Origin of the sequence: Duganella qianjiadongensis, from assembly GCF_009857915.1 — a bacterium.
Taxonomy (GTDB): domain Bacteria; phylum Pseudomonadota; class Gammaproteobacteria; order Burkholderiales; family Burkholderiaceae_D; genus Rugamonas; species Rugamonas qianjiadongensis.
In genome coordinates this window covers 1-57,671 of the sequence record NZ_WWCM01000014.1, presented here as the reverse complement: position 1 = coordinate 57,671, position 57,671 = coordinate 1, and the positions used below count along the sequence as shown (strand labels likewise).

Here is a 57,671-nt window from a genome sequence, read left to right as displayed (position 1 = left end):
ACTGGGCGCTGCCCAGTGCTGCCAGCTGGGTGATGCTGATGGCACGCAGCTGGTCGGTGCCGAGCGCAGCGATCTGGTCGCTGGCCAGCGTGGCGATCAGGACCGTGCGCAGGGCCGCGATGTCGGCGCTGGAGAAGGTTTGCAGCTGGGCCGTGCCCAGCGCACTGAACTGCAGCGTGCTCAGACCGGCCACCTGGCTGCTGGTCAGTGCGGCGGTCTGGGCGGTGCTCAGGCTGGCAATGTTCTCGCTGGCGATCATAGCCAGCTGGGCCGTTTTGAGGGCGGCCAGATCCTGGGTTTCCATGGCGTTGAGCTGGTCGCTGCCTAGCGCCGCTACCTGCTGGCTGGCCAGACTGCTGACCTGCAGCGTGCTGAGGGCGATGATCTGCTCGCTATTCAGGGCGGCAATCTGGGCCGTTCTGATGGCGACTAACTGGGCCGGCTTGAGTACGATCAGCATGCGCGTGCCCAGTGCCTGCAGCTGTTCGCTGCTGAGGGTGGCGACCTGTGCGCTGGTCAGGCTGCTGACCTGTGCGCTGGTCAGATAGGCCAGCTGGGCGGTGGCCAGATTCTGCACCTGGGTGGTATCGAGTGCGCTGCTCTGGGCCGTGGTCAGGGCCTGCAGCTGCTGGCTGCTCAGAGCGTTGAGCTGGTCGCTGGCGAGCTTGGCAATCTGGGCGGTTTTGAGCGCGGCCAGATCGCGCGTCGCCATCACGGCAATCTGCTGGGTACCCAGTGCCAGCAGCTGGCGCGTGCTCAGGCTGGCCGCTTGCGCCGTGCTGAGGGCGATGATCTGGGCGCTGCTCAGCAGGCTGATCTGTTCAGTGCCGAAGGCGATCAGTTGCTGGGTTTTCAGGGCAGCGAGGTCTTCCGTTTCCAGTGCCGCCAGCTGGTCACTCAGCAGCACAGCCAGCTGCTGGGTAGTCAGGTTGCTGGCCTGTGCCGTGCTCAGGGCGACGATCTGGGCGCTGCCCAGCGCCACGATCTGGCGCGTGCCCAGTGCCGCAAGCTGGGCTGTTTTGAGGATCTGCAGCTGGGCCGTGCCGAGGGCGGCCACGGCGTCCGAGCCCAGCACGACCAGTTGCTGGGTTTTCAGTGCCTGCAGATCATTGGTGCCCAGCGCCTGGACCTGATCGGTCGACAGCCAGCCCAGCTGGGCGGTGCCCAGGCCGCTGGCCTGTGCCGTCGTCAGGGCAGCGATCTGGGCCGTGGTGACGGCACCGATCTGGCTGGAACTGAGGATGTTGAGCTGGCTGGTTTTCAGCGCCGCCCAGTTGCCGGTGCCCAGCACGGCGACCTGTTCGGTGAGCAGGGCAGCCATCTGGTTGCTGGTCAGCACGGAAATCTGCTGGGTGTTGAAAGCGCCCAGCTGTGACGAGCTCAGCACCTGTATCTGGTTGGAATTGAGCTGGATGATCTGGTTGGTTTTCAGCGCGGCAATCTGGCCCAGCGTCAGTGTGGCCACGGCCTTGGTGCCCAGACCCAGCACCTGGCTGGTCTGTAATGCCACCAGATCCTGGGTTTCCATGGCATTGAGCTGGTCACTGGTGAGGGCGTTGAGCTGGCTGGAAGTGAGGGCGCTGGCCTGCGCCGTCGTCAGAGCAATGATCAGGTCGGTGGACAGGGCGGCCACCTGCTGCGTGTTCAGTGCGCTGATCTGGGCGGTTTTGAGGGCGGCGAAATCGCGCGTTTCCAGTGCGTTGATCTGGTCGGTAGACAGGATGGCCAGATCGCGCGTGCTGATCATGCCGGCCTGTGCCGTGGTCAGTGCAACGATCTGGTCGGTGGTGAATGCGGCGGCCTGGGCCGTGGTGAAATTACCCAGTTGTACGCTGTTGAGGGCGGCAAACTGGCTGGTCTGCAGGGCCACGATGGCGCTGGTGCTGAGCGCAGCGGCCTGCTGCGAGCGCAGGGCGGCCAGATTGGCGGTGCTAAGAGCAACGGTCTGGTCGGTGCTGAAGACGGCCATCTGTGCCGTGCTCAGGGATGCTGCCTGCGCCGTGCCGAGGGCGGCGATCTGGTCGGTACCGATTGCGCTCCATTGCTGGGTGCCCAGGGCCAGCAGCTGCACGGTTTTCAGCAGCGACAGGTCGAGCGTGGACAGGGCGGCTACCTGCGTGCTGCTCAGGCTGGCCACTTGCGTGGTGCTCAGCGCTACCGCCTGGGCGGTGCCGAGCAGGCTGATCTGGTCGCTAGACAGGGCGCGCAGCTGGCCGGTGGACAGTGCGGCGACCTGTGCCGTGCCCAGCGCGCGCAGCTGGTCGGAAGCGAGGTTGAGCAGATTGCCGGCGCTCAGGCCGATCAGCTGCTGGGTGCGCAGGGCGGCCAGCGCCTGGCTGCTCAGGGTGTTGATCTGGTCGCTGGACAGAGCCGACAGTTGCAGCGAGCTGAGCGCATACGCCTGGGCGGTTTTCAGGGCGGCGATCTGGTCGGTGCCCATGGCGGCTATGTGCTGGCTGCCCAGCGCAGCGATCTGCAGCGTGCGCAGGGCGGCGATGTTGTTGCTGCTCAGGGTGCTTAATTGCAGGGTGGACAGGTTGGCCACCTGCAGGGTGCCCATGCCGTTGACTTGCGTAGTGGACAGTACGCCCACCTGATCCGTGCCGAGTGCGACCAGCTGGGCCGTGCGCAGGGCTGCGAACTGCTGCGAATTGAGGGCGCTGATCTGGTCCGTGCCCAGTGCGGCCAGGCCCTGACTGGTGAGGGCGGCGACTTGCACGGTACGCAGGGCGGCCACATCCTGAGTGGTCAGGGCGGCGAGCAGGCTGGTGTTCAGTCCGGCCAGCTGGGCGGTGGCCAGTGCGGCGGCCTGCGCCGTGCTCAGGCTGCCGATCTGGCTGGTAGCTAAGGCGTTCAGCTGGGCGCTGCCGAAAGCGCTGATCTGGCTGGTTTTCAGGGCGTACAGGTCGCGCGTTTCCAGTGCTGCCATCTGCTCGGTGCCGAGCGAGGCCAGCTGGGCGCTCAGCAGCACGCTCATCTGCAAGGTGGTGAGCGCAATAATCTGGTCGGTGTTCAGCGCGCGCAACTGGGCGCTGCGCATGGCAACGATCTGGGCAGTGGTAAGCGCGGCTACCTGATCCGTGGAGAGGGTGGCCGTGGCAGCGCTGCCGAGCGCGTTCAGCTGCTGGCTCTTGAGCGCGGCGAAATCCTGGGTTTCCAGTGCGGCCAGCTGGCTGCTGGACATCAGGCTCAGCTGCAACGTGGTGAGAGCGGCGGCCTGGGCCGTGGTCAAAGCCACGATCTGGTCGGTGCTGAGATTGCTGAACTGGCGCGTGCTGAGGGCGGCGATCTGGGCGGTGCGCAGGGTGGCAAAGCCGCTGGTGCCGAAGGCGGCCAGCTGTTCTGTTGCGAGGGCGGCGATCTGGGCCGTGGTCAGGCTGCTGCTCTGCGCCGTGCCCAGCATGCCGAGTTGGGCGGTGGAGAGTGCCGTCAGCACGCTGGCGCTGATGGCGCCCAGCTGGGCGGTGCCCAGCGCGGCCACGTCTTCGGTGTCGAGTGCGGCCAGCTGGCTGCTGCTCAGTGCGGCAATCTGGCGGGTTTGCAGGGCTGCGCTCTGGTCGCTGCCGAGGGCGGCGATCTGGTTGCTGGACAGGGCGCGCAGCTGGCTGGTGCTGAAACCGGCCAGCTGACGTGTCTGCAGAGCGGCAAAGTCATCGGTGCCGAGCAGAACCAGCTGGGTATTGGCCAGCGCTGCCAGCTGGGCCGAACCGAGCGAGGAGAATTGCGCGGTGGTCAGGCCGTTGACCAGCTGGTTGGTGGTCAGGAACTGCAGCTGGGTGCTGCTCAGGGCGGCAATCTGGCGCGTGCTCAGGCCGTAGGCCAGCTGGTCCGTGCTCAGGGCCTGCAGATTTTTAGTCGATAAAGCCCGTACCTGGGCGGTGCCGAGATAGCCGAGCTGCTCCGTGCGCCATGCAGTCATCTGCAAGGTGTTGAACAGCGCCATATCGGCCACGGTGAGGGCGGCGATCTGGGCGGTGGGCAGGTTGGCGATTTGATCGGTGGTCAGACCGGGTACGAGTGATGGCATGTTTAGATTCTCCTTGCGCCAATATATAGTACCGCCGTGCCTGTTCATTACCCGAGTAAGATGGGAAAAACCGTTCAAATCTTGGTCTGAAAACAAGCACTTAGCGGCGTAATCTGGCGCAAAAGCAGGGGCGAAAAGTGGGCAGGAAGGAAAGACTGTAAGATCCTGTTTTTGCCTAATTTCCGAGGTCCCTCTGATGCTGCAGACGCCAGACACATTTCAGCCCCTGATCCGGCCAGAAAAGCATGCCGATCCGGCAACCTTGCTAGTTTGTCGAGGTCAGTTGCTATTGCGCAACAACGATCGTGCCTTGCCAGAGGCGGAAGTTGTTGAAAAACTGAAACTTCCGCCGCAACGCGTGCATGCGCTGGGTCTGTGGCAGGGCCGTTATTACCAGATGGGCTGGGTGGATGCGCCCGAAGCGGCGCCACCGGGCTATGCGTTTGTCGGCTTGCGTGGCTTGTTCGGCGTGATCGACGAGGGACTGGCGGCGCTGGCTGCCCGCGCTGTGCAACTGGCCGAATGGGCCCGCACCCACCAGTTCTGCGGCGTGTGTGCGACGCCCATGCAGCAGATGGAGGGCGAGCGCTGCTATGGCTGCCCGGCCTGCGATATGCGGGCCTACCCCCGTATATCGCCTGCCATGATGGTGCTGGTACGCAAGGGCGATGCCGTGCTGCTGGCCCAGCATGCGCGTCCCGGCGCGCCGCGCTACACGGCGCTGGCCGGTTTTCTCGAAGCGGGCGAGTCGATCGAAGAAGCCGTGCACCGCGAAGTGTTCGAGGAGGTGGGCTTGCGGGTACACAATCTGCGCTATTTCGGCAGCCAGTCCTGGCCTTTTCCCCATTCGCTGATGATCGCCTATACGGCCGAGTATCTGAGCGGCGAGATCCGCATCGACGCCACCGAAATTACCGATGCGCGCTGGTTCGGGCCGGACGACGCGTGGCCCGAACTGCCCACCACCAGCTCGATTGCCGCCGAACTGCTGCAGGCGTACCGGCCGCAGCCCTAGCCGGTGCAGCCGGCGTGAAACCGGTATACTGTCGGCCAATCGTTAAGTAAGGGTAGTACAAAGATGTCGCAAAACACATTCAACGAAGACGACTGGCGTCGTCTGATCGCCAGCTTCGGTGAGAATCCCGACCGTCCGGGCCTGCTGGAAACTCCGGCCCGGGTGAGCAAAGCGTGGCAGCACTGGACTTCCGGCTACGGCCAGGATCCGGTGGAACTGCTGAAAGCGTTCGAAGATGGCGCCGAACAGTACAACGAACTGATCGTGGTGCGTAACATCCCCGTGTACAGCCATTGCGAACACCATCTGGCGCCGTTCTTCGGCAAGGCTACGGTGGGCTACGTACCGAACGGCAAGATCGTCGGCCTGTCCAAGCTGACCCGTCTGGTGGACTGCTTCGCCAAACGACTGCAGGTGCAGGAACGCATGACCATGCAGATCGCCAATGCGCTGATGGAAGTGCTGGAACCGAAAGCCGTGGGTGTGGTGGTGCGCTGCCGTCACCTGTGCATGGAAAGCCGCGGCATCCGCACGCCGGGCGAAGAAACCGTGACCTCGGCCATGTTGGGCGAGTTGCAGCCGAATCTGGCCATGCGCACGGAATTCCTCGCATTGGCCCGCGAAGACTAGGCGACGTTCCCGACTCCGGATCAGACTCAAGGCAGCAAAGGCAGATCGATGACAGCAATCACATGGTGGCAAGGCACGCTGGCGGCAGCGCTGGCTCAGGCGGCAGCGCAGCAGCAGCCGCTGTTTCTGTACTGGGGCGCGCAATGGTGCCCGCCGTGCAACCGGGTGAAGTCGGAGATTTTTGCGCATAGCGCAGTGCAGACGCTAAGCCGCCAGATGCTGTGCTACCAGCTCGATGGCGATAGCCACGGTGCCCAGGCGCTGGCGGCACAACTGCGTTTGCGCAGCTATCCCACGCTGGTGCTGTTTGCGCCCGATGGCAGCGAAATTACCCGCCTGCCCTGCGAGCTCGATGGTGAGCGTTTTGCTGCCGCGCTGGCACAGGCACTGGCGGCCCATGCGGCCGGTTCCAGCGCCGCGCAGGCGATGCAGGCGGCGCTGTCAGCCGGCCGCGCACTGAGTGTGGCCGAATGGAATCTGCTGGCCGATTATTCGTGGGACACGGACGAAGGCGCGCTGCTGGGCGAGCGGGCGCTGGCGCCCACCCTGCTGGCGCTGCTCGGCAGCGGTGTGGCCGAGGTGGCCGCTGCGGCGGCTATGCGTCTGCGTCTGCATGCCTTGCTGGCGCAGGCCAGTTCGCCGGAACAGGGCGCGGACCTGCTGCTGGCCGTGTGCGCGGACGAGGCCGTGGCGCGCGCGAATATGGATATCCTGAATAACTACGGCATCGAACTGATCAAGCTGTGCGCCCGGCGCGAAACCGTGGCGGCAGCGCTGCGCGACCGTGCAGCCCTGTGGGCGCAGGACTTCTGGCTGGCGGCGCCGGATAAGCTGGCCGCTGCACGTCTGCAACTGCGCATGGCGCGTCTGCTGGCGCCGAGCGCCGGCCTGCAGGAGGTGGCGCGCGAGCAGGTGGCAGCGGCACTCGACGCAGCCAGCGACGGTTATCAGCTGCATACGCTGGTGAACACGGCGGTGAGTCTGCTCAATGAAGCGGGGCTGGGTGCCGATGCCGAGTATTTGCTGCAATCGCATCTGCCCAATTCGCACACGCCGTTCTACTTCATGCTGAGTCTCGCGGGCAGCGCCAGACGGCGCGGCGATACGGCTGCGGCGCTGGACTGGTACCAGCACGCCTATGAAACGGCAGTGGGCGCGGCCACGCGGATACAGTGGGGGGTGACGTATCTGAGTCAGCTGATGGAGCAGGCCAGTGCCGATGGCGCCCGCATTGCGCAGGCACGGCAGGCATTGCTGGCCGACCTGGCCACGGCGGGTGCCGATGCGCAGTATCAGCGCAATCATGCCCAGTTGCAGAAACTGGCACGCTGGCCGCAGCTGGGTTTCTAGTTAGGGTTAGGCCCGTGCCAGCGGGACGGGCGGCCTGGTGCAAATGTGCGCGGCCCAGTGTCGTCTAGTGCCGTTTAGCGCCTATGAGTAGCGGGCGTTTATTTGCCTGCCGGTGCCGCTGCAGTGTCTGGCACGGTTTCCAGCACGGCGGCTTCGAACACCAGTTTTTTCTCGTCGACGCGGAACACGCCTATCAGTTCGCCGCCGTCGCCTTTGACGTCAGGATACTGGCTGCAGGTCTGCGATTCTACCTGCCATGCTTCTTCGCCGGCGCGCAGGGTCCAGACATTGTCGCCGCCGGACAGCAGTTCCACTTCCACATCATCGGCCGGCATATCGGTGAGCGGTATGCGGCGCAGGCAGTCGGGCAGGCGCTGGATGATCAGCTCGACGTCGCTATCCTTGCTCCAGAAATGCTTCTGCACGCGATGCAGCGTCAGCACGTGGCTGCCGTTCTCGCCATCCACATGGTAGGAGGCACTATCGTCGACGCAGGCGGTGAGCAGCAGAGAGGTCAGAATAATCAGCAACTTGCGCATGGGGCGGGTTTCCGTTCAGGTTACGCTTAATGTAGCCACATTATAGCGATCTTGCAGCCGTGCTCTATAAAACAACAATGCCCGTGCAAGCACGGGCATCAGATCAGACTGGCAGTGTGCATCGCAGCAATCTGCCCCCGCATGAGGACAGATCATTGCCAGCAGACTTGCTTAGAAGCGGTAGCCTACGCCTACGCCAACCAGCAGTGGGTCTACTTTCACTGCACTAGCTTTGGCGCCGCCGATGAATACATCGCTACGGATCTGTACTTTTTTCACGTCTACGTTCAGCGACCATTTTTTGTCGATGGCGTAGTCCACACCAGCTTGCAGAGCGAAGCCGAAGCTGTCGTGTTCCAGACCGGCTTTACCAGCCAGCAGGTCCACTTTCGACATGGTGGTGTAGTTCACACCAGCGCCGATGTATGGCTTGATAGGAGCATCCAGCACGAAGTGGTACTGAGCCAGCAGGGTTGGTGGCAGGTGCTTGAAGGTACCGATTTTGCCGCCGTCCAGGAACACGTCGTGTTTCTGTGGGTAGGTCAGGATCAGTTCAGCAGCCAGGTTCGGCGTGAAGAAATACGATACGTCGAATTCTGGAATGGTTTTGCTGCTAACGGTCAGACGGTCCGATGCACCGGCGCCGCCAACTGGGTCCGACTTGTCAGCTGGGTCGATGTGCACTGCGCGAACGCGCACCAGCCATGGGGTTTCTTGTGCCATTGCGGCGGTCGATGCTGCCAGGCTCAGGGTTGCCAACACTGCTGCTGCTAAAGACTTGTTCATTTTACTTCCTCTTTTGTCGTCGTTAAGTAACGGATAGAAGTGTATTGATGCGAAGCACAAAAAACTTTGATCCAAGTCAAAAGACAAACTCTTTTTTCAGGCTGTGCAAATTTAGCCTCACCTGCCTGTTTTAAGGCTGTCAGTGGCGTTTTTAAGGGTGGGTGGCCGAGGGGGTAGCCATTTGGGCCTGGTGTGGCGCCATGTGCGTCAGGTGCGGCGTCAGCGCCCTGTGCCGATGTTAGCGGTAACGCGCCATGATCTGGTCCACCACGCCATCATGCAGCAGGCCATCGATGGCGTGGCTGGCCTCGGCGAAGGGTAGCGAGGCCTTGCGCGAGAACGCGCACTGGGCTTTGTAGGAGAAGAAAATCAGCTCGGCGCGCAGCTTGAGTTGCGGATGCATGCGCTGCATGTAGTTGAGGATGTTTTCGCTGGCCATGGTGTAGGGCGTCTTTGCTGCCAGCATGTTCTGCAGATTGCTGTTCATGCTGGGGGCATCGACGCGGGCAAAGCGGCGGCCCAGCACCTGCTCGATACGCGGATAGCGGAACCCTGCCACCGTGCCGGTAGGCTTGTCGCGCAGGTCTTTGAGTGAATTCAGATGGGGCGCATCGGCTTGCGCCACTACCATTTCGGCGTCGGGCAGCAGCGGTACGCTCCAGTCGTAGTCGCCATCGATCCAGCTGGGCGAGACATAGCACATGGCGTCGGCCTTGCCGCTGGTGAGTGCCGGCGTAACGCCATACACATCTACGCTGAGGTAGACGGCGCGCCGGCCCAGCCGCTGCGCCAGCGCATCGCCAAGATCCTTGACGATGCCGCCCACCAGTACACCGTTCTGGAAGCGCACCACCGGCATGGTCTGCTCAAGTGGCGCCAGCATCACCAGCTCGCCGGGCGCAGCCTGCACGGCCTGCAAGGGCAGGGCAGCGGACAGGGCCAGCAGCAGTGACGGAATGCGACGGTGCATGAGCGGAGTACGAGGTGGCAATCGGACCATTATAGACCGAGAGTAACGATCTGTTGAATGTACAGGATGTATCTATACACGACCACTGGTTGGCATGGTCGATATCAGCACCGCTCCGCAGCGCGTTTTGTGGCCCTCGAACGCCACCGGGACACCGTCGATCAATACCTCTGGGTCGCCCTCGGCAATCGCGCAGACACCGTGGCCGGGTAAGGGGCACGTGCAAAGATCGCCTTTGCGGGCGACGGCAACGCCCATAACGCTGCTCTTCGGTGCCGCCGAGCTTACCTTTCCACCGTGGCTGGTGGGATCATTTAAACGTATAACGCCGCGCATCGTCGTTCTCCTCTTGAAGTGATCCAGCGTCTATTTGGAATAGCCCTGGGAGTGTGGTTGCGCGTCGTGACGGATGCCCCACCACATCAGATAGGCGTTGTTCTCGCCGCGTGCGCGGAACCAGGGCTCATTGGGATCGATCGGACGAACCTTGGCCGGCGGCGCCACCAGCACGGCCGTGGGGCGGGCAGGATCGGTCGTCCCGGCGATCAGTACGTTGCGGCCGAAATGGTTAGCGTAGGCTATGCCCAGCGCGACGTTGGTCAGTGCGCTGCCAGCGCCCATCTCGCCCAGCAGGGCCGGTGTATTGAAGGTCTGCTGCATGAAGTCGAGTTCGGGCACTTCCAGCGCCAGGAGATGGGCCAGATTGGCGATGCGATCCGATGAATCGGCGTGCCCCTTGTTGGCGTCGTGGATCACGTAGCCGATGTCGAGGTTTTGCTTGCCAGCGTTGTGCGTGGCGGCTTTCAGCGTCGCTTGCCACGCCTGCATGATGGGTGCCGGCTGGCCTTCTTGATGCGCGAAGTCCGCACTGGCAACACTGGACGGATAGCCGATCCAGGCCAGCGCGTCGCGTTCGGTTTTGTAGTTGGGGCCGGCCAGTACGAGCAGCACCATGTTTTCGTTGATCTGCTCGTCCTTAGGCGGGAAGGAAGGGGCATCCCAGTTCATAACCCAGACCGTTTCGTTCGGATGGGTCTGCAGGTAGTCGAGTGCAGAGGACAGCGAAGTGAAGCCGGCATTCGGTCCGCCCATCGTTACCCTGACGTCAGGAGGCGTATTGCGGGTCCAGGCGTTGGGGAAATGAACATTTCCGATGTCGAAACACCGAGTAATTCTGTCGCGCGTGTAGTTTGTCGCTTCAACCGGGTCTAGCTTGCCATCCGGCAGTGCATATTCGACATGTATGCCCGCCAGTTCACGCCAGGTTGTCTTGTCCTCAAGCGAGTGGGCGTTATAGAAGTAGCGAGAGCTAGAGAAGTAAACATCGTGGAAATTATAGAGCAGCTCGGTGATATATTTTTCATGATAGCCGTCGAACGTTTCACTCCCATTGCCCCCTGCCGCGATAGGTGCTACTGCCTGCAGCGTGGAGAACCTTTGCGGCTGGGTTCTCACCATGTCATCATCCCTGTTGGGCTTGACCAGACCCAGCGTCCATAGCAATTGCCATTCGGTTGGATAGTCGCGTCGTTGCAAAGGATTGAGCCATTGCACCCCGACCACCTGTGCCATGAATGGTTGAGCAGGTGAGGGCAAAATCTCGGTTGTCGCGGGAGCGAGCGCCGGCGAGTGCGGCTGGGCACAGGCGCTCAGCAAGATGAGAGTTATGCTCGCGGCGAGCGCGGGCAAGGCTAGGAAGCTTCGCATCAATTCTCCTCCAGTCAGAATGTGAGTGGACTCCGCTTCGGTCTGCCATTTGAGCAGGATCATGGCGCCGAGTGCGAGCAAGAAAGCAAGGAACGCCCAGCCAACTCGGCGCGGGCGAGTCGCGATCAGGGAGGTCATGGATGAGCTGGTCTAATGTCTGCTGCGTGACGACAAGCGGGCTTGCTGCCGCGTTGGGCGGAGCGATCATCCGGTCCCAGACGCTAGACGCATAGATGGGGACACTAGAACGCATCATCTGCTCACTCCTTCCGCCGTTAAAAGTAAGGCCAGAGGGCATTTTGGGTATTTCGCAGACTGAGCAGCTTGTGCTGGCGCAAGCTTAGAGATTCTAGGTGCGCAAGGTAATTTCGATATAGCGTTTAAATGTAGTGACTGAATCGATAGGCCAGTGGCTGGAAGACGGTGGATTGAAGCTGGTGATCACCTTGCAGTGCCAGTGGTCCGGTCCGACGAGGAATTGTCCTTAGTCCAGCGTTTTACGGTAGCGCAGCATGGCAACGCTGCTTGCCGCCAAAAGGAACAAGCACATGGGCCACAGCTCGGGCCACAGCTGCTCAAACGAATTTCCTTTGAGCAGAATGCCGCGCACGATGCGTAGGAAGTGCGTCAGCGGCAGGATTTCGCCCACATGCTGGGCCCACACCGGCATGCCGCGGAAGGGGAACATAAAGCCCGAAAGCAGCATCGAGGGCAGGAAGAAAAAGAAGGTCATCTGCATGGCCTGCAGCTGATTTTTGGCGATGGTCGAGAAGGTGAAGCCGACGCCCAGATTGGCCACGATGAACACGCCTATCATTGCCAGCAGCAAAGCCGGACTGCCTTGCATCGGCACTTCGAACAGCACAAACGCCGCGCCCAGTATCACCGCCAGCTGCACATAGCCCATCACCACGTAAGGCAGTATTTTGCCGACCATGACTTCGCTAGGGCGCACCGGCGTGGCCAGCAGATTTTCCATCGTGCCCCGCTCGCGTTCGCGCGTCATGGCAAGCGAAGTCAGCATTACCATGGTCATGGTCAGGATAGTGCCGACCAGACCCGGCACAATGTTGTAGCGCGACAGGCCTTCCGGATTGTAGCGCCGGTGGATGCGTACTTCGAAGGCGGGTGCGGTGCTGTTCAGGCTGCTTAACGGGCCAGTCAGATCATGGCTGAGCGCCTGCGGTACGAGGGCGGTGAGCGCAGCCACGGCATTGCCCGAAGCACTGGGATCGGTGGCATCGGCCGAAACCAGCAAGGCCGGCTTTTCACCGCGCACCAGACGGCGGCTAAAGTCGCTGGGGATGATCACTACGAATTGAACGGCGCCCGTTTCTATCAGGGTTTCTGCTTCGTGCTCGCTGGTGAGCACGCGCTCGATGCGGAAGTAGCCGGTGTTCTGGATGGCGGCCAGCACGCTGCGTGACATAGCGCCGCTGTCGGTGCTGACGATGGCGGTCGGCAGTCCTTTGGGATCGGTGTTGATGGCATAGCCGAAAAGGATCAGCTGCAGGATGGGCACGCCCACTGCCATGCCGAAAGTGAGGCGGTCGCGCATCATCTGCTGGAATTCCTTGATGAACACGGCAACCATGCGGGCCCAGCTGAAGCGGGTGTGTCGGCTGTGATTCATGCGAAGTTATCCTGTGCCTGAGCTACCAGCCTGACGAAAGCATCTTCCAGATTATGTGCACCCGCCTCGGCAACGATCGCTGCCGCAGTGCCTTGCGCCAGTATCTTGCCGTAGGCGATATACACCAGACTGTCGCAGCGCTCCGCTTCGTCCATGTAGTGGGTGGACACCAGCACCGTAATGCCCTGCTGGGCCAGCTGATGGATCTGGTCCCAGAAATCGCGCCGCGCCTTGGGATCGACACCGGCGGTGGGTTCATCGAGCAGCAGCAGGCGCGGCTGGTGGATCAGGCATGCCGCCAGTGCCAGACGCTGTTTCCAGCCACCTGATAGCGAGCCTGCCAGCTGATCCTGCCGCGCCGTAAGACCCAGCCGCTGCAGGGCGTCATCGACGGTCTGCCTGCGCTGGGGCAGCTCGAACAGGCGGGCCACAAAATCGAGGTTTTCGCGGATCGACAGATCGTCATACAGGCCGAATTTCTGGGTCATATAGCCCACTTCGCGTTTGATGGCGATGGCGTCGGCCATGATGTCCAGACCGAGGCAGCTGCCTTGTCCCGCGTCCGGCGTGAGCAGGCCGCAGATCATGCGGATGGTGGTGGTTTTGCCGCTACCGTTGGGGCCGAGAAAACCGACGATGCGTCCCGTTTCGACCTGTAGCGAAATAGCGTTGACCACCGTGCGGCCCCCATAGCGCTTGGTCAGTCCGTGCACATCGATGGCGAGCGGCAAGTGCGTAGGCGTAGTCATGCTAGTTGCCCTGAACGGCAGGCGCTGCTGCCAGACGCACATCGAGCGGTTGCCCCGGCTTGAGGCGGGTGGCATCTTTCAGCTGTGGCCGGGCTTCCACCATGAAGACCAGCTTGCTGCGCTGGCCGTTGGAATAGATCACTGGCGGGGTGAACTCGGGCTGGGTGGCGATGCGGCTGATCAGGGCCGCGATCGGCGCGCCGCAGCCATCACAGGACAGCGTCACGGGCTGGCCGGCGTGCAAAGCGCCTACTTCTTGCTCGGGCACATAGAAGCGCGCCTTGATGTTAGCTGGCGGCAGCAGCGACAGCACCGGCTGCCCGGGCTGCACGTACTCGCCTACGCGGTAGTAGACCTCGGCCACCTGCGCCGCCTGCGGTGCGCTCTGCTGCTTCTGGCGCGTGCGCCACTGGCTCTGTTTCAGCACTTCCTCGGCGGCCAGTGCTGCCGCGCGCTGGGCCGTTCTTTCTTCCCGGCGCCCCGGCAGTCTGGCCACCTGCGTGGCTGCGGCGAGTTCCGCCACGCGGGCGCGGCTCTGGGCCAGCGTGGTGGCCGCATCTTCCGCGCGCGCTTTGGAGACGAAGCCTTGCGCTGCCAGTTGCTGCTGGCGCTGCAGATCATTGCTGGCCAATACTTCGGCGGCGCGGGCCTGCGCCAGCTGGGCCTGCGTGACGGCCAGTTCGTCGTGCCGTTTGCCCGTATCCAGATTGCTGGCCTGTGCCTGTGCGCTATGGAGGCGGGCGGCAGCCTCCTGCTGGGCGATCTGCTCGCTTTCGGCGTCGATGCTGAACAGCGGGGCATCCTTAATCACGTTCTGGCCAGCCAGTACCGACACCGTGTCCACTCGCCCGGCCAGTGGCGACGCGATATAGACATACTCGCCCTCGGCGTAGCCCGACCAGTAAGGCGAGGCTTGCTGCGAGCAGCCGCTCGCAAGAGCGGCGAGCAGCAGTGCGGCCAGTGTGGTGTGCAGTGATTTCATGGCGTATCTCATGGGGTGAGGCAGTGGTTGGCAGGTAGCGCCAGAGCACTGAGGGCGCGATGGACGCGGTCGGCAATTGCCGCGTCGCTGAACACATCGGGCTCGACACTGGCGGCTAGCTGGCTGGGCAAGAGCTGGAACTGCATGGCCGCGGGCAGCAGCACCATGGGGGTGAGCACCGAGCCCATCAGAAAACCCAGACGCTGCATGGGTGGCAAGGGCGCCAGATCGCCGGCCTGTGCGGCTTCTTCCAGCAGGGCCATAATCAAGCCCATGTGGCGCGGTGCGTTGAGCTGCAGGAACTGGCGTGCCACTTGCTCGCCCAGCCCCGCGTCGGCCCAGACCCGGCCTATCCAGCTGCCGTGCTGGCGTATCAGCCGGCCCAGCAGGCAGAGCGCGGCGCGCAGCCGCTCCAGTGCGGAACCCTGCTGCGCTGCCTGCGCCGCCAGCTGTTCGTACACTTCGTCATACAGACCTTGCAGCAGCACGGCCACGTAGTTGTTCTTGCTCTGGAAGTGGTAATGGAACATGCCGGCATTGGCGCCTGCATGTTCGCAGATCTGGCGCACGGACAGGCCTGCAATGCCGTGTTGCGGATACAGCATGCGCCCGCTGGCGAGCAGCGTCTGGTCGATATTTTGCGAAGGACGGGCCATGAAAACTAGTTATTGGTCATGTGACTAATAACTAGTCTCCGCCGAATGCCGGGCTATGTCAAGCGGGCGGCCTCGTCCGCTGCCGCCATCTGGACGATTAACTGGCCCAGCCATGTCGGCGCAGTGCTGCGATTCCACACCAGCCAGACCGATTCAGTGCAGCTGAAAGGACAATCGCGCGTGCGTATCCGCACCAGCCCCGCTTCATCGAGTGCGGCTTCGGGCAGGTAGGCCAGCGCTTCGCCACGCCGCACAAAGCCCAGCAGCAATTGCAGATCATCGGCCAGATAGGCGATCTGGCGCGGCAGCACATCATCGCGCCAGCCATCGGAGCGCTGGCCTCGATCCTGTCCGCCGAGCAGCGAACGGGTCGGGCAGGCGAATGGATGCTGCAGCACCTGCGCTACCGGTAGCTGAACCGTCCCGCTGGCATCGGGGCGGTGCTGTTTCAGCAGGGGGTGGCTAGTGCTGGCGACTAGCTGCAGGGTGGTGCTGCCTAGTGCCAGCCTGTCCCACTCGGCCGACCAGCTGGCGCCGGCGCCGTCGATGACGCTGCCCGTTACGATAGCCACATTCAGCTCACCGTGCGCCAGTGCACGCAGGGCTTCTTCTTCGTACATGGCTTGCAGGTGCACCGTGCCCTCGAAGCTGGCGCGTAGCTGCCGGGCGAGGCGGGGGCCGTCGCGCCACAGCAGGATGGCGGGCCCGCCGGCATGCAGCCCGACGCGGGCGCTGGCGCCCTGCAAATCAGCTTCCGTTTGCGCGGCCAGCGCCATCAGATGCTGGCCGCGCTCGCGCAGCAGCTGGCCAGCTGCGTTGAGCACCAGCTGGCGCGTGCTGCGGTCAAACAGTGGGCTGGACAGGCTGTCCTCCAGCCGGCGCAGCGCTTTGGAGACGGCGGACGGGGTCAGGTGCAGCTGTTCTGCGGCAGCGAGCAGGGAACTGTGCCGCGCTACGGCCAGAAAAACGCGCAGGTCAGAAAGATTCATTTTCCATTTTGGACATTAAAAGTGAAAATCATTTGCTTTACGTTCATGTATTGCGGTCGCTAATATGCCTACTTTTTCATCATCAGGCAAGCGCACATGACTATTCTGAATCGCCAGTGGATCTACCAGCAGCCGCCTGCGGAGCTGGTAGGGCCCGAACACTACCGCTATCAGGAACAGCCGCTCGAAACCGTGCTGGGGCGCGACGAGCTGCTGGTGGCGGCCCGCTACATCAGCGTCGATCCTTACATGCGCATCGGCCAGTCGGGCAAGCCTACCTATGATCCGCAACCCCATCCGGTGGGCGTGGTGCAGCAGGCGGGTGTGGTGGCGCAGGTCGTGGCATCGAATGCGGCCGCTTTCCAGCCCGGCGACTGGGTGCGCACCTACAGCGGCTGGCAGACGCACGCGGTGCTGCACGCATCGGCGGTGAGCCAGATCGATGCGCAACTGGCACCCGTCAGCACGGCGCTCGGCGTGCTCGGCATGCCGGGACGGACTGCGTGGTTCGGCCTGACGGAAGCGGGCAAGCCGCGCGCCGGTGAAGTGGTGGTGGTGTCCGGTGCGGCGGGCGCGGTGGGTTCGCTGGTGGTGCAGTTTGCCAGAAAGCATGGCGCGCGCGTGCTGGCCATAGCGGGCGGCGCGGAGAAATGCCGCTGGCTGCGGGAGCAACTAGGCGCTGACTGGACCATCGATTATCGCGAGTACCGCGATCACGCTACGCTGGCGGCGCAAATCCGCCAGCTGACGGGCGGCGTCGATGTGTACTTCGACAATGTGGGCGGCATGGTCACGGATGCGGTGGTGGCGGAAATTAAGCGGCGCGCGCGCATCGTCATCTGCGGGCAGATCAGCCAGTACAGCGGCAATCTCGATGCGCCTACGCTGGGGCCGCGTTTCCTGCATCATGTGCTGTACCAGCGCGCCACCATACAGGGCATACTGGCGCGCGATTACCTGCACCGTATGGATGAAATGCTGGCGATTGTGGGACCGTGGGTACAGCGTGGCGAGATCATTTTCGAGCAGCATGTGCTGCGCGGCTTCGAGCAATTGCCGCAGGCGCTCAACGCCCTGTTCACGGGCGAGCATCGGGGCAAACTGCTGGTGGAAGTCTGAGGCGCAAGCAATTTCTGCCCGTAGGGTCAGGGTGCCAGAGCGAGAGTTAAGGCTGCATTAACAAAACTCTTTATTTGCAGTGCAACATAAAAATACAACATTCGTTTATCTTTAGGTAACGTCTGTCATTTGGATGACATAAAGCCTTCCTAATCTAGCGGCTTTTCTTCTCCCGCTAAAGGAATGCTTTATGTACGGCTCGACTAAGAACATCCACGGACCCGCTCTCCCGCCACGATACGCCATGGTACTGATCGCCGGGCTGCTGCAAGCGGCCTTTGCCAGCGCTGCCGACAATGCATCTGTCGCTGACAGCAGCGAAGCGACTCAGGTGGTCGCCACGGCTGTGGTGGAAATCCACTCGACGCTGAATAGTGCGGCATCGAGCGCGCCGTCCAAGAGCAATCTGGAGGCGCGTTCGGCGCTGTCCGAAGTGAGCGACCAGTTCGTGCGCGACTTTACCTCGCCAGTGGCCGATTACAGCCAGCTGCTGCAGATGGCACCGGGCATGTTCAGCTACAGCCCTAACGGCGTGGGTCTGGGCGATAACAAGACCACCATGCGCGGCCTGTCCGACAGCAATAGCGTGATCTCCTTCGACGGCATTCCGTTCAACGATACCAATGGCGTGAGCCACCACGCCTGGGTGTTCTTCCCTAGCCAGTTCACCGGCGGCGCCGTGATCGACCGCAGCCCCGGTTCGGCGGCGACCATCGGTCAGGCTACATACGGCGGCTCGATCAATCTGCTGTCGCGCGAACTGGAAAACCAGCAGCGCACCAGCGCCACCGGTTCCTACGGCACGTGGGCCACTTCGCTGGTGGGACTGGAGCACGAGACGGGCCAGTTCGGCCCGAACGGCAGCTCCAACCTGCTGTTCAATCTGCAGGAAATGAAGTCGGATGGCTACCAGACCTACAACAAGCAGAAACGCGACGCAGCGTCGCTCAAATACCGCTATCAGCTGAGCGACGATACCGCGCTGACGCTGTTCTCCTCGTGGCTGAACCTGACCAACAATACGCCGAACATCAAAGGCGTAACGCGTGCCAACTACAATCTCGGTGATTACCGCACTTTGCTGAGCGGCGATGCGACCAAGCCGAACTACTGGGGCTTTAACTTCTACGACATTTCCACCGCCTTCAACTATGCCGGTGTGAGCACCAATCTGGGCGGCGGCTGGAAGCTGGAAGACAAGATCTACGTTTACCGCTACTGGAACCAGCAGAAGTACAACAGCGCTACGGCCATCACCACCACCAGCGCGATCGACAAGCTCAATTCCTATCTGACCAAGGGCAATCTGCTGCGCGTCAGTCAGGAGTCTTCGTTCGGCACGCTGCGTACCGGCGTGTGGTACGACTACGCCAACAGCTTCCGTTACCAGATTCCTAGCGACCCGCGCACCTGGCTCGATGTCGCCGTGCCCAACTTCACCGAGCGCTACAAGACCACCACGGTCCAGCCTTACATCGAGTATGAATTCCGCGTAACGCCGGCGCTGCGCATTACCCCGGGCGTGAAATACGCTTCGTACAAGCAGGACTTCCATCACCTGCAGGACAATGGCGGCGCAGTCGGCCCGTTGGGTGGTGTGTACAACAAGGCCACCGGCACCATCACCGGCGGTCTGCCTTACGTCGACAACGCCGTCAAGTACACCGATACCATGCCTTCGCTGGATGTGCACTACCAGCTGGCGTCCAACTGGTCGACCTACGCACAGGTGGCACGCGGCGACCAGATTCCGTCGACCAGCGTGTTCGATACGCCTAACGCCAAAGTCACCACCACGCCGAACGCCACCAAATCGACCACCAGCCAGATCGGCTCCGTGTACCAGACCGATCGCTGGAACCTGTCGGCCGATGTTTATCACATCCGTCTGGACAGCCCTTACTCGTCGTCGATCGATCCGGCCACCGGCAATCCCGTGTACTTCATGAACGGCAGCGAGGTCAGCCAGGGCGTGGAAGCAGAAGGCACGGTACTGCTGGGCGGCGGCTTCAGCGTGTACGCCAACGCCACCTTCGGCAGCACCAAGTACGACACCGGCAAGTGGGTGGCTGGTGCACCGGGCAATACCGAAACGCTGGGCCTGAACTACACCCAGAACGGCTGGAGCAGCGGTCTGTTCGTCAAGCGCGTGGGCAAGGTCTACGCTGACAACGGTGCTAACCATGAAGCCTTCGCCATCGATCCGGTCACGCTGGCCAATCTGTTCGTGAACTACCGCGTCAAGTCGCCGCTGGCGCTGGTCAAACAGGCCAAGCTGCAGTTCGGCGTCAACAACCTGTTCAACAATCACAGCATCGTCGATGTGGCTTCTGCTGGCACCAAAACCAGCTCCAGCGCTGCACCGTCGGCTGCCGATATGCTGACCGTGCTGCCGGCGCGCAGCGTCTCGATGACCCTGACGCTGGACTTCTAAGCGTGGCGGGCCACCATCTGTCCTTGCAGGTCCGTCAGGGCAGATGGTGGAGTAAGATGGGCGCCTGATCAGTTAGAGGAAATTATGCGCCTGCTGTTAATCGAAGACGATCCCATGATAGGCGAAAGCATGGAAGAAGTGCTGCGCCGCGAGCACTATGCAGTGGACTGGGTGCGCGACGGCGACAGTGCCATGCTGGCGCTGCGGCAGGATGTCTACCATTTGCTGCTGCTCGATCTGGGCCTGCCCGGAACGCAGGGCATGGACGTGCTGCGCCAGTACCGCGCCCAGGGCGGCACGGTGCCGGTGCTGATCGTGACGGCGCGCGACGCCCCGCCTTCGCGCGTGCTGGGACTGGATGCCGGCGCTGACGACTATCTGGTCAAGCCCTTCGATATCGACGAACTGCTGGCGCGCATCCGTGCGCTGCTCAGGCGCGGCAAAGCGGCCCAGCAGGTGCAGGTTGCATTCCGCGGCCTGCAGGTGGACATGGCGGCCCACACGGCCAGCTTTAACGGCATGCCGCTGCATCTGCCGGCGCGCGAATTTGCCGTGCTGCGCGCGCTGCTCGACGCTCCCGGCAGCGTCGTCACCAAGCGTCAGCTGGAGGAGAGTATCTATGGCTGGGGCGAAGAAGTCGAAAGCAACGCCATCGATGTGCATATCCATCACCTGCGCAAGAAGTTAGGCAGCAGTTTTATCAAGAATATCCGTGGCGTAGGCTACAAACTGGCGACTGCATGAAAACTATACGTAGCCGACTGCTGGTCGGTCTGATCGGCGGCATGGCCGTGTTTGTGCTGGCCGCGATAGCCTTGCTGTATGCGCGGGCCGTTCACGAAGTCGATGAAGATTCCGACCAGCGCCTGCGCCAGCTGGCGTGGTGGCTGCCCGTGCAGGCGCCGGGCAAATGGCGCATGCCGCTGGAAGACAGCGTGGATGACCGCCTCGACGTGCACGTCTGGAACGGCGCGCAGCAGCTGGTGTTCCGCACCGAGGCCGGGCCCATGCTGCCACTGCCGCAGCCTACCGGCTATTCCACCGTGTTGCATCAGGGCGCGCGCTGGCGCGTGTATTCGGAAGTCATTGCCGGTTACGCCATTCAGGTATCGCAGCCGGTGGCGATCCGCCAGCGCGCCGCTTTCTACCTGACCCTGCGCACGGCGCCGCCTCTGCTGCTGCTATTCCCCGCCATGGCGCTGCTGATCTGGCTGGTGGTAGGGCGCGCGCTGCAGCCGCTGGATAGTCTGACCAGAGCGGTGCGCGGCCGCACACCGTCTGATCTGCAGCCGCTGACAGCGGACGGGCTGTCGCCCGAGCTGCTGCCCATTCTGGATGCACTCAACGGCCTGCTGCAGCAGATCGACAGCACACTGGCCGCACAGCGCAATTTTGTCGCCGACGCGGCGCACGAGCTGCGTTCGCCGCTGACGGCGCTGAAGCTGCAGCTACGGCTGGCGGAAACTGCCCAGGCCGGCGCGGAACGGGAGCAGTCCTTCCGCAAGCTGCACGAGCGGCTCGATCGCGCCACCCATCTGGTGCAGCAGTTGCTCACGCTGGCCCGGCAGGAGCAGGGCACAGCGCCGCCGCGTGGCCGCTGCGATCTGCTGCGCATCGCCCGCCAGACAGTGCTCGATCATTCCATCTATGCCGAGAGCAAGCAGATCGATCTGGGCGTGAGCAGCGCAGCGGTGGAGGCCGTGGTGCATGCGCACGCCGATGGGCTGGAAGTCATGCTCAGCAATCTGGTCGATAACGCCCTGCGCTATACCCAGCCGGGCGGTCGGGTGGATGTCATGGTCGGCATGGAGCAGGGCCGGCCTTTCCTGCAGGTGTCCGACAATGGCCCCGGTGTGCCGGAAGAACATCGTGCGCGCCTGTTCGACCGCTTCTATCGCCCCGATGGCAATCAGGTCCGGGGCTGCGGGCTGGGACTGTCCATCGTGAAAAGCGTCGCGGACGCGCACCATATGACGCTGACGCTGGGCAGCAACGGCAGCAGCGGGCTGGTGGTGACGGCGCTATTTAATCATCCGTTAACGAACGCTGCGGTCTAATGCCGGTATTTATGCCTGTCTATCGTATTGCTTTGCCAGCGGTGCTGGCCCTGTCGTTGCCTATGGCGCGCGCTGAAACGGGAACTGTCGTGCCAACTGTGGTGGTGGCCAGCCAGCGTGCGGACGTGGTCAGCAAGATAGACCGCAAAGTCTATCGCACCGGGGCCGACCTGCAGTCCGTGAGCGGCACTGCCGCCGATGTGCTGAATAATGTGCCCGCTGTCGACGTTGATATCGAGGGCAATATCAGCCTGCGCGGCGACGCCAGCGTGACTGTGCTGATCGATGGCCAGCCTTCCGGCCAGATGCAGGGCGCTGCCCGTGCCGGTGCGCTGATGGGCATGTCCTCCGCCGATATTGAAGCCGTAGAAGTCATCACTTCGCCCTCGGCCGAATTCAAACCGGATGGCACGGGCGGCATCATCAACATCATCACCAAGAAGCAGCACAAGCGCGGCAGTAGCGGCCAGCTGATTACCAGCGTGGGCAATGACGGCCGCCATAACGGCAGCGTTTCTGGTAGCTATAACACGGGCGCACTGGACCTGAGCGGAACGCTGGGCAACCGGCAGGACTGGCGCCGCCGCATCAACGATAACCAGACGGGCGCGCCCGGCGCTGTGCCTGTGCTGACCCACCAGATACAGGATGAAAGCAGCGAGCGCTGGTCGGGCAAGGGCGCACTGAAATACACGCCGAATCCGCAGCAGAGCATGGGCGTGACGCTGGACTATGCAACGCGCTCGGACCAGCGTAGTCTGGCGCAGCAGACCATCGCGCCGGACGCACCGCTGTACCAGCGCTTCGGCAGCGGCGGTGGCCCGCGTACCGATGGCGGGCTGGCGCTAACGCTGGACCAGAAATTTGCCCTGCCGGGCGAAGCGCTGGCGCTATACGCCGCGCACAGCCATTCTTCCGAAGAGAATCTGATCGACTATACGACGGACCGCAACTTCGATCAGGTGGTCTACGACATTTCCAGATTCAGCTCCGCCTACACGCGGCCAGTGGGCGAGAGCGCGAAGCTGAAAGCCGGTTACGAGGTCGAATACGACCACAACTCTTTCAATAACTGGAATAGCAGCGCAACGGCGGCCAACCACTTCCGCTACCGGCTGGCGATCAACGCCGCCTATGTCACCTTTAGTTCCAGACATGGTGCGCTGGAGGCGCTGGGTGGCCTGCGCTTCGAACAGGCCGACATCCGCACCCTGCTGCGCGATAGCGGCGACCGCAGCACGCAGCGCTACCGCAAGCTGTATCCTAGCCTGAACCTGCTGTACACGCTGAACGATGCGGAGAGTCTGGCGTTCGGTTATAGCAAACGGGTCAAGAAGCCCGATCCGGAGGATGTGAATCCCTATATCAACGCGGCCGATCCGAAGAATCTGCGGCAGGGTAATCCGGCCCTGCGTCCGCAGGTGACTGATGCGCTGGAACTGGCTTACCGTCACGAAGCAGGCGCCATTTCCTACAGTGCCACTGCCTATTACCGCCGCAGCCAGAATGGCGATGGCGAGGTGCTGCAGCCGCTGGCAAATGATGTGGTGCTGATCACCAAGGTGAATCTGCCCACCATCCAGTCTGGCGGCGTGGAGTTTGGCGCCAGCGGAAAGCTGGCGCAGGGGCTGAGCTATAACCTGAGCGGCAATGTCTTCTACAACGAGATCAACGGCCAGCAGGTGCTGGGCGGTAGCAATCATTCCGACCTCGGCTTGAACGGCAAGGGCACGCTAGATTACCAGCTGGCGGCACGCGATCGTGTGCAGCTGGGGTTTAACTATCGCGGCAAACGGCTGACGGCGCAGGGCTACGTCATGCCGTTCAATGTGATCAATGTCGGCTATCGCCACCAGATCAATGAACAGTGCACGCTGGTGGCTACGCTGTCCGATGCCTTTAATACGCAGCGTCAGCGGCGCATCTATGCAACGCCGACATTTAATGGAAGCTACGCGCGTCACCAGCTGGGGCAGGTGGCGTATATCGGTCTGGCGTTTTCCTTTGGCGGCACACGCAAGGCCAAAGATACCGAATTTAACTACGACTAGGAGGAGACAGAATGAAGCAGACAATGTTGAAGATGGCCGCCGTGGCTATGCTGGCCCTGCCTGCCGCCCATGCTGCCGATCATGCAGGCAGCTACGCAGTACAGCAGAAGTGGACACTCGACGGCGCGGGACGCTGGGACTATCTCGAGGTGGACAGCAGTCAGCAACGGCTCTTCGTGACGCGCGACGAGCGGGTGCAGGTGCTCGATCTGGCTAGCGGCAAGGTGGCTGGCGAGATTCCCGGATTGAAGCGTGCCCACGGTGTGGCCTTTGCGCCGGCACTGGGGCTGGGTTTTGCCAGCAGCGGCGCAGGCGACAGCGTGGTGGTTTTCGAGCTCGATAGCCTGAAGGTAAAGCGTGAAGTGAAAGTCGCGGGCAAGAATCCGGACGCCATTCTTTTTCATCCGGCCAGCGGCAAGCTATACGTCTTTAATGGCAAGAGCGCCAACGTCACCGTGTTCGATGCAGCGACCATGCAGCAGCTGGCCAGCATTGCCGTCAACGGCAAACCCGAATTTGCTGTCGCCGACGACAAGCGGATCTACGTGAACATCGAGGATAAGAACGCGATCGCCGTGATCGATGTGGCGTCGGACAGCGTCGTGGCGAACTGGGGTCTGGCCGGTTGCGACGAGCCTACGGGACTGGCGTTCGATGCCACCCACCAGCGCCTGTTCTCTGTTTGCGGCAACGGCGTGCTGGCCGTAACCGACGCCGCCAGCGGCAAGGCGGTTGCGCGCAGAGCCATCGGCAAAGGCGCCGATGCCGCCGTGTACGATGCGCAGCGCCAGCTGGTGTTTTCGTCCAACGGCGAAGGCACGCTGACGGTGATCCACCAGACCGATGCCGACCACTATGGCGTGCCCGTGACGTTGCCCACGCTGAAAGGCGCCCGCACCATGGCGATGGACCATGCCAGCGGGCGTATCTATCTGCCGGTGCTGGCCGAGCAGCGCTTCAGCATGGTGGTGGTGGCGCCCTAAGCTGGACGCGGCAGCGGGCGGTTAGCGGTGCGTCAACGTCCTGACCGGCTGCGCATCGCGGTCGTTCAGAGTGGCGAGAAACGCCACCACATCGGCGATATCCGTCTCCGACCATACCGGCTTGCCGCCGCGATGATTGCTCATCGGTGCCGTGCGCCGGTCGACATTGCCCTGATACTGCTCGGGCAGATCGTCAAAGTGCGGCTTGCCGCTCACCTGCGGATACCACTTCTCCGGCGCGGTATCGCGCTGTACATAAAAGCGCAGCGCTTCTTCCAGCGAGTGGAAGCGGCCGTTGTGGAAGAACACCTGACGGGTCGCCACATTGCGCAAGGTGGGCGTGCGGAACATGCCGCAGTACCAGGGATTGTCCGCCTTGTCGGTGCGGGCCGGTCCGCATAAACCCAGATCGTAATAGGCCGGATTGGCGTTGGCCGGAATTTCCGGATTGCGCGGCACGCCCAGCGTCTGGAAGTTGTAGTCGGTGAGAGTAGGGTGGGCGCCCGCTGCGCCCTGTTCTACCAGATGGCAGGAAGCGCAGTTGCCCCCTTTCGGATCGACGAACAGGGCCATGCCACGGGCTTCCTGCGGATTGAACTGCGCTTTGCCATCAAGGACCAGATCGAACTTGCTGTCGAACGGGCGGAAGCTGGCGTCGTCGAACTGGAAGCGTTCCAGCGCCTGTCCCAGCGCCCGCAGCGCATCATCGGGGCGCTGGAAAATATCGGCGCCGAAGGCGGCGCGGAAGCGCTGTGCATAAGCGCTCCTGCTGAGCTTTTCCGTCACCGCAGCGGCACTGCCGTTGGCCATTTCGTCTGCGCCCAGCAGCGGCGCGGCAGCCTGCTCGGCTGGCCGGTTGAAGCGGCCATCCCAGGCGTAGCCGCCGGAAGGCATGTTGTCGCTCACTTCCAGACGGTCTTTCAGGCTGCTGGCATAGGTGTGCGTCCAGACCGGCACGCTGCGCAGATAGCGCAGCGAGGGCACGGCGCGCTTGCCATGTTCCTGCATATCGGCGCCGCCCGGCTGTACCGCGAAGTGGTTGGGCGGGCCGTAGGCATGTGCGGGGCTATGGCAGCTGGCGCAGGACTGCTGGCCGGAAGCCGACAGCGAACGGTCAAAGAAGGCCAGCTTGCCGATGGCAGCCAGTTCGCTGGCGGCCGCTGGCTGGGCTGCCGGTGCAGCAGGCTGGCGCTGGCAGGCCGCCAGCGTCAGGCCGGTCAGGAGTAGCAGAATCGCCTGCGCGGCGGTTCTGCGCATACAGCGTAAAACCATCGCAGGCTACCAGCTGAAGATGTCGCTGCCGAACGGCGCCAGTTTCGGATCGTCCGCATAGCCGAGGTACTCGGCAAGGCCGAACAGATTTTCCAGACTCTTGAGCAGCGAGTAGTGGTTGTAGCCCGTATTGGTGACCGTGCCCGGTTTGATGAACGGCGACAGCAGCACCGCGCCTGTGCGGTCGCCGCCCACGCCGTCATAGTGCATGCCGATCTGCACCGTCTTGACGCTGGCAGGCAGCTTCTTGGGGTCTATGCCCAGCGCGGCGGCGGCAGCTACCGGCAGCGAGGTCAGGATCTGGTCGTCAGGGCGTTTGACGTTAGGGCCGACCTGCTGGCTGCAGCAGGCATCGCCGGCCAGGTTGATGGTCAGTTTCATCAGCGAGTAGTCGCTGCTGAAGCTGGTGGTCATCGGTGCAGAAGCGGCGTTGGATTCGTCGAAGTTAATCACGATTAGACCATCTTTCTGGTACGCAGGCGATGCCTGAATGATGGCGATCCACTTCTTGAGGAAGGCATCGCTCGACGTCAGACCGCCCGGCGAGCCGTCTTTGCAGCCCTTGCCGGCAGCGCCGGTGCCGTCGCCGTCATGGCCGTCGTCGCACAGATTGGGCGTGATGAACACGAAATTCGGCGTGGTGTCGATGGACTTCAGGTCGTTCTGCAGATTGTCGTCCAGATTGACCACGTGCTTGTCGCAATAGTCCAGATTGTCGATGATGGAGTGGAAGTAGACGAAGGGATTGTGGCGCGTGGCGTAGGCATCGGCCTTGATATCGCCGGAAGCCGACGCTGCCTGTGCATTCTGGGTGCCGTCTACCACCTTGCTCAGATCTTTGCCGGCCAGTTTGGCGGTGCGGGTGGGGAAGCTGCAAGTTTTGCTACCGTCGCGGTTCAGGTCATTGCCCATATCGCCCATATAGCCCTTCCAGCTGAAGCGGGCGTTATCGAGCTGCTGCGCCAGCGTCTTGACGCGTGCCGGATAGACGCAGCCGCCGCCGGCATGGCCGTTGGCATCGGTGCCGGCCTTGAGCACTTTCGGGTTGGCGCTGTCGTTGCCGGCATCGACCACGTCGGACCACAGGCCGAAGCAGTCGGTCTGCGTATCGACGGTGGAAGGCTGGCCGCTCATCATGGCGATATAGTTGTCCAGACTGACGTGGCCGGTGCCGTAGTAATTGGTCAGCAGCGCGCCTTTGCCGGCCAGCGATTTCAGGTAGGGGGCCTGATTGCTGGCGGGGGCGCTGGTGCCGAACGATTCTTCGTAGTTCTTGTTCTCCAGCGTGATGACGAAGATGTGGCGGATGGCTTTGGTGCCGACTACGGTCTTGATGTAGTTGTCGCTCACGGCTTTGACGCTGGCCATGCTGGCGTCGGTATTGAAGTCGGCCAGGACTTTGTCCGCCGAGACGTTGCCGTATTTGCTGGCCAGTGCGGTTTTGGCATCGGCCAGTGTGGCGCCGCCGGCCACCAGCTGTGCGAGGTGGGTGGAGATGGCGCTGACGGTATCGGTTGCGCCTTTGGGGGCGAGGAAGAAGGCGCCCGCGCTGAACTGGGTACCCATGTCCTTGCCATTGGCATCGTTCTCTTTGGCGTTGCTCAGGTCTGCGACCAGATTCTTCCAGCTGGCATTGGTGTTGCCGGTATTGTCGGCGATCGAAAATTTGCCGTGGGCGTCGCTGGTTGCATACGGTTCGCCCGCGTCGCACTGGCCGTTATCGTTGAGGTCCATGCAGACTTTGGCGTTTTCGATGTAGCTGCCCAGCACCTGCCCGCTGATGTGGGGGCCATTGTCGCCGCCGCAGGCGGCTATGCCGGCGGCCAGACCCAGGCCGGCCAGCATAAGAGTCAGCTTGCTATGTTTCATATTGTCCATCCCTGCCTATAAAAATTGGGTCAGCGGAGTTTAAAAAGACAATATGACGACTAAATGACTTATTGGAAATTTTTGAAATTATTCTCTAGAAAATCCGACTCCGGCAGAATTTTATTCATGTAGTTGAAGTCGGCTTTCCTTTCCGGCTGAGGTCGGGCGCACAAGACGAGGGGCCCGATTGTGACAAAGTGCGCATTTCCGGCCGTTTTAACTTCATATACTTCCAGTTTGAAACCAGATTTTCCGAGCATCAATCTTCAACTGGAGACTGTATCGTGCTGCCTGAATCTGCAAATTCTCAATTTCTGTCGGAAGTTTCGCGCGCATCGGCATCCTGCCGTATCGTCGCAGGCAGTGACATCTACGACCAGTACGGCGCCAAGCTGTGGGCGCGCCATCAGCCGGTTTCGCAATCGCTCCAGCAAAAGCTGCTGGACCGCAAGCTCAAAGCCCCGCTGGAAGCCTGTTTGCTGGCCGAAGACGGCGTGACGACAGTGCATCTGTACGAGCACCTGACGCTGCTGCTCGACTCCGCACACGCGCTCGCGCCGGTGATCCTGCCGTATCAGCGCGAACTGCTCGATCACGTCAGAAGCCTGCCGCTACACCCTGCGGCACAGCTGTTGCTGACCATTGCCCATACCAATCGACCCGCTGCCTTTGCCCATGCGATAGAAGGCATGGCGCTGGCGGGTGCGATGGCGCTGCATGGCGGCTACGACCGGGTCAGGACGCGGCTGGCGATGCTGGGTGGCCTGCTGCACGATATCGGCGAAATGTATATCGATCCCGATTATCTTGAAGCAGGCCGGCCGCTCGATGCGGAAATGTTCCGCTACCTCGCCACCCATCCGCTGCTGGGAGCGGAACTGATCAGAAGCCTGATGGATTATCCCCCTGCGCTGTGGCAGGGCATCGCCCAGCATCACGAGCGGCTGTGCGGTACGGGTTATCCGGCCATGTGCGCGGATAAGGAGGTGGGCGAACTGGGCCGCTTGCTGGCCGTAGTCGATACCACCATAGGCGCCACCCACGCCGCCGATGCGCCGCTGCAGCGCGCCAGTCTGGCGCTGCGCATGGTGCCCGGTGAATACGATCCGGTCTGGGTGGGCCTGATTGCGCGGGCCGCGGCCAGTGTGCCGATTGCCGCCTTCATGGCTTACGATGGCGCGGAAATCGAGCAGGCCCGCAGCAGCGCGCAAGCCACCATCGACAGGATACGCGCCTCGCAGCAGCGCTGCGTTCAGCTGGCCAGCGATGCGGGCAGCAGCGACATGGTCCGCAAGATTTCGGACCGGGCTGCCCAGTTGCTGGCGCGGCTAGATGTGGCCTACCGTTCGTCGGGCATTTCGTTTGCCTATCCGGCCGAGACGGCGGAAGAAATGCTCGAACAGCTGACGGTGGCGCGCGAACTGGCCGTGCGGCTGGAAAAAATCCGCACGGAATCCCTGTGGTCGACGCCGGGCCGGACTGCCATGGATGAAGAGAAGCTGGTGCCGGTCTGGCAGGCGATGGCGTAAGTAGTGCTTGCGCCGGGTTGCATGGGCGGCCTAGGCTTCAAACGGTTTCTTGCCCAGCACTTCGATCACGTGGTCCACGAAACAGGTAATCCGCGCCGCCAGTGCAGTATTGCGGTAGTAGACCGCGTTGACCGGCTGGCGCACATCCAGTGTATGTCTGGGGAATAGCTGCACCAGCCGTCCGCTACTGCGGTCCTCGCGCGTCATGAAGTCGGACAGGCAGACTATCCCCAGCCCAGCCAGCGCCATCTGGCGCAGCGTTTCACCGCTGGAGGAAGCTATGGTGGGCCGTATGCGCAGCACCTCGCCCTCCGCATTACGTAGCGGCCAGTCATTCAGCGTTTCGGGCTGGTTAAAACCCAGCAGGGCATGCTGTTCGAGCTGCGCCACTTTGGCTGGCGTGCCGTGGCGCTCAAGATAGGCCGGGCTGGCCAGCACCCTGATCCGGCTGGTTCCCAGCGGACGGGCATGGAGCGTGGAGTCCTTCAGTACACCGATACGAAACGCCACATCGGTGCGCTTTTCAAGCAGATCGATAATGCCCTCGTTGGAGTTCAGTTCCAGCTCCACTTCAGGATAACGGGCGCGGAAGCCTTCCAGTAAAGGCACCAGTACATGCAGCATGAACGGTGTGGCGGCATCTACCCGTAAGCGCCCGGCTGGCCGCATGCGCCGCGCCGCCATCTGCTCTTCTGCCGTGTCTACCGAGTTCAGTATCGCGCGCGCGTGCAGCAGGAAGGCGGCGCCTTCCTCCGTCAGTTCGAGCCGGCGGGTGGTACGGCGCAGTAGGGTAGTCTGCAGCTTTTCTTCCAGCCGGCTCAGCGTCCGGCTGGCAGCCGAGATCGTCAGTCCCAGCTGCTCGGCCGCCGCAGTGATGGAGCCCGTGTCCACCACGCTTACAAAGGCCTGCAGTTCATCCAGAGTGGTTTTCATTGTTTGATTTTAAATCAAATGTGTTTGGCGGATATCAGGCTTTATCTGCAAATATTACCTCAGTACACTGCAAGCCATTGAAAACCGATTGATTTCAAGGAGATGCTGCAATGAAATCCAACACTGCCTTACTCGCGCTCGCTACCGGAGCTTTTGCCATCGGCACCACCGAATTTGCCCCGATGGGATTGCTGCCCGTGATTGCGGACGGCATCCACGTCAGCATACCCAGTGCGGGCATGCTGGTGTCTGCCTATGCCATAGGCGTGATGGCGGGTGCGCCCGTCATGACCCTGTTGTTCAGCCGTTATGGCAAGCGCGCTGCACTGATGGCGCTGATGCTGATTTTCACCGTCGGCAATCTGCTGTCCGCATTGGCGCCCGGCTATACCACGCTGCTGCTGTCGCGTTTGATCACCAGCCTGAATCACGGCGCCTTCTTCGGCATCGGCGCCGTCGTGGCGGCCAGTGTTGTGCCCAAGGAGAAACAGGCCAGTGCGATTGCCACCATGTTCATGGGACTGACTGTGGCCAATATCGGTGGCGTGCCTGCGGCAACATGGATAGGCCAGCAAGTCGGCTGGCGTCTGGCCTTTGGCGGCACTGCCATGCTGGGCTTGCTCACGATAGCCGTGCTGTGGCTGACTCTGCCCGCAGGCGAACCGGGCGAGCGTCCCGATGTGCGCCGCGAACTGAAAGTGCTGACCCGTCCCGAAGTGCTGCTGGCCATGGGGACTACCGTGCTGGGCTCGGGCGCCATGTTCGCGCTCTACACCTATGTGGCGCCGCTACTGGCCGAGATTACCCATGCCAGCCCGGGATTCATCGCTGTCGGTCTGGTGCTGATCGGTCTCGGTTTCACCATCGGTAATAGTCTGGGCGGCCGTCTGGCCGACTGGTCGCTGGACGGTGCCAGCAAGATCATACTCGCGGCCCTCGCGGTGATCATGGCGCTGATGCCTTGGCTGCTGGCCAGCAAAGTGGGTGCAGCGATAGCGCTGGTGGTGTGGGGCGCTGCCGCCTTCGGCATCGTGCCGCCAGTGCAGATGCGGGTGATGCAGGCTGCCGCGCAAGCGCCCGGGCTGGCATCTTCCGTCAATATCGGCGCCTTCAATCTGGGCAATGCACTGGGCGCTGCGCTCGGTGGCGCCGTCATCGGGCAGGGCCTCGGTTATGCCGCCGTGCCGCTGGTCGGCGCAGCGCTGGCCGCCGGTGGCTTGTTGCTGGTCTGGCTGGGGAAGGCTGGCCAGCGTGCCGCCGCGACGCCGTCCTCTTCCTCTATTTCCATCGGATGAAAGAACTATCCATGAACAATATTCCTTCTTTTGGCGTCGGCACTTTCCGCCTGACCGGACAGAGCGTGATCGCTTCGGTAGGCACTGCGCTGGAGCTCGGCTATCGCGCGGTCGATACGGAGCAGATTTATGGCAACGAGGCCGAAGTCGGTTAACAGTACTTACTTTCGTTCCTCGTCACTCGCCTCGCCAACTAGAGACCAGAGCAGGAATATCCCTTGTTGCAATGCGCAGATCAAAGTTACCTTGAGCTGCCGCAATACGTGGTCACCTAATCGATCAATAATTTCCTATGGACTAGCTCCTTCAGTGCCGCCTACGCATTATCAAAGGACTCCAATGAAACGCTACACAATCACGCTTGGAGCATCGACTACAGTGGGCGGGAAGGTCATCTCAGCCAGCGGCCACGGCAGCATTAATGGTTTCAAGATCGCACTCGAAGAAGATGTGATTTTTTGTCCGGCGTGTAAGTCGCAAGGAAAGATTGTATGCACCGGTCCGCGAATTACAGAGACGTGGAACGGTGCGAACGTCGCATTGGAAAACGATTTGTGCCTGTGTGGTTGTCCTAGTCCTCCCAAACTTGTGCCGAATCAATCTGTCAGATACCAAATCATCGAGGAATCGGAGACTGATAAGCCACAGACGGCAGTGACCTCGACAGCTGGAGGACCACAAGCCGATGAAGTAGGCATGTTCGATGATAGATATATTCTGATCGACGAAGAGACTGGCGAGCCGCTTATCAACGCCGAATACGCGCTGATGCGGCAGAGCGGAGTTATCGAATTCGGGACAACAGATTTGCAAGGGCACACGCATCTGCTGGCGGCGATGGCAGAGGCCGAATTGATTCAAATATACTCCTGAGGTCAATTATGGAAACGACAGTCACGTCTCCTTCCGGTCGAACTCTTCACCATCGCGCCATCAGACAGACTACGCCTCGTGAGGACAACGAAGCGAAAGAAGTGCGTATTAATATAACTAGGGAACAGCGTGTTGCGAAAAACAAGGAATACTTGAAGAACGCAAATGTTCAGGCATTTCTAAAAGCCATCGGCGAGGCAGAAGGGGGCGGGTATGACTTCAAGTTCGGTGCAGTCAAAGGCAGGAAAAATGATTCCTGGCGATTCACCGACTTCTCGACTCATCCTGGTGCTGGAAAGGGCGGTGTCACGACTGCCGCTGGTTTGTACCAAATTACCAAACCAACGTGGCACGACCACGGAGAGAATGGAATGGGGCTAACAGATTTCACGCCGGAGACTCAAGACCTGATCGCGGTCTCGATCTTGCGTAGACGTCGCGTTATCGAGAAGATTGAAGAAGGCGATATTGAGGCTGGGGTATTTCAGGCATCGCTACAATGGGCTGCGCTGCCCATGGGGCGTGGTCAACCAGGCCGCTATAAGCAGCCCTATTTTAAGTTCGAACACTTTGAGGAAGTCTATAAAGCCGCGGGGGGCACGACCAAATGAGCAGGGTTTTCATAATTGTCGTGGCGTCCCTTGTCGCGCCCTTATTGGTTCACGCCGCGCCAGCGGCTCTGAAAGCTGGTGAGCCCTTTGTCAAAGCGAGAAAGCAGATTTATGCCGCGGGATGGCGCGCTGATCCGCTAGCCCATTTGTCCTCTGGTGAGTATTCGGGGGTGGAAAGGCTGCTGGTGGAACGCGGGTACACCGAAGTCGACTCTTGCAGTGAGGGACTGTCATTCTGCATTTTTCAATATACCAGGGGTGATGCCTGTCTTCGGCTTCAAACGCAAGGGGAACAGATCCGCTTGATGAAGGTGGATCGCTGGTCCAGTGAATGTCGGGAGCGGAGAGCGGATGAAGAAGAAATCATGCCTCCTGCGGACGTAAGGTATCTGATCCAGTGGTGGAACGACTGTGAACTCGCTGGAGAATGCCAAAAAACAAATCGCTTTTTGCTCAAGCTCAAAAGGAAGTATGCGCACGATCCTGCAATTATGCAGATACTCCGATCTGCAAATTAGCAGCTGAATTGCCAATATCCTCGCTCAGTGACCTTGCTTCAGCTTTGATGTCGGGATGAAGAAAATCTATGCATAGTGGAGCCCCCGGGACGAGGTAGCTTAGATGAAACAATAAAAAATAGGAGCACGAGGCTCCTATTTTTTATACTTCGAAGATCTTTTCCTAAGGAGTGAAAAGTTTTGCACTAACTGCGAAACCCTACATCACCCGACAAGTGTAGGTTCTCAAAGAAGTTGAAACTCCCCTCTTGATAAATCAAAGGCATATGCAACTTTTTTGAGAAGGCCTCCAGAGGCCGTCTCAAAATAAACGACATCTGCCTACATTGTTCTCAAAATAATTGAAGTGAGGGTCGTATAGGCGAGTATCCGTTTGGCGGAGATGCGTTAGCGAAGTGTTTGGATTAGTTTAGTGAAGGCTTGTTGTTGGGTATGATTCAGACTCATAAGGCACATGATAATATCATCATCAATATCTAATTTTTTCTTTCCGCCATTACCGTTAATTTCCGTGGGGACAAAGGGTGGGCCCATGCCTGTAATTAACCAGTGTAAGTTGAGCACGGCTCCATTTTTGTTCGTTAGCTTATCTATATTTTCAGCAATGCGTGTCATGTCGGGAAGCGTTTCCCCGCGCCGTATGGCTTGAATTGTCGTAGCATTGGCATATCCTAGGCATCGTGATACCTCTGCTGTCGATAATCCCATCCCCACTTCATACGAGTGCACGAATCGGGCTGCAATTTCCCGAGGAATAGTTTTATTTGTTCGTGGAGTTTTTGGCATAAACATGATAATATCATCTTATATCGATGATGTGGGGTAAAGATGCGTAGCATGCTCGGTCAATACATGACGCCGCAACGACTCGCTACATTCGTGGCGGCGCAAATGAGGAAAAGTGATGTAGTGGTCGATCTCGCCGTCGGCGATGGTGCCTTGCTGCGCGCCGTGGGGAAAAAGCTGCGCGCGGCGTCACTCATCGGATTTGATGTTGACCGATCTATGGTGGCCCGTAGTTCGCAGATTGATCGGATTACGGTCCGACACAGCAATGGACTTACGGCGCATGTCCCTAAAGTCAATTCCACGCAAAGTTTATCGGCTATTGGCAATCCTCCGTTCGTCGGCGACTCAGTTGATCCTCGCGGCTGGATTGAAAAAGTTTTTCCTGATGTCTCAATTAAAAAGGTCGGCGATCGTGCGGAAATCCAGTTTCTTGCACGAGCACTTTCTATCACGCGCGCCAGTGGTGGCCGCGTTGTCTTCGTTATGCCGATTGGATTTGCGGATGGTGATCGGTACGCGCAAGTTCGAGCATCGCTAATGAGGCAATTCAAGGTCGTGCGGTGTGTGGAGGTGGCAGGAGCACCTTTTGATGAGACTGAAGCGCGGACCATTGTGCTGGTGATCGATCCGCAGTCATCGGCACGATATTCGACAGAGATATTGGAGTTTGACTGCGCGACCGGCATTGTCGCGCCGGTGTTCAAAGGAATTCTTGAGCCTGGTGTCCTTCTTTATCCATTGCGTTCTTGGCTGCATTGCGGCGCACACGCAGCTTTTGGGATTGCTTTTCGGTTTCAACGCTTGCCATGATTTGTTGGTAGGCTTTGTGTGCCAATCCGAAATCATCGGCATTCCGTCCTTCCTTGCGGACGAGGGCGCGAGCCTGATCGTAGATGTCGCGGCTCAGTCCGATTGCGTCTTTGTTCGTGCAGGCAACCTTGAGGAAGTGCTTGCGGAATTTATCGAAGACCCAGATAAATCCGAGTTCGTCGCGATAACGTACATCAACCTTCTCATTGGGTTCCAAGCGTTGACGCAGCGGTCCAAGTTCCGGGGTGTTGTAGCGCAGCCCTGGGAAGTCCACACCGTAATGCTGGAGCATTTTTTTGTCGCGCATAGAAAGGATGCATTCCAGTTCGTCCAGATCTGTGGGTAAATGAATCGGCCGCTGAGATATGCCATCCTTCCAAACCTGCATCGGTGTTTTATTCTTCAGTCCCCGATGTGGTTTGATGTGATAGCAGTCGACAATCCATTTCAAAATTATGGATTCCAGCTTGTGCAGTGTTAGGCAAGCGAGTTCTTCGGAGGGGTAATCTCCACGTTCTTTAACGTTTGAGAACGTCGTTCCAGGCAGGCAGTGAATCAGATCGAGATTGAGTGTTTTAAAAAAACGTTCAACCGCGCCTTTCATTTCTGGCCCACGGGCTCGCGGGTACATCAGTTCTATGCCTAGATCGTTGAACGCTAGATACACATTTCCTGCATGGAATTCCGCCGCATTGTCCGGCACGAGCCGCGACGGCAAGCCTTGCGCCGGCCATGCATTTAAGACTTCTGGAAAGCGGGAAAGCCACTCTTGCTTGGGACGGATTGCACGTTCGATCACGCGCAGCACCGACTCTGTATTGGGTGCCCCTAGATGGATGAGAAATGCCATCACCATCCTGCTCGCGCGGTCCAATACAACCGTGAGGTAAGCGCGGCCAGGTGGCCGAGCTACAGGTGCGTGCTGCGATTCTCAATCGCTTCACGCAGCTGGGCAAGCCTATGACGATGGCCATGCCCTAAATCCGTTTGGGGTGGGGGCATCACGCGCTCAGCTGATTTGTGCAACAAAGCCCAAATATTGGGAACACTTTTATGAAAACCGACGACTAGAGCAGTGATTTACATGCATCGTCACCAATCTTGATATTTGATTAATTTCGGGGTAAGATCAAAAATTCTGGGCTGTAAATTGGAAACTCAGTGCAAAAGTCAACAGGCGTGCGATGGCGTGTCGACGCATTTCTTTATATCTGTCGTCGTTGGGTCGAAGCGTATTGCCTACAGGCGGTTCTGCTTGGATTCGGTGTCGCTGCCTGCATCGCTGCGGGCATTTGGATGGTTTCCAATGCCGCCAGTCTCCGTTTAGCGACCGATGATTTGAACCGTTTGCGTGCCGCGCGTCCTATGGTGGATGTAACGGCCACGCGAGTGGCGGCGCCTGTTTTACCATCGTTCGCGTCATCACGCTTGGTCGGACAAATTCACGCAGCAGCAGCGCAGTTAGGCGTCGCTATCGACGAAATCAACCTAACTTTCGAAAATTCGCTCAACCAGCCATTTCTACGCTATCGAGCGAACTTTAAGGTAACTACGCGTTACCCGTCAATTCGATCGTTCGCTGCAATCACACTGGCCTCTTCCAAGGAGTTGGAACTTGATGGGGTGTCCTGTTCTCGTGCCGATTTGAATACGCCTGATGTCACTTGCGACTTCACCGTGTCGGCTCTGTACGAAAGGGACAGTCATGGTTAAGTCCGCGCGACGACGCTGGACAGTGCTGATTTCGCTGTTTGCTGCAACACTCGCGCTTATTGCATTTGCACCCGACGAAGAAGGTAGCAGTGCCATCAGACCACGAAATCGTATCCGTTCAGAAGGGGCGAGCCCGGTGAATGCTCCTGCGGCCTTGGCGATGGTATTAACAGAGGAGGCTGATGGTGATCCCTTCGTAGCGCACGCATGGACCGCACCGCCACCGCCCCCTCCACCTGAGCCACCCAAACCTGCAGCTGTTCAGGTTGCGCAGGAAACAGTGGTTGTCGCCCCTGTCGCGCCGCCCCTACCATTTAAATACGTAGGCAGATTTAGTGACGATAGCGGTGGCGTTATCTATCTCTCAATCGGAGAACAGACTTTGCTTGCGCATGCCGGAGATACGTTGAGCGGCGGTTACAAGATTTTGACAGCGGATGCGTCGCGCATTGAGTTCGAGCACATTCCAACCCAAACCAAACAAACCCTGATGCTCCCGTCTTCACCGGAACTATGAAATACCGAACTTTTCCTCCATTGCACCTGCGACGATTTCTTGCCATTTGCACTTGCACATTTCTCGCCGGCTGTGCGGCCCAGATCCATCATCGCGTTGGCATGTCCGAAATGGAAAAGGATAATTTTGCGCAGGCGGTTGAGGAGCTGCGTCTCGCTGCCGAGATGAAACCCGACGATGTCGTGTACCAGCGTGATTGGCTGCAGAGTCGCGAAAAGGCCACGAATAAACTCATCGCACGTGCTGATGCGGCGAAGGCAGCTGGGCGATTGGATGACGCACGGTCGATTTATGCGACGATTCTGAAGTACGATCCGGCGAACGCGCGTGCGCGTATCGGCCTTGATGATTTGACCGACATCACCCGAGCACTGGGTGACGTGGAGCAGGGGCGTGTCGCGTTGAAGCAAGGTGACCTGGATCGCGCACAGCGGCAGGTCGCGCGCGCATTGGATCGCGTGCCTAATCTCGCACTAGCGCGCGCGCTCAGACGCGACATCGACGAGGCTCTACCACCGGGGCCGCTGTCGCTACCGGGACTAGCGGGCTTATACAAGAAGCCGATAAATCTTGAATTTCGTGATGCTAGCGTGCGCACCGTTTTTGATGCCTTGTCGCGCACGACCAGCATCAACTTCATTTTCGACCGTGACGTGAAGCCGGATGCGCGGACCACCGTCTTCCTAAAGCAGACGCCGCTAGAGGATGCGATCGATGTCATCCTTGCGACTAACCAGCTAGAAAAGAAAGTCCTTAATGCGACCAGTGTGTTGATTTACCCGAACACGCCACAAAAGCTCAAGGAGTACCAAGACTTGCTCGTCAAGGCGTTCTATCTCTCGAACGTAGACGCAAAGACAGCGGCCAACCTGCTCAAGTCTGTCCTCAAGATCAAAGACGTATATGTGGACGAGAAGTATCACATGATTGTCCTGCGGGAGAACGCAGATACGATTGCGCTTGCCGAAAAGCTCATCGCCTTGCAGGACCTCGAAGAACCCGAAGTTATGCTGGAGGTTGAGGTCTTGGAAGTAAACCGGAACCGGTTGCTCAACCTTGGCATTCAGGTCACCGACCAGTTGACCGTGTCGCCGTTGAACGCGAACAGCCTTTCCGGCAGTACTACGGCCAACAACGGGACGACCTCGCCGACCTATAAACTTAGTGACCTACTGCATCTGAATTCGGACAAACTAGGCGTAACGGTTCCAAGCGTAACGGTCAGCTTGCAGAAAGCAGATGGCGATGCCAACTTGCTGGCAAACCCACGTATGAGAGTGCGCGACCGCGAGAAAGCAAAGATCCTCATTGGTGACAAGGTGCCTGTTGTGACTACAACCACGACACCCAACGGTTTCTTGAGTGAAAACATCCAATACCTCGAAGTGGGCTTGAAACTTGATGTCGAACCTGAAATCTTTGTCCATGACGAGGTAGCATTGAAACTAGGTTTGGAAGTGAGTTCGTTGGTCGGTTCGGTCAAAACGGCAACTGGCTCGCAGGCTTACCAGATCGGAACCCGCAACATCAACACTGCGTTGCGTTTGCGCGATGGCGAGACCCAGGTGCTTGCTGGTTTGATCAGCGATGCAGATCGGTCGAACGCAAACCGTATTCCGTTACTGGGTGACGTTCCCTTGCTTGGACGCTTGTTCTCCAGCCAGAAGGATGATCGTCAGAAAACGGAAATCGTCATGTCGATCACACCGCACCTGATACGAAATATCCAGCGTAAAGCGCCAGTCGCTGAGTCGTTCTGGTCCGGTACGGAGGCAACTTTACGTACACGTACAATCCAACTTGGCGTAGTAGGTCAGAGTAGCGGAGCGACGGCGGCCTCGTCTGCGTTGTCGGCACATCCGAGCGCTGCAGTAGCCACGCCAGCGACGGCGGCAATTGATATGAGTGGCCTGCAACTACAACTAAGCGCGCCCGACAAGGTAAAGCTTGGCCAAGTGTTCGCTGTTGAGGTCAAGCTTGATTCCAAACATACCCTGCGCGCGGCACCTCTTCAGCTAGCCTATAACCCAGCCGCCTATGAGGTCATTTCAGTGCAGGCTGGTGACTACTTCTCGCGCGGTGGAAGTCTGCAATTTAGCCATGTCGTCGACAAGCAGAGCGGCCGGATCTCGATTGGATTGTCGACTAGTGATGCGAAAGGATTAGCGGGAGGCGGGGGGCTCGTCAAGGTCGAGCTCAAGCCCTTGTCCGCAAATGTGGAAGGCGACATTGCTGTGATCGCGCTAACGCCGGTCGGTAGCGCGCAGGCAGTAAGCGCACCGACGCTACCGCAATCGGCACATGTGGTGATTGAGTAATGATGCGTTCGTCCGTGCGCGGCTTCAGCCTGGTCGAGTTGCTGGTTTCGGTAGCGATTCTCGGGCTGCTCGCTTCCATCGCTATGCCTGTAGTCGAACTGACTCAGAAACGTCAACGTGAGGCGAACTTGCGTGAGGCGTTGCGCAGTATTCGTCACGCCATTGATGCATATAAGGATGCGAGTGACCATCACCGTATCGCTGTCGACAATGGCGCCAGTGGTTACCCGCCGTCGCTACTGGATTTGTCCAGTGGCGTGACGGATTTGAATAGTCCGGATGGACCAAAGCTGTACTTTATCCGACGTATTCCGCGTGATCCGATGAACGGCGACATCTCGGTTGATGCGATCAAGAGTTGGGGGCTGCGTAGTTTTGCATCCCCCTATGATGCTCCTCGCAGCGGCAATGATGTTTTCGACGTGTACTCGACCTCGACCGAGGTTGGACTCAATGGCATTCCATACAGTGAGTGGTGAGATGCGCGTACGAGGCTTTTCCATGATCGAGTTGATGGTCGCGCTGGCGATTCTGGCGATGATCCTATCGCTAGCGGTGCCGCGCTATTTTAACAACTTAGATTCGTCGAAGGAGAGCGTGCTCAAGGAAGATCTGTTCATCATGCGCGATGCGATCGATAAGTTTTTCGCGGACACGGGCAAGTATCCGGACAAACTAGACGATTTGGTGACCAAGCGCTATCTGCGCAAAATTCCCGTTGATCCATTCACCTTGAGCCCCAATAGCTGGGTAGTCGTCGCTCCGGAAAACACGACGCTGGGCGCCGTCTATGATGTGCATACTAGCGCACCGAATAAGGCACGCGACGGCACTTGGTACAAGGACTGGTAAGTGATGATGTGGCGACATCAGAATGGGTTCACCTATGTGATCGTGATGTTCGCGGTGGCGATCGCATCCATCATGGCATTACGGGCTACAGAGAGCGCATTGACCAATGAGCGGCGGGCGCGTGAGGATGATTTGATAGAGGTTGGCACGGCGTTCCGTAATGCGATCAGGGACTATTACGAAGGTACACCAGGAACATTTAAAGAATATCCGACCACACTGAAAGACATGCTGGACGACGTCCGCACCAGTACACGCCACCGTGAGCTGCGGAGGCTTTATCCAGATCCGATCACCGGCCAGTACAGTTGGGGATTGGTCTATGCGGAAGATGCGAAACATATCATTGGTGTCTATTCGCTATCGACGAAATCACCATTGAAAGTCGGTGGTTTTTCCACGATGTTCGCGAACTTCGCCGGTGCGAAGACCTACCGTGATTGGCAATTTAAATATGTACCTAACCAGCCCTGAACTAAGAAGGAAAATCAAATGAAACAGCGTGGCTTTACACTGCTTGAACTTCTTGTCGTGATCGTGATCATCGGCCTATTGGCGGCGTTTGTCGCACCAAAGTATTTCTCACAGATAGGTAAATCACAGTCGCAGATCGCACGGGCACAGATCGATTCTTTTGATAAGGCGCTGGACCAGTATCGTATCGATGTAGGTCATTATCCGACGACGGAGCAAGGCCTGGCTGCCTTGAATGCGGCACCAACCACCGAGGGCTTATGGCGTGGCCCCTACCTGAAGAAGGATATCCCGCTAGATCCTTGGGGCAATGCCTTCGTCTATCGCACACCATCCACCGTACCCGGTCGCGATTACGATCTGATCTCGTATGGCAAGGACGGCAAGGTTGGCGGAACGGGTGACGACGCAGACATCACGAACAATTGATAGGATCGGCATGCAGTTTCGCGTTAAATCCCTGTCGAGTAATTTTGAAGTTGAAGAGCAGTTGATTGAGGCGGCCGATGAGGCCGAAGTGCGCCGAGTCATTGACGCTGCTGGCACACGTCTGCTTTCTGTGACGCCGATCGGGCAGGGATGGAAGTTCGAATTACGCGGCCCGCAGTTCAATCTGCCGGTCTTTAATCAGCAATTGTGCTCTCTACTTGAGGCGGGACAGCCTATAGTGGATACGCTGGAGATATTGGGGCGCAACGATGTGCGTGGTAGGTATCGGCGCGTCTACGATATGTTGCTTCATGCGCTGCGGGGGGGGAAGCAGCTTTCCGAGGCGATGGACACGATGCCATCGGTCTTCCCGCCGCTCTATGTGGCGATGATACGCTCCAGTGAAACGACAGGTACTGTTCGCACTTCGGTCAGGCGTTACATACACTATCAGAAGCAGGTGGACGAAATTCGCAACAAGCTGGCGGCAGCGGCTGTGTACCCCGCTGTGTTGATGAGCGTCGGCTTCCTAGTAGTCGCATTTTTGATGCTGTATGTCGTCCCTCGTTTTTCGTCGGTTTTCGATGAAGTTTCGACCAGCAGGAAGGTGTCAGCAGGCTTTGTTCAGGTGTGGGGTAGCTTTGTGCGCCAGCATGAAGTGCTGGCCTGGTCAGGCGCCGCTGTGACCGTGGCGGCTATCGTGGCGGCAGTAATTCATCCGGCTGTGCGGGCGATTGTTTTACAGCGCCTGTTGGCCATTCCTTGGATCGGGGAGAAGATGCATGTCCTGCAACTGGCGAGGTTGTATCGCACCCTCGGAATGCTTTTGCGCAGCGGCGTCAGCGTAATCAATGCGATGCGCATGACGACCGACGCACTATCTGTCAATTTACAACCAGCGATGCGCAACGCGATCGAACAGGTGAGTCAGGGGCTTCCGCTCTCGATAGTGATGGCACGGCAAGGCTTGTCCACTGAGCTCGCGAGCCGCTTACTGACGGCAGGGGAGTCCTCGGGCAATCTGGACGAGATGATGGAGCGTATATCCGACTTTTACGATCAGGAACTATCGATGTGGATTGATACGGCCGGCCGGTTGGTCGAGCCTGCACTGATGGTTGGTATTGGTCTTGTGATCGGCGCCGTGGTTGTAATGCTGTATATGCCCATTTTTGATTTGACGAGTACGATTTGACCATGACCTTGCAAATTGATGCGCTGCGGGAAGCGGCGCGCGGACCAGCTGTGGACTGGCTAGACGCGGTCGTTAGTGCGTTTGGTGGTACCAGAGAAGCACGTTTGGCAGAGACGGCCACGTTAACCGGCTACGAACTCGGCGATGCGTTACTGTCAGCGCTGAAGCCGCGCTTTGATATTGCCGGCTATTCGGAAATGCTTGCGCGGCGCGTTGTTATTGGGGTGGATGTAGAAGGGCGCGTGCATGCGATTGTGGGCAAGCCCTTCGACACGACGCTGGGTGTTTGGATGGCGACGAAGCACTTGTCGCTGGCATCTATTTCTTTGGCAGATCCCGAGCAGATCAGCCGCCATATCGAAGCACATGAAGCGAGTTTTAGTGCAGTCGCCGACGCGGTGGGCGAGGATGAAGCGAGCGAACTGACTATCAGGTCAAGTGAGGAACTGACGCTTTCGGCGATTCAAACCGAGGCGAGTCCAGCCGTTAAGTTGGTAAATTCCACGGTTTTCGATGCCTTGCGTTCGGAAGCAAGTGACATTCACCTTGAATCCATTCCTGGCGGGATGACGATCAAGTTCCGTATCGATGGCGTCCTCACAAAAATCGCAGAAGTGGGGAGCGCAATCCTAACGGAGCAGGCTATCGCACGTATCAAGGTGCTTGCGGAGCTGGACATTGCAGAAAAGCGGATCCCACAGGATGGCCGCTTTCGTGTGACCGCCAAGGGAAGGGATATAGACATCCGCGTCTCAATCATGCCGAGCATCCATGGGGAGGATGCAGTCCTGCGTATCCTCGACAAACAGGCATTGATCGATTCGTTGCAGCGCTTAACACTTGACTCGTTGGGTTTTGACCGTGAGACCATCCGCCTTTTGCGGCGCCTAGCGTCAGAGCCTTACGGCATGATGTTAGTTACTGGGCCGACCGGCAGTGGTAAGACCACGACTTTGTATGCCGCGCTCACGGAAATTAATCGCGGCGAGGATAAGTTGATTACCATTGAAGATCCGGTAGAGTATCAATTGCCGGGAGTGCTCCAGATCCCCGTCAACGAAAAGAAAGGCCTTACTTTCGCGGTGGGCCTGCGCTCAATACTGCGCCACGACCCGGACAAGATTCTTGTAGGTGAAATCCGCGATCCAGAAACAGCCCAGATAGCCGTTCAATCCGCGCTGACGGGACACATGGTCTTCACTTCAGTACACGCTAATAACACCTTTGACGTGATCGGGCGCTTCATGCATATGGGGGTCGATCCGTATAGCTTTGTTTCATCCTTGAGCGGTGTCGTCGCACAACGTCTGTTGCGCCAGAACTGTCCACAGTGCAGCGAACCTGTCGAAATTTCGTCCAGCCTGCTGGAAGAGTTGGGCATTACGGATCCCCAGACTTATGAGTTTCGCGCGGGGCGTGGCTGCGCGCATTGCCGCAACACGGGATTTAAAGGGCGGATCGCGATCGCCGAAGTGCTCCGACTGACGGACGAAATCCGCGAGCTCATTATTGGCCGGGCCACCATTCGCGCATTAAAGGCGCAAGCTAAGCTTGAAGGCACGCGCTTTCTGCGCGACGTAGCGCTCGATCTGGTGCGTAGTGGCGCTACGACTTTACAGGAGGCGAATCGTGTTACGTTTGTGGCGTGATCGCTTACATATTGGGCTGTATGGTGAGCACGCAATACTTGCTCGCAATAGCGGTCGAAAGCGTGCTGTTTATTCCGCTCCTCTGGACGGAGATGTGATTGAGTGGTTGAAGGCCGTCGAGCATGTGCTGGACGGCGCCGGCGATTTCTACGCCGGAACACCTCTTACATGCGTCGTGTCTGACCGTGCAGCGATCGTGCATGCCGTGCCTTGGCGAGATGGTTTACGCACAACTGAGGAGCGCATTGGCTATGCGCGCGCATGCCTAGAGCAGATCGGTGCTAGCGCTGTTGACGATTGGGAGCTTCATGTGTCTTTCCGTCGATATAAAGCCCATGGCCTAGTGTACGGTCTGCCCAGAGATTTTCTTGAGGGAATGTTGGATGTGGCGGCACAACGTCGGTTGCGCCTTGTGTCCGTATTACCTGTGTCTGCAGTTGCCTACGATGTACAGCGTCCCGATCTAGGATCTCATACTACATTGGCTTTAATGATTGAGGGGAGCCGTGCGTCGTTGCTGGGGCAAACACGTACAGGCTTGTATTTGCATGATACCGAGCCTTTGGTCGGTACTTTAGATGCGACGCTTCGTCGTCTTTTCACGCGAGTTGGTCTCAATGGCGTATCTATAGCACGTTGCGAGGTATGGGCTCCGGATGCTGATTCGGAAGAAATCAGCAAAATCGTGGCAACGTACGTAGATGAAGGTAGGCTGCACATGCTGCCTAATGCGCAATGGGAGCAGGTGCGATGAGCGGAGAAATTTCCCGACTGCTGCGGCCAAAGGTACGTCACGGGGCTATGTGGCTTGTTCCCGGATCAGTACTGTTAATGATCGCTATAGGCTTGGCAAATGACGCCCTTCGGCAGAGCAATGCAATCGCTCACGTCAGAGATGAAATCGCGCGCGCCAGTGCACAGAGGCAGGCTCAAGAAATCCAGCCCAGCAAGGCAGCGCAGGAAGAGCGCAAGCGCTGGGACGTGCTCGCAGCTGAACGTGCATTCCCATGGCCGAAGCTATTCAAGGCTATTGAAACGGCCATCGACCCGGAAATCGAGCTCCTCGAGTTTCGGCCAGATAAACGCCAACGGACAGCTACTTTACGAGGCGAGGCCAAGACGGCTGAAGCAATTGAACGCTACCTCGACATTCTCGCAGCGGACAAATCGCTGACTCAAGTTTATCTAGTCCGCGAAGCAAAGGTAGCTCACGGCCATTTGATTACGATTGAGTTCGAGATACGCGTAAGTCTGCGCACTTCAACCTGAAGAATTCTATTTGGCGTTGAGCCGTGCCGTTCGCGGCCCTATCGGCATGCCAGATATTGCCAAATACAGAATATTTTTTGCAAATTTCTGTGGCGCATTATTGCAAAAATGTGCATACTATTATAATAGCTAAAAAAGCAAACTTGTTTTTGTAAAAATTAATCTGACTCCCTGCAAATTTTTGGAAAAATCCCGATGCGATTGTCCAGCCTGAATGCTGTCTCGAAAACGATAGAAGTACTGTTGCATTTTATGCAGCACCTGCGGTCATTAGCCTTGGTAGTAATATTTCTTCTGTTCAGCCTAATCAGCGGAACTGCATCGGCGATCAACAATGCCAGTTTTGTTTCCTGGAGCGGAGTACCGAGCTCTATGGCGCCTGGGCAGACAGCCAATGTAACCGTGATCATGAAGAATACTGGTACATCGGTTTGGCAAGCAGGGAGTGACTTTAAGCTGGGGTCGGCTAATCCTTTTAATAACTGGAACTGGGGCACGAGTCGGGTGCTGTTGAGCTCCGATGTCGCAGCCGGTGATTCCGCTGTGTTCAGTTTCACGATTACTGCTCCGTCAACACAGCAAACTTACTATTTCCAATGGCAGATGTTGCAAGAAGGGGTGGCATGGTTTGGCCAAATGACGCCTAGCCAGTCCATCAGTATCGTCGCGCCTACGCCTGTTTATGGTGCCTCTTTCGCCGGACAGTCCAACGTGCCAACTCAGATGGTAGTTGGGAAAAACGCTACTGTGTCGATCACAATGACCAACACGGGTAATACAAATTGGACAAGCGCTGATCAGTTCTATCTTGGAGCTCAAAATCCGGTCAACAACTATAACTGGGGTTTGAATCGGGTAAGTGTCCCCGGCACTATCAAACCGGGTCAGTCTGCCACTTTTAGTTTTACTATCACTGCGCCAAGTACACAAGGAAGCTATCACTTCCAGTGGCAAATGTTGAAGGAGGGGGTAACTTGGTTTGGCACAGCGTCGACCGATACCGTCATTCCCGTCACTTTGCCGCCTGCTCCCACCGTTTCGATTAATCCTGTTTCGCCATCGTCGGTCAGTTCGGCTTCGAACAGCTATCCTGTTTCGGTGAGCGGAACAGCTTCGGCAGCAAGCGGAGCTAGTCTGAAGGAGATCGATCTTTACGACACCTATAATGGTACGACAACAAAGATAGCAGGGCTGACCACGAATCTGACTTCACCCAGCTTTAACGTGACGCTGAGTGGATACGGCGCCCACACGCTGCAGTTGCAGGCAATTGATACAAACAATTCGACAGGGCAAAGTGGCACTACTTCGTTTGTGCTAAACGCACCAGCCGACGATGCGAGCTATTCTGGTCAGAACGTGCCGACGCAGGTCCAGGTAAGTACTAGTTTCCCGGTTTCGTTCACCATGACCAACTCAGGGACGACGACTTGGGCTAGCGGCACGTATACCCTGACCGATGGTGTCACTACATGGGGCACGACAAGTATTCCACTGGGGACTTCTGTCGCTCCAGGCCAGAGCTACTCGTTTACGGGCAATCTGACGGCACCTTCGACTCCAAGCTTGACAGGATATACGATGAGCTGGCGCTTAGCCAAAAACGGAGTTGCGTTCGGTAGCGCGACGCCGAACACAACGGTGAAAGTGGTGCCACCACCGCCAACTGTCAGTTTGAGTAGCCCATCAAGTAATTACAGTGTACTGACCTCTAACACCAGTACGACATTGTCAGTAAGCGGCACAGCGGCCGCTGGCACCGGTGGTAGCCTTACCGAGGTGGACGTGTATGACACATATAACGGTACGACTTCTAAGATTGGCGTCGCGACCACCGGCCTTAGCGCGCCGAGTATCTCTGTCACTTTGAATGGGTTGGGTATTCACGTCCTGAGGCTTCAGGCGATTGATAATTTTGGTCAATCTGTACCATCGGGTACTGTCACGGTCACTCTGAATGCGCCAGGCGTACCCACGGTGTCGCTGACTTCCCCAACAGCAACGGGGCAATACTATTCGTCTGGCAGTACTCCGACTATTCAAGTTACGGGTAGCGCGGCACCGGCAGCCGGCACCACTATCACTCGCCTTGATGTGCTGGAGGGAAGCACGACGCTCGCGACTGTCAATACTAGTTCGATCAGCCAGAAGATCGCATTGGCGGCAGGCCAGCATACGCTTACGCTCTTGGCGAAAAACAACTATAACAATACGAGTTCGGCGAGCGTGACGATCAATGTTGGCACGGCAGTCAGTGGTAACAGTGCTGTCTTCGTTTCGCAGACGGTTCCGAATACGATGCGTGCTGGCCAGCCGTATAGCGTGCCTGTTACCTTTATTAACAATGGTACGACGACCTGGACGCCTTCGGGGATCAATGCTTATCGCTTGGGCGCTATCAATCCGAGTGATAACCTAAATTGGAATTCCGTCGCGCGCACGCAACTAAGCGGCCCAGTTGCGACCGGCGAGCAGGTGACGTTTATGGTGCCAGTTACGGCGCCAGCCCCGGGCACTTACCATTTCCAATGGCAAATGGTGCAGGAATATGTGAATTGGTTTGGTACGCCTTCTACAGATGTGTTAGTAACGACGGCTAATGGCGTCGGCCCAACAGCGTCGTTGACAGCTACGCCGACGAATGCTCGCATGAGTGGAACTACCCCTGTTACGGTTACTTTCACCGGATCTGGTGCGGAGACTCCTACAACTGTTACCAAGCTTGAGTTGTTCGCTGACCCGAACGGACTGGGCTTTGTTTCCGCCCCGGTCAACACCGTAACTGGTAACGCAGCTAGTCTTTCGATGACTTATAGTGCCGCCCTAAATGCCGGTATCTATCGTTACAAGATTCGCAGCACTGACAGTGCGGGCATCCAAACAGATTCGCTACCTGTTCTGATCAACATTACCAACAGTTCGCTGTTGGGGCAGGTCAATGGTGTGCGTGTCGACAGTAGCTCAGTACCGCAATTGAATGGCTGGGTATGCCGTGACACGAGCACCGAAGCGTTGGCCTACCAGGTGCTGACCAATGCCCCGACCCTCGCGACAGGTGGAAAGGTGGTGGCTAGTGGCACTGCTAGCGATTCGACGGATAATGAAAACAGCGCAGCGCAAGCGGCGTGTCATACGCCCGGCACAGCACATCATTTCAATGTCGACCTCACGACGTTGAACGGAGTTGCTGCTGGAACCCCGCTGTATGTGGCGGCCAAGACCGTCGACGGCACCAGCATCATCTTGCCGTGCGCGGATGGTAACTGCGTAATGCCATCTGGTCTACGTATTGCGTTGACCACGCCGAAGAATGGTGATGTCTATCACGGTACTTCCCCGGTGTTCGCACGCGCGACAATGAACCTTGATGGTCCCTACGACGAAGTATCGTTCAATATTGGTGGGCAATGGGTCGTTGGTGTCGCCGATACGCCATCGAGGATGTATTGGGCACGTCGCGATCTTGAGCCGAGTAGCTCGCCCTACCCGGTACAGGCCAAGGTACGTCAGGGCACGACATTGCTGTATAGCCCAGTAAACTTTGTTAATGTGATCCCGGCGCCGGATGTGACGGTCTCACTTAGTGCGCCTGCCAGCGCGAGCCTGAATACCATGCTTACCTTGAGCGCAACACCCACACCGGCAACAAGCGTATCAAGCGTGAAGTTCTTCGCCAATGGATCCGTGGTCGCGACTGGAACGAACAATGCTGGTGTGTGGACGGCTCAATGGACGCCTACGACGGCTAATTCCTTTGCGATGACGGCCATTGCCTATGATGGCAACGGCACCGTGTTGGCGACCTCGAGTGCTACTAATTTAGTAGTATCGGCGTCGGTGTCTTCCTCAACGCCGATCGCCGTTGCGATCACTCCTCCGCATCTATCAAATGGCGATGCAGGCACGTTGCCGGGCGAACTCTCGGTTAGTAACGACGGTGCGGCGACCTATAGCATCGACATCGTCGTCCCGCCAGGTACGGCGGGCTTGGTTCCTCAACTATCCTTTAATTACAGCAGCCAGGTAGGTAACGGTCCATTGGGAGTAGGGTGGCGCTTGGGGGGCATGTCGTCGATCCATCGCTGCGGTAAAACGGTTGCGCAAGATTACGTCAATGATCGTATTGGATTTGGACAGTCCGACCGTCTTTGCTTGGATGGTCAGCGTCTCGTACTAGTTAACTTGCCTCCGTCAGACGCGAACTATTGGGCATCCAACGCCGAGTATCGTACAGAAATTGATAGCTTTAGCCGTATCACCCGTTTGGGCAGCGGCTTCAAGGTTGAGGCCAAAGATGGCCGCATCATGACATATGGCGTAAAGCCCGATGGCACCACTTCGACAAGCCGCGTGTCAGCGATCACTGGCATCGTGAACGCTGGTACCACGTATTGTAAAACCCCGACCAGCATGGTCTGCAATTCTCCTGCCAAGTCGGATGCATTGTCGTGGGCGCTCGATTCTATCAAGGATCGCTTTGGTAACTTCATTGCTTATGAATACACCCAAGATCCGTCTACGGGCGAGCATCGTCCCGATACCATTCGCTATGGTGGCAATGGGATGTCCCCGCATGCCGCTGTGAAGTTCACTTTCGAAGATGTTGACCGCCAAGACAGTTGGACCCGCTACGTCGACGAGGCACGCAACGACTTACGCCGTCGCCTGTCCAAGATCACAACGTACGTGGGCTCGAGTCTGACTGGCGATGTTGCCTCGTCTGGTACCCCGGTGCGCGAATACTCTTTGGCTTACGAATACAGCCCTAGCAGTGGTCGCAGTCTACTCAACTCAGTGTCACTCAGGGCGCGCAGCGCAAACGGCACATGGACGACGTTGCCGGCGACAACCTTTGCATGGGGCAAACCAGACAGCGGGAAAATGCCTGGCTTCGTTTCGAAAGGAAACTGGCCTGGTGCGCCAGTTTTGGTGACGCACAACAGCACGGCGAAGTACCACCCTGAATACTTCGCATTTGCGGACTTTGAGAATCACGGTTACGTTGACGCATTAGAAAAGCGTATCGCAGACACAACCAAGCCGAAAGTAACGATAGTCACGGACAACCCGATTCAGCCAGATACGCTGGCTACGCGTTATCGCTACTTCCACAACAATGGCACTGGCTACGACCAATACTATTACACCCTGAGCACGGGCAAGGCTTTCGCTGTACTGGCCACCGGCGACTTCAATGGCGACGGCTCGCCCGATCTGTTGGTGGCGATGGTTGATCCCAACAACTCAAACGCGCGCATCGCGAAAATATGTACCTCCCCGCTTGGTAAAGGCGAGAACGTGCTCGGCGCCCCTGGCAGTACGATCACCTTTAATTGCGACAACAATCTGGGGGCATATGGTAGTAACTCGCAGTCGGGTATGCCATTCGTGGTCGACGTATTAGGTAATGGACGCTCTGCGCATTACAGCAAAGTGGCTGTGGACGCCAATGACAACTATTACGCCACGCTGTGCATCGATATAGACTGCAAGATAGACAATTCTCCTCCAGTCACAGTACTTGGCCTTGAGCGTCCAGAGGATGGAGATTTTCCGCAGGTACCCGACAATACCTATACTCGATTCGAGGAGATGGTGGACTTTGCTGGTGTGGGCAAACCTGCCGATGTCCGCTGGTCTTGGTCTCACTTCATCTTCCGCAGTTCAGGCGATGGAGGTACATCTCCTGTGCAACTGTCGACTTGGTACGGTCTAACTCCGACGATCATCGTGCCAGGCTTCCACGCGAGTGGCGTGCTGAACGATGGCGGGCTGACGAGCTGGACATCGTCTACCACATATGGGCCATATTGTACTAACTTGATTGGCTGCGGAAACATCCATCCGTACTACTTCCATCCGCCGCGCCCAACCGCGACTGTGGCTGCCGACTTCAACGGTTCAGGTTACAGTGGCTTGCTGTTTGGCTTTGTCGAAAATGGCACGGACGCGAATGGAAAGGCAATCTGGACCAAAGCTCAGACGAACCTCTGTCTGTCCACAGGTCGTGGACTCGACTGCGGAATTTCTACGACCAACAGCGGCGCGGGTAGCTATTCTCCAATCGCAGCTGTCGGCAATTTCGTTGGCGATGGCATGCCCGCCGTGCTGACCAATAATATGAACATGTGCCGTGTTACTGGTGACACGCGCACGTCGAATGGTTTCACCCCGAACATTGTCTGTTCCCCTTGGATTGGTAATATCCCTGCGGAAAGCGACGATACGTCGATGGTCGATAAATTGATGTTCCTCGACTTGAAAGGGACGGGCCGTACCCAGATGGTGATTTACCATCCCGGCAAATTCGACGCTAACAATGTCTGGCAGCCGAACGACACTTGGGAGGTGTTCGAACCGATTGATATGGCGAAGGATGGTCAGGCGCTTGATCGTATTCACCAGGTAACGAACGGTTTGAATGGCGTCTCTTCCGTGGCTTATGCTGATGGCTTGCCTTCTGGTGTGGTCTCACAATCGGGCACGATTAAACCAGAAATGACGCGCCACATCACCAGCAATGTAGGCAAGATCGTTAAATCGATCACCCGTACGAACGGCGTCGCGGGTGATCATACGATCTCCTACACTTATCAAGACGCTCAGGTTGATACCTCTGGTCGGGGTTCGCTGGGTTTCGCAAAAGTGACGGCGGCGGACAACCTGACAGGTATCACCACGACAACCGCGCTGCGCCAAGATTTCCCATTCACTGGTATGCCCAGCGGTACGACGGTAGCGGCTAGTGGCGTGACCTTGACCGCAACAACGAATGTCTACAAAACATTGGATATTCCACAGGATAATGGTGTTAAGACGAACTTTGCGTACCTCAACGAGAGTACCGTCCTGCGCGCTGACTTGAATGGTTCGAACCTAGGCAAAGTCTGGACTCATGGAGTCAGCTACGATAATTGGGGTAACCTGTTGACCTCGACCGTCGAAACATCCGACGCCTCAGTTTCTTCGGCGGCCACACAAACGTTCATCGCGACCACCACCAACGACTATCCGATCAGCGTCGATAAAGCGAATTGGCTGATTTCGCTGCTGCGATCGGCGAAGGTAGAACGTGCACAGACAGGCGATCCGACGGCAATCACACGCGTAGTGGGATATACCTATACGACTGATAACACTGGCCAAGTCAAGGCGATGACGGAATCAACCCCCAATGATTCGGCACTGACGGTGACGACTGAATTTACACGTGCGCCTGACAGCAATGGTAGAAGTTTTGGCCTTGTGACGACAAAGGCAGTCTCGTGGACTGATCCTTTAGACAACAGCCTGGTTACTCGCAGCGAGGCCACGGACTACGACGCTAATGGCCGCTATCCGACTAAGTTTACGAACGCTGTTCGTCATGTTGAGAATAGGACTTACGAGCCGGGAACCGGTGCATTGGCGAGCGTGAAGGATGTCAACGATCTGACGACGACCTACACAAACGATGGCTTTGGTCGCGTGATTAGCGAAACGCGAGCTGATGGTAACGTCTCGTACCAGTATCGCAAACAGTGCGATGGTGCTTGTCCATCTGGTGCGGTGATGGCGCAAATTACCGAGCATTTCAAAGGCAACTTGCGTACCACGGTGCCGTCCATAGTTTATAAAGACAATGTCGGCCATACCTTGCAGACGAAGACTTGGGGCTTTGATGGTGCCCCCATCACGGCAGAGCAAAGTTACAACGATGCGACGCTGACCTACACCACGACCCAACCGCACTTTGAAACGCAGGCGTCTGTGTTGGCAAAGACCGAGATGCGCGACGTGTTGGGCCGAGTGATCCAGACTACAACCAAGGACGAGCAAGGACTTGATGTGTCTTCGACCGCGAGCTACCAAGGATTTGTGCGAGACTTGAAGAATGCGCGCAATTACCATCAAATAGAGACTCGCGATGCGCTGGGACAATTGTGGAAGGTGGTTGACGCCAAGAATGGTACGACGCTATTCGGACACGACGCGTTCGGAAATCTGACGCAGACGATAGACCCGGACACCAACGTGATCAACGTGGCGTTCGATCCGATGGGCCATCGCATTTCGATGAATGACCCCGACCTAGGCCTGATAACCTACAAGGTTGATGCAATCGGCCAAGTGCGCCAGCAGCAGACCGCTGAGCAGAAAAAGCAGAACGTATCGACGACGATGACCTATGACGGAATTGGTCGCATGACCGCCCGCGTGGGTGGGGGCGAGGACGAGCACTGGACGTTCGATACTGCGACTATGGGTACAGGGAAGTTGTATGAGGCCTACACCCTGATCAGAGGTGTGAAGGATTACAGCCGCATCCATACGTACGACAGCTTTGGACACCCCCAGAGTACGAGCATCAAACTCGACGTGACGTATGTGACTACCGTGGGTTACGATGATTGGAGCCGTCCGATCACAACGACTTATACGCGTGGTACGGACGCACCCAAAGTCTATGACCAGCGTTATAACGGCTACGGGTATTTGTACCACCTCGAATCTAGCGGCCAGACACTGAGAGACGTGACGAAACAGGACGCAGCGTTGCGTGTACGCACCGTCGCGTTAGGAAATGGCGATAAGAGCACAAGTGACTACAACGATTACACGGCACTGTTGACGGGTGCGACGGTACAGAACAGCAGTGGCATCGCCCTGCTCACACTGGGCTACCAGCACGATGCGGTTGGTAACGTGACTACACGCACCCAGTATTGGAATGGCGGCGCAGGCTTCTCGGAGACCATCACCTATGATGAACTGAACCGGATCTGGACCAGTCAGGTATCCGGTCAAGGGCAACAGGTGTTCACTTACATGGCCGGCGGAGGCATCCTGACCAAGACCGGCGTCGGTACCGGCAACTACCAGTACGGCACACAGGGATCGGGGGCGGTACGTCCACACGCTGTCAAGAGCATTGACGGCTTGGCCGGCATATTCACCTACGACGACAACGGGAATCTGTTGACAGGTCGTGGTCGCACGGTGACGTGGACGCTGTTTGACATGCCGGCTACGATCTCGAACGGCACATCCAGTAGCACTTTCGCTTATGGTCCTGAGCGCCAACGCGTACGCGAAACGCGCAAGGATAGCGTCATCGTGTTCGCAGATGCGCAGGAGGTGGAGCTTGCTACGGACGGTATCACCGTGACGTCGGTGAAAACTTATTGGCCTGGCGGCGGTGGATTTGACCTCGATAAACCCAATCAGGCGGCACAGCGCAATTGGGTGCATAACGATCAGCTGGGCAGCGTGGTTGCAATCACGGACGGAAGTGGTGCGCTGAAGGTGGGCGATGAGTTATCTTACGATGTCTGGGGCAAACGTCGTCCTGGCACGGGCGCAGCCCCGAGCGAGTTCTCGGCGCGAAGCTTGGCGCCGAACGCTACGGACAACAAGGGCTTCACTGGTCATGAGATGCTGGACCAGCTCGATCTGGTTCACATGAATGGTCGAGTGTACGATCCGTACACGGCGAAATTCTTGTCAGCCGACCCGCTGGTGCAGGATCCAACCAACGGACAGAACTACAACCGATACAGTTACGTTCTCAATAACCCGACGAATATGATCGATCCGACGGGGTTTTCAGGCGATTGCTCAGGCTCGAAGTCAGGCTTGACCGCAATGGGTTGCGGCTCTTGGAAAGTTGTGGGGGACTTTTTTTCCTACGCTGAGAAAGCGCTTTTGGGCGGTGAAACGAAGGCGGATGTAGCGGCCTCAGTGGGATCGGGAACAATCCGCGGTCCAAGCGGCACTGACAATGAAAACGTCAAGTCTCAAAAATCGGCAGACAAAGGAGTCATTGGTAAGGCATGGGACGTAGTCAAAGGTGCTGCCATTGGCCTTGTTGAAAACGCAGCGGCTGATGCGCATGACATGCCAATGGGCGGACGAGGACGAGAGCTTGGGTTGGATATGCCAACACCAAGAGAGATGTGTGGAGGATGCGATTATAAACCTGGTCAAGTTCTGCCGGCGCCAGCAAATGCTGAACAGGAATTAGGTCGTGATTTGGCGCCCATTGTATCGATAGTCATTAGCGGCGCGCGAAGGCCAAGCCTGTCTGGCCTGTCGTTCGGCCAGATGCGAACGGCATTGGAGACAGCACAGGAGGCGTACAAAGGTAGCACAGCTATCGGACACGCACTTTCAAAACACGCTGGACGTAATCCGCAGATTTGGGGACGAATGTCCGGGGCAATGAAAACATGGAATGCTCAGGCGATGACACACTTTAGAGAGATTGTTCGCGCACCTGGTGAGTTTCAAGAAAAAGCCTATGATGGAATTAAATTCCTTGAGAAGCGATTGGAAGACGGCCGAGGTATTCGACTAAATATGGATTCGACCTTCAAAGGCTTCATTGATTGAGAAAATACATGAACAATTCTTTCGAAGTTGTGTTTGAAAAAGTACCACCACAGAAAATTGGCGAGCTTGTTAGCGAGCTTCTATCTCATGCGAGCGAGGCCGAGTGTATCGAATTTTCCGAAGAAAATGCAGCGGAAGACAGTCGTGCCATTACACCGGATCAGTTAGCTGACAGGCTATCGACCGGATCGGACTTGACGGCGATGATTCGTGTACGACGCTTCACCACACGTGCTGCGATTATTGATCCCGTACTGATAAGAGCGATCAAGTATGGCAACCTTGTTGATCTGGAAATTAGCTTCGATGTCGATGTCGATGAGGGGGAAAAACCAACGGAGATAATGCAAGCTTTGCACGTGTATGCATTAGACATCGCAAGGTTGTTTTCGACGGGCGATGTGTACGGTGGAATGGAGCCTGCTATGGATTGCGCGACTAGATACTTTACAAATTCTCAGTCTGGCCCGCTCCCACTTAGCGAGAATTAGATTCGGCAAACAAACCTGACAAGATCTACACCGAGACTATCCAGCAAGATCCAGTGTTTCCGAACACGATCCGTCATACTGCACGTGAAGTGAAGCAGTCACCGAACTATGCAGATCAAAATGTCGGCACCATGCTGGAGATTGCATCGGTTGGAGCTACTGGTGGATTGGCAGCATCAGGTGTAAGGGCTTATCGTCTATATCGTTGGTCTCAGATAGCAAGGTGGAATGATCGACAGGCCGCACGTAACCGCGCTGATTTCGAGAAATATAAAGATGCTTTGCGCGCAGAAATGGAAAAGCCACATACCGAAAATCCTGCGCTATCAGATTTAATGGATACTCTTTATCGCGAAAATGCTACTGTAGGTAGTGGAAGTACGGCAGCTGCCGTTCGTCAGGAACTGGAAACAGGCATGCCTGTAGGTGGTGCCTTCCATTCTCAGAAGGCTCAAGATAGTATTTCGGCACTGCAACGCTGGCTTTCTAAAAATCCTGCTGCAAGTCCTGGTGATCGTGCTGCTGCGGAAAATGTTATACAAGATATGAGCAATGCTTTAAGAGGAAAATAATGGGTGATGCTTGTGCAAACTTCGTGAATGAATTGGTGACACTTCATCCTTCATTGGCGGAGAAATTAATTGAGGTACGGGAATATTGGGCGCCAGATGAGCCTCCTATAACAATTCTCTTTGGTGAAATTGGTCGTCAAATTACTAGCGAATTTGTTTACAATCCTGAGAATATAGGAAGAGATGTTTTTAATCTAATAAATGCTGGAATGGCGGGAGATGGATTGTTATTAACAGCTATTGCTACTGGACTGATAGAGAGTGTCGTTTCTAACATTAAAGATGAATCAGTTCGCGAAATATTTCTTGGCCAACTGGGTGAGAAGGCGCAGGCGCATGCCCGAGCTTGGATTGGTAAGTAATTTTACTTTTTTGAAACTGCGTTATAGAAGAGATCGCGGGAGACCCGCACCCCATTTTTAGATCTACACACATGACGCACGCTGACACGAGCCCTCAAAAGCTCCCGTATGCTGTTGAATTTACGGGGGAAATCGTGTCAGACACTTTACTGCTCGTGGACCTGTCAGGAATTTTGTGTGCCGGGGTCGCGGTTCGTAGTTAATTAATCGCGTTGGTGAAGCGTTCCCCAAACAGAATGGCAAACTGGTTTGCTGCCATCTTCCAAGTTCGCTGCGGCATCTT

Annotated in this window: 45 protein-coding genes and 2 pseudogenes (1 of these 47 running past the window's edge); 31 read left to right on the top strand and 16 right to left on the bottom strand. The window is 58.1% G+C overall.

Annotation, left to right across the window (positions count from 1 at the left end):
- Positions 1-4,027: the 5' end (the start) of an SPM autocatalytic domain-containing protein gene (locus tag GTP27_RS17965; protein WP_161040534.1), read on the bottom strand. The gene continues 5,927 nt to the left of window position 1, outside the view; 4,027 of the gene's 9,954 nt are visible here — the first part of the coding sequence; the start codon lies at positions 4,025-4,027; its stop codon lies off the left edge, out of view.
- A 196-nt stretch (positions 4,028-4,223) separates the two neighbouring features.
- On the opposite strand from GTP27_RS17965, the gene nudC reads away from it, so the two are divergent.
- The 3 genes from nudC (at position 4,224) to GTP27_RS17950 (ending at position 7,022) form a co-directional block, all read left to right on the top strand.
- A complete protein-coding gene (nudC, locus tag GTP27_RS17960; RefSeq protein WP_161040533.1) occupies positions 4,224-5,042 on the top strand; it encodes an NAD(+) diphosphatase in 819 nt (272 codons plus the stop codon).
- 63 nt (positions 5,043-5,105) lie between these two features.
- Positions 5,106-5,672, top strand: coding sequence for a GTP cyclohydrolase I FolE (folE, locus tag GTP27_RS17955; RefSeq protein ID WP_161040532.1), 567 nt, complete (start codon positions 5,106-5,108; stop codon positions 5,670-5,672).
- 48 nt (positions 5,673-5,720) lie between these two features.
- Complete coding sequence (locus GTP27_RS17950; protein ID WP_161040531.1) at positions 5,721-7,022, top strand: thioredoxin fold domain-containing protein; 1,302 nt, start codon at positions 5,721-5,723, stop codon at positions 7,020-7,022.
- Positions 7,023-7,120: 98 nt separating this feature from the next.
- On the opposite strand, the gene GTP27_RS17945 is transcribed toward GTP27_RS17950, so the two are convergent.
- The 10 genes and pseudogenes from GTP27_RS17945 to GTP27_RS17900 form a co-directional block, all read right to left on the bottom strand.
- On the bottom strand, positions 7,121-7,561 hold the full coding sequence (locus GTP27_RS17945) for a hypothetical protein (RefSeq protein ID WP_161040530.1): 441 nt from the start codon (positions 7,559-7,561) through the stop codon (positions 7,121-7,123).
- 171 nt (positions 7,562-7,732) lie between these two features.
- Entirely contained in the window at positions 7,733-8,347 is a 615-nt protein-coding gene (locus tag GTP27_RS17940; protein WP_161040529.1) for an OmpW/AlkL family protein, read from the bottom strand.
- A 238-nt stretch (positions 8,348-8,585) separates the two neighbouring features.
- Positions 8,586-9,317 carry a substrate-binding periplasmic protein gene (locus tag GTP27_RS17935; protein ID WP_161040528.1) on the bottom strand — a complete coding sequence of 244 codons (732 nt, stop codon included), beginning with the start codon at positions 9,315-9,317 and terminating at the stop codon, positions 8,586-8,588.
- A 72-nt stretch (positions 9,318-9,389) separates the two neighbouring features.
- Positions 9,390-9,653 (bottom strand): PAAR domain-containing protein, encoded by a 264-nt coding sequence (locus GTP27_RS17930; RefSeq protein WP_161040527.1) that lies wholly within the window; start codon positions 9,651-9,653, stop codon positions 9,390-9,392.
- Between the two features lie 30 nt (positions 9,654-9,683).
- Positions 9,684-11,162: a virulence factor gene (locus GTP27_RS17925; protein ID WP_202416907.1), complete on the bottom strand. Its 1,479-nt coding sequence runs from the start codon at positions 11,160-11,162 to the stop codon at positions 9,684-9,686.
- A 346-nt stretch (positions 11,163-11,508) separates the two neighbouring features.
- Complete coding sequence (locus GTP27_RS17920) at positions 11,509-12,657, bottom strand: ABC transporter permease (protein WP_161040526.1); 1,149 nt, start codon at positions 12,655-12,657, stop codon at positions 11,509-11,511.
- A gap of 68 nt (positions 12,658-12,725) precedes the next feature.
- A pseudogene (gene ccmA, locus GTP27_RS17915) lies at positions 12,726-13,406 on the bottom strand (heme ABC exporter ATP-binding protein CcmA); the annotation flags it as partial.
- Between the two features lies 1 nt (position 13,407).
- Positions 13,408-14,388 (bottom strand): HlyD family secretion protein, encoded by a 981-nt coding sequence (locus GTP27_RS17910; RefSeq protein WP_229634152.1) that lies wholly within the window; start codon positions 14,386-14,388, stop codon positions 13,408-13,410.
- Positions 14,389-14,396: 8 nt separating this feature from the next.
- Positions 14,397-15,044, bottom strand: coding sequence for a TetR/AcrR family transcriptional regulator (locus GTP27_RS17905; protein WP_161040523.1), 648 nt, complete (start codon positions 15,042-15,044; stop codon positions 14,397-14,399).
- A 53-nt stretch (positions 15,045-15,097) separates the two neighbouring features.
- Positions 15,098-16,033, bottom strand: a complete 936-nt coding sequence (locus tag GTP27_RS17900; protein WP_161040522.1) for a LysR family transcriptional regulator — start codon at positions 16,031-16,033, stop codon at positions 15,098-15,100.
- A 96-nt stretch (positions 16,034-16,129) separates the two neighbouring features.
- Between GTP27_RS17900 and GTP27_RS17895 the strand changes: the two genes are divergently transcribed.
- The 6 genes from GTP27_RS17895 (at position 16,130) to GTP27_RS17870 (ending at position 24,677) form a co-directional block, all read left to right on the top strand.
- A complete protein-coding gene (locus tag GTP27_RS17895; RefSeq protein WP_161040521.1) occupies positions 16,130-17,152 on the top strand; it encodes an NADP-dependent oxidoreductase in 1,023 nt (340 codons plus the stop codon).
- A gap of 190 nt (positions 17,153-17,342) precedes the next feature.
- A complete protein-coding gene (locus tag GTP27_RS17890; RefSeq protein WP_229634150.1) occupies positions 17,343-19,586 on the top strand; it encodes a TonB-dependent receptor in 2,244 nt (747 codons plus the stop codon).
- An 84-nt stretch (positions 19,587-19,670) separates the two neighbouring features.
- Complete coding sequence (locus GTP27_RS17885) at positions 19,671-20,330, top strand: response regulator transcription factor (protein WP_161040520.1); 660 nt, start codon at positions 19,671-19,673, stop codon at positions 20,328-20,330.
- Positions 20,327-21,643, top strand: a complete 1,317-nt coding sequence (locus tag GTP27_RS17880; RefSeq protein ID WP_161040519.1) for an ATP-binding protein — start codon at positions 20,327-20,329, stop codon at positions 21,641-21,643. The genes GTP27_RS17885 and GTP27_RS17880 overlap by 4 nt, the downstream gene beginning before the upstream one ends.
- A gap of 11 nt (positions 21,644-21,654) precedes the next feature.
- A complete protein-coding gene (locus GTP27_RS17875) occupies positions 21,655-23,694 on the top strand; it encodes a TonB-dependent receptor domain-containing protein (RefSeq protein WP_161040518.1) in 2,040 nt (679 codons plus the stop codon).
- Positions 23,695-23,705: 11 nt separating this feature from the next.
- Positions 23,706-24,677, top strand: a complete 972-nt coding sequence (locus tag GTP27_RS17870; protein WP_161040517.1) for a YncE family protein — start codon at positions 23,706-23,708, stop codon at positions 24,675-24,677.
- Positions 24,678-24,698: 21 nt separating this feature from the next.
- Here GTP27_RS17870 and GTP27_RS17865 read toward each other — a convergent pair whose 3' ends face one another.
- Positions 24,699-25,934 carry a cytochrome-c peroxidase gene (locus GTP27_RS17865; RefSeq protein ID WP_161040516.1) on the bottom strand — a complete coding sequence of 412 codons (1,236 nt, stop codon included), beginning with the start codon at positions 25,932-25,934 and terminating at the stop codon, positions 24,699-24,701.
- Between the two features lie 21 nt (positions 25,935-25,955).
- Positions 25,956-27,818 (bottom strand): alkaline phosphatase family protein, encoded by a 1,863-nt coding sequence (locus GTP27_RS17860; RefSeq protein WP_229634149.1) that lies wholly within the window; start codon positions 27,816-27,818, stop codon positions 25,956-25,958.
- Positions 27,819-28,102: 284 nt separating this feature from the next.
- Between GTP27_RS17860 and GTP27_RS17855 the strand changes: the two genes are divergently transcribed.
- On the top strand, positions 28,103-29,347 hold the full coding sequence (locus tag GTP27_RS17855) for an HD domain-containing phosphohydrolase (protein WP_161040515.1): 1,245 nt from the start codon (positions 28,103-28,105) through the stop codon (positions 29,345-29,347).
- A 30-nt stretch (positions 29,348-29,377) separates the two neighbouring features.
- Here GTP27_RS17855 and GTP27_RS17850 read toward each other — a convergent pair whose 3' ends face one another.
- Positions 29,378-30,280, bottom strand: coding sequence for a LysR family transcriptional regulator (locus tag GTP27_RS17850; protein ID WP_161040514.1), 903 nt, complete (start codon positions 30,278-30,280; stop codon positions 29,378-29,380).
- Positions 30,281-30,390: 110 nt separating this feature from the next.
- Here GTP27_RS17850 and GTP27_RS17845 point away from each other — a divergent pair, with 110 nt between their 5' ends.
- The 5 genes and pseudogenes from GTP27_RS17845 to GTP27_RS17825 all read left to right on the top strand — a co-directional run bounded on the left by GTP27_RS17845 (position 30,391) and on the right by GTP27_RS17825 (position 33,577).
- A complete protein-coding gene (locus GTP27_RS17845; protein WP_161040513.1) occupies positions 30,391-31,575 on the top strand; it encodes an MFS transporter in 1,185 nt (394 codons plus the stop codon).
- 11 nt (positions 31,576-31,586) lie between these two features.
- Positions 31,587-31,727 (top strand): annotated as a pseudogene (gene dkgB / locus GTP27_RS17840) (2,5-didehydrogluconate reductase DkgB); the annotation flags it as partial.
- Positions 31,728-31,914: 187 nt separating this feature from the next.
- A complete protein-coding gene (locus GTP27_RS23860; protein WP_229634142.1) occupies positions 31,915-32,448 on the top strand; it encodes a PAAR domain-containing protein in 534 nt (177 codons plus the stop codon).
- A gap of 8 nt (positions 32,449-32,456) precedes the next feature.
- Positions 32,457-33,059, top strand: a complete 603-nt coding sequence (locus GTP27_RS17830) for a lysozyme family protein (protein ID WP_229634141.1) — start codon at positions 32,457-32,459, stop codon at positions 33,057-33,059.
- Positions 33,056-33,577 (top strand): hypothetical protein, encoded by a 522-nt coding sequence (locus GTP27_RS17825; RefSeq protein ID WP_161040512.1) that lies wholly within the window; start codon positions 33,056-33,058, stop codon positions 33,575-33,577. The genes GTP27_RS17830 and GTP27_RS17825 overlap by 4 nt, the downstream gene beginning before the upstream one ends.
- A 387-nt stretch (positions 33,578-33,964) precedes the next feature.
- On the opposite strand, the gene GTP27_RS17820 is transcribed toward GTP27_RS17825, so the two are convergent.
- Positions 33,965-34,369, bottom strand: coding sequence for a hypothetical protein (locus GTP27_RS17820; RefSeq protein ID WP_161040511.1), 405 nt, complete (start codon positions 34,367-34,369; stop codon positions 33,965-33,967).
- Between the two features lie 36 nt (positions 34,370-34,405).
- Here GTP27_RS17820 and GTP27_RS17815 point away from each other — a divergent pair, with 36 nt between their 5' ends.
- Complete coding sequence (locus GTP27_RS17815; protein ID WP_161040510.1) at positions 34,406-35,176, top strand: N-6 DNA methylase; 771 nt, start codon at positions 34,406-34,408, stop codon at positions 35,174-35,176.
- Here the strand turns inward: GTP27_RS17815 and GTP27_RS17810 are convergent.
- On the bottom strand, positions 35,067-36,026 hold the full coding sequence (locus GTP27_RS17810) for a TnsB C-terminal domain-containing protein (RefSeq protein WP_229634139.1): 960 nt from the start codon (positions 36,024-36,026) through the stop codon (positions 35,067-35,069). The genes GTP27_RS17815 and GTP27_RS17810 overlap by 110 nt on opposite strands.
- Before the next feature lie 311 nt (positions 36,027-36,337).
- Between GTP27_RS17810 and GTP27_RS17805 the strand changes: the two genes are divergently transcribed.
- The 15 genes from GTP27_RS17805 (at position 36,338) to GTP27_RS17735 (ending at position 57,388) form a co-directional block, all read left to right on the top strand.
- Positions 36,338-36,889, top strand: a complete 552-nt coding sequence (locus GTP27_RS17805) for a hypothetical protein (protein WP_161040508.1) — start codon at positions 36,338-36,340, stop codon at positions 36,887-36,889.
- Positions 36,882-37,406: a hypothetical protein gene (locus GTP27_RS17800; protein ID WP_161040507.1), complete on the top strand. Its 525-nt coding sequence runs from the start codon at positions 36,882-36,884 to the stop codon at positions 37,404-37,406. Before GTP27_RS17805 ends, GTP27_RS17800 begins: the two co-directional genes overlap by 8 nt.
- 101 nt (positions 37,407-37,507) lie before the next feature.
- On the top strand, positions 37,508-39,724 hold the full coding sequence (locus GTP27_RS17795) for a secretin GspD/PilQ domain-containing protein (protein ID WP_161040506.1): 2,217 nt from the start codon (positions 37,508-37,510) through the stop codon (positions 39,722-39,724).
- Entirely contained in the window at positions 39,724-40,203 is a 480-nt protein-coding gene (locus GTP27_RS17790) for a type II secretion system protein (protein ID WP_161040505.1), read from the top strand. The genes GTP27_RS17795 and GTP27_RS17790 overlap by 1 nt, the downstream gene beginning before the upstream one ends.
- Positions 40,133-40,576: a type II secretion system protein gene (locus GTP27_RS17785; RefSeq protein ID WP_308495300.1), complete on the top strand. Its 444-nt coding sequence runs from the start codon at positions 40,133-40,135 to the stop codon at positions 40,574-40,576. The genes GTP27_RS17790 and GTP27_RS17785 overlap by 71 nt, the downstream gene beginning before the upstream one ends.
- Entirely contained in the window at positions 40,577-41,050 is a 474-nt protein-coding gene (locus tag GTP27_RS17780; protein ID WP_161040503.1) for a type II secretion system protein, read from the top strand. It begins immediately after the preceding gene.
- An 18-nt stretch (positions 41,051-41,068) separates the two neighbouring features.
- On the top strand, positions 41,069-41,479 hold the full coding sequence (gspG, locus tag GTP27_RS17775; RefSeq protein ID WP_161040502.1) for a type II secretion system major pseudopilin GspG: 411 nt from the start codon (positions 41,069-41,071) through the stop codon (positions 41,477-41,479).
- 10 nt (positions 41,480-41,489) lie between these two features.
- The gene (locus tag GTP27_RS17770; protein WP_161040501.1) at positions 41,490-42,674 is read left to right on the top strand and encodes a type II secretion system F family protein; all 1,185 of its coding nucleotides are present in this window, start codon (positions 41,490-41,492) and stop codon (positions 42,672-42,674) included.
- A gap of 2 nt (positions 42,675-42,676) precedes the next feature.
- Positions 42,677-44,323 carry a GspE/PulE family protein gene (locus GTP27_RS17765; protein WP_161040500.1) on the top strand — a complete coding sequence of 549 codons (1,647 nt, stop codon included), beginning with the start codon at positions 42,677-42,679 and terminating at the stop codon, positions 44,321-44,323.
- Positions 44,304-45,077, top strand: a complete 774-nt coding sequence (locus GTP27_RS17760) for a hypothetical protein (protein WP_161040499.1) — start codon at positions 44,304-44,306, stop codon at positions 45,075-45,077. Before GTP27_RS17765 ends, GTP27_RS17760 begins: the two co-directional genes overlap by 20 nt.
- On the top strand, positions 45,074-45,592 hold the full coding sequence (locus GTP27_RS17755) for a hypothetical protein (RefSeq protein WP_161040498.1): 519 nt from the start codon (positions 45,074-45,076) through the stop codon (positions 45,590-45,592). Before GTP27_RS17760 ends, GTP27_RS17755 begins: the two co-directional genes overlap by 4 nt.
- Before the next feature lie 195 nt (positions 45,593-45,787).
- Entirely contained in the window at positions 45,788-55,963 is a 10,176-nt protein-coding gene (locus GTP27_RS17750) for a tRNase toxin domain-containing protein (protein ID WP_161040497.1), read from the top strand.
- An 8-nt stretch (positions 55,964-55,971) separates the two neighbouring features.
- A complete protein-coding gene (locus tag GTP27_RS17745; protein WP_161040496.1) occupies positions 55,972-56,454 on the top strand; it encodes a Cdi1I family immunity protein in 483 nt (160 codons plus the stop codon).
- Positions 56,455-56,507: 53 nt separating this feature from the next.
- Entirely contained in the window at positions 56,508-57,026 is a 519-nt protein-coding gene (locus GTP27_RS17740; protein WP_161040495.1) for a hypothetical protein, read from the top strand.
- Complete coding sequence (locus tag GTP27_RS17735; RefSeq protein WP_161040494.1) at positions 57,026-57,388, top strand: hypothetical protein; 363 nt, start codon at positions 57,026-57,028, stop codon at positions 57,386-57,388. Before GTP27_RS17740 ends, GTP27_RS17735 begins: the two co-directional genes overlap by 1 nt.
- Positions 57,389-57,671 lie beyond the last annotated feature (283 nt).

Bases quoted from the DNA above. Each gene is read 5' to 3' on its own strand.
- nudC (WP_161040533.1), top strand. From the start codon at position 4,224: ATGCTGCAGACGCCAGACACATTTCAGCCCCTGATCCGGCCAGAAAAG.
- folE (WP_161040532.1), top strand. From the start codon at position 5,106: ATGTCGCAAAACACATTCAACGAAGACGACTGGCGTCGTCTGATCGCC.
- GTP27_RS17950 (WP_161040531.1), top strand. From the start codon at position 5,721: ATGACAGCAATCACATGGTGGCAAGGCACGCTGGCGGCAGCGCTGGCT.
- GTP27_RS17945 (WP_161040530.1), bottom strand. From the start codon at position 7,561: ATGCGCAAGTTGCTGATTATTCTGACCTCTCTGCTGCTCACCGCCTGC.
- GTP27_RS17940 (WP_161040529.1), bottom strand. From the start codon at position 8,347: ATGAACAAGTCTTTAGCAGCAGCAGTGTTGGCAACCCTGAGCCTGGCA.
- GTP27_RS17935 (WP_161040528.1), bottom strand. From the start codon at position 9,317: ATGCACCGTCGCATTCCGTCACTGCTGCTGGCCCTGTCCGCTGCCCTG.
- GTP27_RS17930 (WP_161040527.1), bottom strand. From the start codon at position 9,653: ATGCGCGGCGTTATACGTTTAAATGATCCCACCAGCCACGGTGGAAAG.
- GTP27_RS17925 (WP_202416907.1), bottom strand. From the start codon at position 11,162: ATGACCTCCCTGATCGCGACTCGCCCGCGCCGAGTTGGCTGGGCGTTC.
- GTP27_RS17920 (WP_161040526.1), bottom strand. From the start codon at position 12,657: ATGAATCACAGCCGACACACCCGCTTCAGCTGGGCCCGCATGGTTGCC.
- GTP27_RS17910 (WP_229634152.1), bottom strand. From the start codon at position 14,388: ATGAAATCACTGCACACCACACTGGCCGCACTGCTGCTCGCCGCTCTT.
- GTP27_RS17905 (WP_161040523.1), bottom strand. From the start codon at position 15,044: ATGGCCCGTCCTTCGCAAAATATCGACCAGACGCTGCTCGCCAGCGGG.
- GTP27_RS17900 (WP_161040522.1), bottom strand. From the start codon at position 16,033: ATGAATCTTTCTGACCTGCGCGTTTTTCTGGCCGTAGCGCGGCACAGT.
- GTP27_RS17895 (WP_161040521.1), top strand. From the start codon at position 16,130: ATGACTATTCTGAATCGCCAGTGGATCTACCAGCAGCCGCCTGCGGAG.
- GTP27_RS17890 (WP_229634150.1), top strand. From the start codon at position 17,343: ATGTACGGCTCGACTAAGAACATCCACGGACCCGCTCTCCCGCCACGA.
- GTP27_RS17885 (WP_161040520.1), top strand. From the start codon at position 19,671: ATGCGCCTGCTGTTAATCGAAGACGATCCCATGATAGGCGAAAGCATG.
- GTP27_RS17880 (WP_161040519.1), top strand. From the start codon at position 20,327: ATGAAAACTATACGTAGCCGACTGCTGGTCGGTCTGATCGGCGGCATG.
- GTP27_RS17875 (WP_161040518.1), top strand. From the start codon at position 21,655: ATGCCTGTCTATCGTATTGCTTTGCCAGCGGTGCTGGCCCTGTCGTTG.
- GTP27_RS17870 (WP_161040517.1), top strand. From the start codon at position 23,706: ATGAAGCAGACAATGTTGAAGATGGCCGCCGTGGCTATGCTGGCCCTG.
- GTP27_RS17865 (WP_161040516.1), bottom strand. From the start codon at position 25,934: ATGCGCAGAACCGCCGCGCAGGCGATTCTGCTACTCCTGACCGGCCTG.
- GTP27_RS17860 (WP_229634149.1), bottom strand. From the start codon at position 27,818: ATGAAACATAGCAAGCTGACTCTTATGCTGGCCGGCCTGGGTCTGGCC.
- GTP27_RS17850 (WP_161040514.1), bottom strand. From the start codon at position 30,280: ATGAAAACCACTCTGGATGAACTGCAGGCCTTTGTAAGCGTGGTGGAC.
- GTP27_RS17845 (WP_161040513.1), top strand. From the start codon at position 30,391: ATGAAATCCAACACTGCCTTACTCGCGCTCGCTACCGGAGCTTTTGCC.
- GTP27_RS23860 (WP_229634142.1), top strand. From the start codon at position 31,915: ATGAAACGCTACACAATCACGCTTGGAGCATCGACTACAGTGGGCGGG.
- GTP27_RS17830 (WP_229634141.1), top strand. From the start codon at position 32,457: ATGGAAACGACAGTCACGTCTCCTTCCGGTCGAACTCTTCACCATCGC.
- GTP27_RS17825 (WP_161040512.1), top strand. From the start codon at position 33,056: ATGAGCAGGGTTTTCATAATTGTCGTGGCGTCCCTTGTCGCGCCCTTA.
- GTP27_RS17820 (WP_161040511.1), bottom strand. From the start codon at position 34,369: ATGTTTATGCCAAAAACTCCACGAACAAATAAAACTATTCCTCGGGAA.
- GTP27_RS17815 (WP_161040510.1), top strand. From the start codon at position 34,406: ATGCGTAGCATGCTCGGTCAATACATGACGCCGCAACGACTCGCTACA.
- GTP27_RS17810 (WP_229634139.1), bottom strand. From the start codon at position 36,026: ATGGCATTTCTCATCCATCTAGGGGCACCCAATACAGAGTCGGTGCTG.
- GTP27_RS17800 (WP_161040507.1), top strand. From the start codon at position 36,882: ATGGTTAAGTCCGCGCGACGACGCTGGACAGTGCTGATTTCGCTGTTT.
- GTP27_RS17795 (WP_161040506.1), top strand. From the start codon at position 37,508: ATGTCCGAAATGGAAAAGGATAATTTTGCGCAGGCGGTTGAGGAGCTG.
- GTP27_RS17790 (WP_161040505.1), top strand. From the start codon at position 39,724: ATGATGCGTTCGTCCGTGCGCGGCTTCAGCCTGGTCGAGTTGCTGGTT.
- GTP27_RS17785 (WP_308495300.1), top strand. From the start codon at position 40,133: ATGATGTTTTCGACGTGTACTCGACCTCGACCGAGGTTGGACTCAATG.
- gspG (WP_161040502.1), top strand. From the start codon at position 41,069: ATGAAACAGCGTGGCTTTACACTGCTTGAACTTCTTGTCGTGATCGTG.
- GTP27_RS17770 (WP_161040501.1), top strand. From the start codon at position 41,490: ATGCAGTTTCGCGTTAAATCCCTGTCGAGTAATTTTGAAGTTGAAGAG.
- GTP27_RS17765 (WP_161040500.1), top strand. From the start codon at position 42,677: ATGACCTTGCAAATTGATGCGCTGCGGGAAGCGGCGCGCGGACCAGCT.
- GTP27_RS17755 (WP_161040498.1), top strand. From the start codon at position 45,074: ATGAGCGGAGAAATTTCCCGACTGCTGCGGCCAAAGGTACGTCACGGG.
- GTP27_RS17750 (WP_161040497.1), top strand. From the start codon at position 45,788: ATGCGATTGTCCAGCCTGAATGCTGTCTCGAAAACGATAGAAGTACTG.
- GTP27_RS17745 (WP_161040496.1), top strand. From the start codon at position 55,972: ATGAACAATTCTTTCGAAGTTGTGTTTGAAAAAGTACCACCACAGAAA.
- GTP27_RS17735 (WP_161040494.1), top strand. From the start codon at position 57,026: ATGGGTGATGCTTGTGCAAACTTCGTGAATGAATTGGTGACACTTCAT.